The following is a 41,482-nucleotide window of genomic DNA, read 5'->3' on the forward strand; positions in this document are numbered from 1 at the left end:
GTCCCCGCCGCCCCCCTGCCGGCCCCCGCAGCCGCCGAGGTGCCGCGCGCCGAAGCTTCGGGCGAGCAGCAGGACGACATGTCGCCCCCGGGCTCGTGCACCCGGCTCGACGAACACCCGATCGTCGCCAACGCCACGCGGGGCGAGATCCTGCTGCTCCAGTCGAGCGACGCGGAGGTCTACGCTCCGATGCTGGCGCAGAGCGCGCGCACGACGAGGCGCTACGCCGAACGCCACGGCCTGCATTATCGGTCGTTCCTCGGCATCAAGCGGGGCTGCCTGCCCTGGCATGCGAGCTACAACCGCATCGACCTGCTGATGGACCTGATCCGCAGCGACTTCCAGGGCTGGGTCTTCTACGTCGATGCCGATGCGTGGATCGCCGACCTCGATTTCGATCTTCGCGCCTATCTCGCCGACAAGCAGCATCGCGCCCTGATCGCCGCGCCGGCGGGCCATTATCGCGATCAATATTGGAACGTGAACAACGGCGTGATGCTGTTCAACCTCGCGCATCCGTTCGCGCGCGCGCTGATCTGCGAATGGGAACGGTTCCTGTCACGCCACGATCTTGCCGCCGAGGCCATTACCTGGAACGGCGAAGTCGTGGACGATCAGGGCATGTTCCACCAGATCCTCGACAAGCTGCCCTATGCCGCGGACTATATCCATATCGAGAACAAGGAGTTGCTGAACTCGCCCTGGGCCCGTTTCACCCGACACGCGATCCGGGCCGAGCACCAGGACTTCGCCGCGCGCCTTGCCCTGGTGACGGCCGAAGTCGACGCCGCGCTGGCCGGGCTCGATGCCGACGCCCCTGCGGAGGCAAGCACGCCCGCCATGGCGTAGGCGCCTGTCGCCGCACCGCTAGGAACGCGGATTGGTGATCAGGAAGGTGCGGATCCGTTCCCAGGGCTGCGCCCAATATTCGAACAGATAGGCACCATCGAACCCGTAGGGCGGCTGGGCGAGATCGAGGCAACGGAACTCGCCCGGCCGGACATCGACATTGCGATGCGACTCAATCTTCTCGAACGAATTGGTGAGCAGCACGAAGCGATAGCGCCCGAACACCTCCGCCCGGAAGCGGGCAATCTCGGCGTCGGGCAGATGCTGCAGCACGTCCTTCATGACCAGCAGGTCGGCTGGCGGGAGCGTGGTCAGGTCCTCTGGCATCACGTCGAAGCGCACCGTGTCGCTGCCGAACCGCCGCCGATTGGCCTCGATCAGCCGCGCGACCACGTCGAAGCCGTGATAGACGATTCCGTCGAGATGAAGGAAGCGGCTGAACTGCCAGTCGCCGCAGCCAATATCGATGATCGAGCCGACCTCGTTCATCCGGAAGAAGCGTTCGAGAAACGCGCGATACTCGATCGTCCAGCCGGGATAGGATCCCGGCCCGGATCCGTTGCCCCAGCTCTCACGGTCGTAGATCGCATCGAACGCGCTAGTTCCGCCCTCCACTACCTGCTCCTTCGCCCGTCGCCAATTGCCCGTCGCGGTCTTCTTGTACGCCAGCGAGTCCATGCCCACCGCGAAGCCACGATATTGGCGGGTGGTGAGGAAGACCGCCTCACTCCATTCGGCTGGCGCCTCCGCCAGCCAGCGCGCGACGGCCCGGGTAATCATGCCGGGTCCGGTGGTGTGCCAGATATCGGGGGTGATGCCTGCCGCATGAGCACGTTCGATGCCCTCGATCATTTCCGCCAGCGCGGATTGCAGTACCGCCTGCCCCGGGGCTGCCGCGAGGAACCAGTTATGGACATAGGGCGCCACATCGCCGGAAAGCGACGCGGCGAACCGCGCACCGCCGATCGCCGCCGCCAGTTCGCCCAACGGCCGGGCGCACGCGTCGTCGGCATCGACATAGAAGCCGCCCCTGGCAGCCAGATAGGCGACGCGGAAGAAATCCGCCTTCATCGCGGCGTGGTGGCAGCGATCGAACGCGCCCGCCGCAGCCGCGCCATGCGTCTCCAACAGGAAGGCACGCGCCGCGGCTTCGCTGAACAGCCGGTGTTCGAAGCCGGGATTGCGCTCCTGCCACGTCGCGATCGCCGTCGCGACATCGTCGGGCACGGTCTCGCTATCCCAGAACTGCACGATCACCGGCGGAATCGCGCCGTTGGACGGCTGCTGACCCGCGCCGTCGTCGTGGAACAGGCGCAGCCGTCCCATCCCCGCCGTCGCGCGCAGCAGCAATGCGGCGGCGCCGGTATCTTCGGTCGTCGGCATCCAGCCGCGCGCAAAGGCGAGCAGATCCTCCCAGCGCCGCGCGGCAAGCAGCAGCATTCCATAGGCTTGCGGGTCCACCGCCTTCCCCGCTTCCGCATGCGGCAGCGCGCGGTCGAGATCCCCATGCTCGAAGCAGAGCCGGCCGAGCGCCGCGGCATAGGCAGCGTTGCCCTCGAACCCCGCACCTGCCTCTGCCAATTGGGTCAGTGCCTTCGCCACCCCCTCGGTCTGCACGGTCGCCTGCACCCGCAGAAGCAGCGCCTCGAGATCCTCCGGATCCTCGCGCAGCAGCCGCTGGCAGATTTCCACCGTCGCCGGCGCATGCGCCAGGCCGAGGAACAGGCGCGCCAGTTCCAGCGCCTGCGGCCGTTCCAGCGGCACGCCGCGCGATGCCCGCAGCGCAGCCAGTTGCCGGGCTCGTGCTTGCGCCTGGGCAAAGGCAGTGCGGGCACGTTCGCGCGTGCTGCTCCACCAGCCGGGCAGATCGTTCGCCATCGGCTCGACCACCGCGGCCGCGGCCTCCCAGCGGCCGAGCGCGAGCAGCCCGTTGGCAAGGTTGATCGCGCATTCGCCGTCCTCAGCGTCCAGCGCCCGCGCGGCCCGGAACAGCGCCACGCCCGCCATGGCCCGACCGAACGACATGGCGATCGATCCGAGGTGAAAGAGGATGCGCGCATTGCCGGGAGCCAGTGCGCGCGCCCGCTCCAACGCATCCTGTGCCGTCGGAAAATCGGAAAAATCGAGGTGGAGCAGACCCTTTTGCAACCAGGCCTCGGCATCGCCGGGGTCACCGGCAAGGAGCTGGTCGTACAGCGCGAGCGCGCCGGTCACCCGCCCCTGCTGCGCGAGAATCTGGGCGCGCGCGTGCAGCGCGCTGCGGTCATTCAGAGCATTCATCGGCTCAACTCGCGAAACGTGAAGAAGGGGGAAAACAGCTGGTTGATGATCTGGACCAGCTTGCTCGCCTGGTTGGATCGGGCATTGGCGATGTAGATCACGTCGCCGTTCCGCATCGCGAAACGCTGCGAGAGAAAATAGCTCTCCGGACGGAGCAGGTTCAGCCGGTAGATGATCGGCGTGGGCGCCGCGCCGTTTGGCGGGGTCGACCAGCGAAACACGAACACGGCACTCGCATCGGCCTGGCGGTCCGATGGGCCGCCGGCACGCGCCACCGCCTGCGCCAGGGTGAGCGTGCGCATCTGGAACGGTATCTCCGACACCTTGTCGCTGGCCCCGAACACCGTGAAGCTCTGCAGGCGCGACAGCAATTCGATGCGATCGCCGGGAAGCAGCACCACGTCGTCGGGCGAACCGGCGAGCAGCTCGTCCAGCCCGATCTCGGCACTTTGCCCCCGTCGGGTGAGGCGCACCGTCGTATCCTGCGGTGCGCCCGTGGTGCCGCCGGTCAAGGCGATGGCGTCGAGCAGATGTTCGCGCACCAGCGACAGCGGCACGCGCCCCGGCGTCTTCACGCCGCCGAGCACGAACACGGCATTCGCCATGTTTTCCCGCACCGCCACCTGGACCTGCGCATGCTCCGACAGGCCGCGGAGCCGCGCGAGAATGGCCTGGGCGATCGCCTGGGTGGTCTGGCCCTCGGCCAGGATGCGACCTGCATAGGGTACGACGATGCTGCCGTCCCGCGCCACGGGAATGGGCGGCAGGGTGGTGCCGGCGGCGGTGGGCTGCGCCGACGTGCCCGACAGGCCGGCGGCAGTCGCAGGGGCGAACAGCGTCGATCCGATCTCGAACACCGAGACCTGCAGCACATCGCCCGGGCCGACCCGGTCGATATCGCCATCGGCGCGCAGATCCGCCGGCCGCCCCGCTGCCGTCACCGCCGGCGCACGCATCTCGGGAAGCGTCGTGGCGTCGAGGTCGATCAGGGTCGCGGGCAGCCGTGCATCGTCCTGCGTCGCCGACAGGACCTGCAGGCGGGTCGGGCCGCTCGACGGCAGGCTGCTGCATGCGCCCGCGGCCAGCGGGAGCGCCGCCGCGGCGAACGCGCGCCATGCGCGGAGACGAAACGGAAGGACCAAGGCATCCATGCTCCGGGTGCTTTCTATCGGGAAAGGGTGGACGCCCCGCCGCGCGGCGGCAGGACCGATCGGTACAGCGCGGCGAGACGGTCGCCGAAGGCCGCGTCGGAAAAGCCCGCGGTCTGAAGCGGACCGGCAGCGGCGAGCCGCGCGCGCAGGTCGGCATCGGTGTCCAGCGTGCGGATCGCCGCCGCCATGGCGTTCACGTCATAGGGATCGACCAGCAGCGCCGCGCTCCCCGCCACTTCGGGCAGCGACCCGGCGGTCGAGGTCATCACCGGCACCCCCCGTGCCAGCGCCTCCACCACCGGCAGCCCGAAGCCCTCGTACAGCGAGGGAAACAGCACCGCGCGCGCGCCGGCGATCAGCACGTCGAGCATCCGGCGCGGCAGGTAATCGAGCTTGCGGATGCGCGCCGCGCCGGAAAGCGTCTGCGATCCCGGCGCGCCGAGCAGGCGGAGCTCGTTTTCCGATCGCCAGCCGCGGCCACCCACGATCACCAGCGGCGTGGTGACCTCGCTCGCGAGATAGGCCTCGATCAGGCGCCCGACATTCTTTTTCGGCTCGATCGCCCCGAAATACAGGAAATAGCCGGCGCGCTCGAGATCGAACAGCGCGCGCAGGCGGGCCGACACCATGTCGGGCGACAGCTGCGGGATGGGATCGATCGCCTGGTAGCAATTGACCACCCGCGCCGGATCCGCCCCCAGAAACGTGACGATGTCCTGCCGCGATGCCTCGGAAACGGTACAGATCCGGGCACCCTGCCGCACGCAGGCACGCAGCATCCGATCGTGCAGCCGCTTGTTCTCCAGGCTGGTATGCGGCAGCCGCAGCGGTACGAGATCGTGGATCGTGTAGAGGTTGACCGCGCCGGCCAGCCGGATCGGCACCGGGTAGGACCAGTGCATGATCGCCGGCGGCGCCGCCATCTTCACGGTGAGGAACTGCCGGTAGCGCCGGAAATGCCGCCCGGCGACGGCCCATAGCGAGCCGAAGCTGGTCAGTCGGGAGAAGGGCGGCATGCGCTCGGCAAAGGCCGCCGCACTCACCCGCCCGTTTACCGGCACCTCTACCATGTGGCGCGGCATCGGCGACGCGAGGATCCGTCCGCGCTTGGGCATGCTGCCGCCGGCGGACACGTCCGGCGCATCGTCGCGGCCCAGTTCCGCGAAGAACAGCGTCTCGCGCAACGCCATCGGCGCGTGGCGATGGACCGGCAACCCGAAGAGCAGGTCCGGCGCACGGCCGAGGCCCGCGACCGTGCGCGCCAGCGTTCGCGCATAGGTCGCCACACCCGTCCCGCGCTGCAATGCGAGATTGAGGCCGTCAATACCGATATGAAAGGGCTCGCTCACCAACCACAACTCCATTGCCGGCCGGATTGTACCTAGACTGTAAATCTCTATATAACACACAATAATCCATGTGCTAGATCGAGATGATATTACAACAACATCGCGTAGTACTTACAAAATATGATTGCAGATCAATTTGTATCGATATATGATACTGCATCTATTGTTAATATCTGCCGGGAATCACCATGATAACCTTTAGGAACGTCTCGATGGCCTATCACATCCGGCGCTTCCGCAAGGAGGTGCTGCAGGATCTCAGCTTCGTCGTGCCGCCACGTTCGGCCTTGGGCATTTGCGGTGCGAACGGCGCCGGCAAATCCACGCTGCTCCGCCTGATGGCCGGGGTGGAGTTTCCCACCGGCGGCTCGATCACGCGGACGATGAGCGTCTCGTGGCCGATCGGCTATGCGAGCGCCTTCCAGGCCAGTCTCACCGGCGCCGACAATGTCCGCTTCATCGCGCGGATCTATCGCCGGCCGGAGCAGGAAATGCTCGATTTCGTGGAGGATTTCGCCCAGCTCGGGCCGTATCTCTGGCAACCGATCAAGGCCTATTCCGCTGGTATGCACGCCCGGCTCGCCTTCGGGCTCAGCCTGGCGATCGATTTCGAATGCTATCTGGTCGACGAGGTCGCCGGGGCGGGCGACGAACGGTTCCAGCAACGCTGCCATGCAGAGATCGAACGTCGCCGCGACCACGCCGCGATGGTGATGGTGTCCCACGCGTCGGAGCTGCTGCGCGCCTATTGCCGGACCGGCGCCGTGCTGCGCGACGGGCGGCTGGAGTTTTTCGACACGATCGACGAGGCGATCGAGCGGCATCGCGACTATCAGCGCCTGCCCGCCTGAGCGCGCAACCCGCATCCTCACGCCGCGCACCCCGGCGCGGCCAGCGCATCGGCATAGAGCGCGCGCAGCCGCCGGGCATAGACGTCCTGCCCGAACATCTTGCCGCGGGCGAACCCCGCTTCGCGCAAGCGCCCGCACAGCACATCGTCCGTGTCGAGACGGCCAATTCCCTCGGCGAGGGCCGCCACGTCCTGCGGATCCACCAGCAACGCCGCCTGCGCCGCGACTTCGGCAAGCGCGCCGCGGTCCGAGGTCAGTACCGGGCAGCCGAGCACCATCGCCTCCGCCACCGGCAGGCCGAAGCCTTCGGCCAGCGACGGAAACAGCAGCGCGCGGGCCCGGCGCATCAGCGCCAGCAGCTCGGGCCGCGGAAGCCAGGGCAGCCGCACCACCCCGGGCTGCCGCCGGAGCAGTGTTTCCAGCGCCTCCTCGCCCGGCACTTCCGGCCCGACGATGACAAGGTCCTGGGCGGTGCCGCTGCGCGCATGCGCCTCCACCAGCCGCGCCAGGTTCTTCCGGCGCTCCACCCGCCCGCAGAACAGGAAGTAGCGGCCCGAGCGCAGCGCTCCCGGCAGGGGCGGATCGGTCTGCAGCGGCGCGTCGACTCCCTGATAAGTGTTGATCACCCGCGCCGGCGGCATCGCCAGATGCGCGACGATCTCGCGACGGACGCATTCGGATACCGTGACCACGGCATAGGCGTTGCGGACCACCTCCCGCAGGATCGCGCGGTGCCGCGCCGGGTTGATCGTGCTGAGCTGCGGATTGGTGATCGGGATTAGATCGTGCACCGAGTAGAGGTTCCGCGCCCCGGCGACATAGAGCGGCAGCGGATAGGTCCAGTGCATCACCTGCGGCGGCGTCGTCATCTCGATGCGCAGCGCCCGGCCGTGCAGGTTGAAGAACACCTGCGCCTCGCGGAACACGTCGCGGACGATCCATTGTGCGGGCGCTTCATCCTCGCCCCCGTTTTCGGGCGCTGCCTGGCGGGGACCGGCGCGGGTTGCCGCCATCCAGCGGTGGAGCCGGGCACGTGCGCCGTCGTCCCCGCCATCATCCAGCAGCAGCGGCGCGGCGCCCGCATCCGGCAGGCTCTTTGCCAGCATCCGTGCATAGGTGGCGACTCCGGTGCCCGCCGCGTCCTGCAGCACGCGGCTGTCCAGACAGACCTGGACGGGCGCGCCATGCGACGATTCCACGTGGCGCACATAATGCGGATCGTACAGCGCGCGCAGTCGCTCCAGATTGGAGGAAGCGCTCGTCATCGCGTCCCGGCGGCCCGCGACGCCCGGGTCGCCCCTCCCACCATAGCCGGGAGGCGGCGGCCGCGATGCGATCGCAAACTTACGAGTTGGACGGACATCCCGACGCGATCACCCCTGGAAGACGCGTGCCGGCCATAACGGACCGTCCGGGGGTACCCCCTAGGCGATTCCACAGGGGCGAAGGATTTCGTCGGCCGTGACGCAGCTTCAGGCGACGGGCGCCCCGCCCTTCTTCAGGTTCCTGCGCCAGCGGCCGGGCGAAATGCCGATCACGCGCGTGAACGCCTTGGTGAAATGGCTCTGGTCCGCAAAGCCGCAGGCGGTCGCCACCTTCGACAGCGGGACCGCCCCGTCGTGCAGCAATTTCATCGCGCGGGCGATTCGGCGCTGCATGTACCATTTATAGGGCGAGATGCCCTCGGCTTCCCGGAAGCCGCGGATGAAATGATTTACCGACATGTCCAGCCGGTCCGCGATCTCCGTCAGCATCACCCGTTCGGGACGATTGGAGTCCATCATCTCGCATGCCAGCCGGATCTGCCAGGGCGCCAGCTGCGCCCTTGGACGGCGCGGTTGGGGCATGTTTTCCGCTACAGGCGGCGTCTCCGGCCCGGCGGGCCGCACCGGAAGTGAAAAGGGCTGCTCAGAACGTTCGTCCAGGCAGGCCAAGACTTGCACTACCCCTTCCATCCGCATCTCCCCGACGAGGGGACGCGCTCCGCCTTCCGGCACGCGGGCATCGGGGCGAGCTTTCCTGCCTCACCCAATAGACACGTCGGGGAGGGGAATCTGGCAGCATTGCCCGCCCTTTTCGGGGTCCATTTCGCAGCTATGCGCCGTCAGCCCCCGGCCGACTGCTCGGCAGCCGCGCCGAGCGTGACCGCACAGACACCGGCATACAGATGCGCACGATCGAAGGTCATCCCGTCGGTGGCGGCGGTCATGAACAGATTGACGCTTCCGCGGGCCGCATCGAAGCCGTCGAGCACGATCAGGTTGGACGCGGTTGCCGAGATCGGAGTGGCCATTTCCACGCGCTCCGGCCAGTAATCAACCACCCGCAGGAACGGCTTCGCGCGTGCGCCGGCGGACAGGCCATCCGCATCGTCGAGAATCCGGGTCTTCGCATCCACCGGCTCGGGTGCGGCCAGGGCGCTCGGCGGCGGACCGGTGCGGACCGGGGTCGCGGCCAGGAAGAGCCGGAAGCGATGACGGCCTTCGAAGCGATAATCCGCCGGACCCTGGTTTTTGCCCGGATCGAAATTGGTGATCCGGCCCAGCGTGCAATCGAGCAACCGCGCCGGAATCGTACCGGCCGGATCCGCCGTCGCCGCGGAGGTTGCGCCTGTCGATGCCGTGCGTTCCTCAGGCTTGCGTCCCGGCACCAGCAGAAATGCTCCCCCGCCGAGTGCGACGACGGCGGCGATGATTCCGATCTTTCCAAGCATTGCGGGCCCTCCTTCAGGGAAGACGCGCTAGACAGCGATCTTTGCAACCATGCGAAGCGGCAAATTTTGTCATGGTTTCTGACAAAATTCATCGCGCCGTCGTCGATTGGCGCCGCGCCTTCGGTGTAGGTACTTGCCTATCGGGGAAAGCGGGAGCGGATGGGCAGGTTCAGGATGGTACCACGGCGCGGCAGCGGGGGCACCACGCCGGCAGGGTTCTCCCTGCTGCTGCGCGTCGCGGCGGCCGCACCGGTGCTGCTTCAACCGTCCCCTATCGCCCAGGCGCAGGAGCGGGGGGCCGGCGCCTCCGCAGTGCAGCCGCAGGACGTCGAGTGCCTGGCCACCGCCATCGCCTATGAGGCCGGCTTCGAACCCGTGGAGGGGCGCCGCGCGGTGGCGGAAGTGGTGTTGAACCGCGTCCGCGCGAAAGGCTTCCCCAAAACGGTTTGCGAGGTCGTGTATCAGGGGTCGGCACGAAAGACCGGATGCCAGTTTACCTTTACATGCGACGGCGCGCTGCGGCTGCGGCTGCCCGCGCAGGTACTGGCCGAGGCTCGCAGCATCGCCGCCGCGGCGCTCGCGGGCGGATCGCCGCCGCTGGTGGCGGGAGCGACGCATTATCACGCCGCCTATGTCAGTCCGCGCTGGGCACCGTCGCTCGCTCGGATCACGCAGATCGGCGCGCACATCTTCTATCGCCGCCAGCATGCCGGCGCGTTGCCGCCCATGGCGCAGATGACGCCGGCGGTGCGGCCGGCCGCCGCCGCCCCGGTCCGGCCATTTGCTCCCTGGGGGCTGGCGCCGCCGGCCGCCCTGCCCCCTCAATCATAGGCTCGGACGAAATAGGGCCGCGCGTCCTGCCCGGTGAGTTCCACAAGCACGCGACGCACTGCCCGCGCGCCGTCCGGCAGGCGTGCCTCCACATCGATCGCGATCGGCTGGCGCAGCAGCGTGGCGGCATCGGCGAAGCGCAGCGCCTGGCGGTCGCCGGCCCGCTCGCGCGCGCGGTCGATCACCGCCGGGCTGGCGTCGCCGCCGTCCAGCATCACCGCCAGTGCCGCCGGACTGGCGAAATCCGGTCGAAAGCCGCCCGTCCGGCCCACTGTGGTGAGGATCGGGCGCAGCCGCTCGACCAGCGCGGCGTTGAACCCGCGGATCAGGGCAAGCTCGTCGATCGTCGCCAGCGGACCGTTGGCGGGTCCGCGGCCGAGCGCGGCATAAAAGCCGTCCTCGGCACCGAAGGGACGCGGATCGCGATCGACGTCGAGCCAGTCGAGCAGCGAGTCGCGCGCGATCGACAGCCGCTCGCCGCGCAGCCCGCCCTGTTCGAGCAGGCGGGTCAGCTGCATCTCGTTGAGGATGTCGACGGGCACCTTGCCGCGTTCGTCCTCCACCCGCACCTGCAGAACGGCATCGTGGAAGCGGGTGCGCCGGGTGCGCCCGTCGGGGCTCCAGCCCTCGCCCTCGCGGCCGGCCAGCAGATGGCGGATCGCCAGCGCGACACCGGCATCGGCGGCGGCGGCGGCGCGCAACTGCGCTTGCTCGCCGCGAACATCGGCGATGGCCACGCGCGCGGCGGAGAGCACGGTCAGCGCCATGGCGGCGAACACCGCGATGCTGGCCACGGCGGCGACCAGCGCATAGCCCTGCTCGCCCGTCGGCCTCACGGGATACGGCCTTCGGTGCGGAACGGCTCCAGCGTACGCAGCTTGGCGCGCAGTTCCTCCGTCACCGCATGCCCGTCGTCGACGGTGCGGATGACGTGCGGCTTCATCAGCACGATGAGTTCGGTGCGGTTCTGGCCGTTGCTGTGGCTGCCGAACAGGCCGCCGATCACGGGAATGCGCGACAGCAGCGGCACGCCGTTCTTGCCGATCGTGCGCGCGTCGCGGAACAGCCCGCCCAGCGCGATCACCTGCCCGTCCTGCACCGCCACCGATGTGGAGATGCGCCGCGTGGAAATGGTCGGCGAACTCAGCCGGGTGGAGGCGGCGGTGGCGCTGGTGTTCACGTCGCTGACCTCCTGGGCGATGTCGAGCAGCACCAGCCCGCCCGCATTCACTCGCGGCGTCACCTTCAGGATCACGCCGGTATCGCGATATTCGATCGAGTTGACGATCGGCGCGTTCGGATTCTCGACGCTCACCGCATTGCCCGACGAGATCGGCACCTGATCGCCCACCTGCAGCGCCGCGGTCTGGTTGTTGAGCGTGATCAGCTTGGGCGCGGAAACCACCTTCACATTGGTGCGCTGCTCCAGCGCGTTGAGCGCGGCGGACACGCTGTTGCCCGCGAGGAAATAGGAAAATCCGGCCTGGCTCGGCCCCGCCGGCATGTTGGCGCCGTCGGTCACGCGGAAAGTGCTGTCGCCGGTCAGCCAGTTCCATTGGACGCCGTAGCGCAGCGTGTCGGTAAGCGTCACCTCGGTGATCGCGGCCTCGATCATCACCTGGTAAGGCGGCAGGTCGAGCTTGCGCAACGCCGACTCCACCATCGCATAGTCGCGCGGCGTGGCGTAGACGACCACCGCGTTGTTCACCTCGTCGGCGGTGATCTTCGCCGTGCTGCCGCCCCCGCCGCTTGCCTCGGTGCCTGCTTCCGCGCCGGCACCCTGCCCCGGGGGCACGGCAGCGGGTACGGCGGGCGCGCTGAGCCCCGGCCGGCTGTTCGCCGCATCCCCCGGGCGAGTGACGGTTCGGCGCTCGCCGGTAGCGAAGGGATCGCTGCCGCCGCTGTCGAACCCGTCGTCCTCTGCGCCGCCGCTGCCAAAGGCGCGGTTGAGCGTACGGGCGAGATCGCGCGCCCGGCCGTTCTGCACCCGATAGACGAAGATGCGGCGCTGCGCGCTCTCCCCCTCCCGATCGAGAATCTCCACCCATTGGCGGACTTGGTCGAGATATTGCGGCTGCGCGCTGATCGCCAGAATGCCGTTCAGCCGCTCCATCGTGATCAGCCGCACCAGCCCGCGCGTCGGTGCATTCTCGGCGTTGATCAGCTTGTCCAGTTCCGGCGCGATCAGCCGGCCGTCGGTACGTTCGGGCACGAACAGCGCGAAGCTCATGTTGCGCAGCCAGTTCACGTCGAACTGCTCGATCAGCGCGCGCGCCGCGTTGCGCTGGCCGGTCGTGCCGGCGATGGTGATGCGGTTGCCGGGGCCGTCCACCGCGGTGACGATGCCGGGCAGGGCGCCGTCCAGCACCTTGCGGATCTCCTCGGCATTGGTGAAGCGCAGCGTCAGCACCTCGGTGCCGAAGCCGATACCCTGCGGCGAGACCGGCGCCTGCGCCGCCGCCACCGGCCGGACGACATAGCCGCCGCCCTGCTGCACCAGCCCGAGATTGGCGGCGCGCAGGGCCGCCTCGAACAGGCCGATCAGCTCCGACCGCGCAACCGGCCCCGGCGTCACCAGCGACACCTGCGCCTGCACCGCCGGATCGACCGCGATGGCGATGCCGGTCAGTTCCTGCACCGTCGTCGCGACGCTGCGCACCTCCGCGCCGGGCAGCGTGATCGCAATGTCGCCGCGGCGGGGTGCGGGCGGCGGCGGCGGCGACCCGGGCGCCGCCGCCGGATCGCCGGGAAGGATGGTGGCGCGCACCTGCGGCGCCGCCCGCTCCGCCTCTGCGACGATGGCCGGCGCCTGCGGCACCGCGATCGGCTGGGGGGGACGCTGCTGCGTACATCCACTCAGCGCAAGCGCCGCCACGGTTCCAATCGGGAGAGTCCGGCCGCGCGCAATCATTGTGGTTCTCCTGTTGTGCCCGCAGGCGGCGGCGTCACCCGACCGCCAAAGGGCACGATGGCCTTGTCCGTCCCGCGCGCCAGGCGCACCGCGTTCGCCTCGATCGCCACCAGCCGCCAGCCGGCAACCATCCGACCCGGCGCCACCCGCGCGATCCGCCCATTGGCGCCCTGGACCAGTGCGGCGCGGGCACCCCGCACCGCGATCGATCCGAGCACGACCGGCCCGGCCACGGCGGTGCCGCCTGCCGGCACCGGCGGCGGCGGCGTGAACAACCCCGACCGGGCGGCCATGCCGATCGGCGGAACGGCAGGTGCCGGCAGCACCGTGCCGTCCGCCCTGCGCCCGCCCGGAAGCGGTCCTGCCGGCGGCAGGTCGTCGTCCGCGGGAACCGCGAGCTGGAACGCCAGCGCCGCCGCCAGCGGCAGCGTGAGCAGCAGCGGCAGGCGCGACTGCCTATCGAAGCGCAGCGGCGCGGAGCGGAACCGAGACATCAAGATCGACATCCAGAAGCGGGGTGGCACCGGCAGCACCTTCCTGCCCGGTAATGGAAAGGCTCTCGATCACCAGCCATGGCGGCTGGCGCTGCAGCAGGCCGAGCAGCGCGACCAGTTGCGGATAGGAACAGCGCACCACCGCGCGGACCCGCGCCCAGCCGGGGCGGCCCTCGGCATCCTCGCTCTCGCCGAGCGCGCCGCCGACCTGCGCCACGGCGCGCTGCAACCGATCGCGCAGCAGGTCGCGGCCGGCCTCGGCGGTCGACGCATCGGCGACATAGCCGGTCAGCGCCGCACGATCGCGCTCGGCCTGCCGGCGCAACCGCGGGATCGCCGCGATGGCGCGCAGATTGTGGACATAGCGCAGCTGCAGTCGTTCGCGCTCCGCCGCGCGTTGGGCGAAGCCGTCCAGAACGGGCTGCACCACCGCCAGGTGAAGCGCCGCGATCAGCGCGAACAGGATCAGCAGCGCGACCATGCGCCGCTCGCGCGCGGAAAGCGGGCGCATCATTGCCGCACCCGCGCCGTCAGGTCGAACGCGGCGGCGCCGGTGACGGGGTTCTGCGCGTCGTCGCCGTTCGACTGGACCTGGCGAAAGCGTCGGGTGGCGCGCAGTGCCGCCGCGACGTCCGCCCCCGTCGGCCGGTACCCGGTGAGCCGGACCTCGACGCCGTCCCAAACGAAATGCTGGAGCCAGGCTTGGTCGGGCAGCGCTTCCCCCGTCAGCGCCAGCACGCCCAGCACGTCGTGGCGCCGCCGTTCGGCCACCAGCGTCGCGGCGATGCGGCGGGCGGCATCCGCGCGGTGGCCGATCTGCTGGGCGATGGCCATGGCAGGCTGTTGCGCCTCGACCAGACCGCGCAGCCGATCGACCCGCGCCTGATCGCGCCAGATCGTCGCGGCGAGGACGAGGAACAGCAGGAAGCCGACCACCGCCCAGAGCAGCGGCGCGGCACTGCCCGGCCGCGGCAGCAGCCCCGCAGCCCGCAGGGCCGGGGCGAAATCGACGGCGCTGCCCGCCACCAGCACGCGCGCGGCGACCAGGCGATCGGCTTGCAGCGCCGGGGCGATCGTGCGGGCCGTCGCGATCGGCAGTCCCGCCACGGCGACCCGCATCTGGCCGGGCACACGGCCGGCGCCGATCGCCCGTCCTGCGACCAGGCCACCTTCCTCGCCGAACGGCATCAGCCGGTCGCCCTCGATCGCCAGCATCGCACGCAGGTCACGCGGCCCCGCAGCAGGGCGCTCGATGGTGCGCGTCAGTACCGCGTCCTCCGGCAGGACGACCGCGACACGGGCGCCCGCAGCGGCGCGGCCGGCCCGTTCGGGCACCAGCGCCGGGCCGCGCAGCCAGTAGCGGGGGAAGCGTCCGCCGCTACGCCATGCCGGCGGCACCATCGCCGCCAGCTCCCCCGTCCACCAGCGCCAGCCATCGGCCGCCATTCGGGCGAGCGTCGCCATATCGGCATCCAGAAGGCCGCGTCCGCTCATAGATTGCTCCCGCAATCGATCGCGCTGTCCGACGTGGTGCAACTCGTGTTCATCGTCGTCCCCGGTCGCACCAGCAGGTCGGGCCAGATCCGCGCATCGCCCGGTGGGAAATCGACACGCACCGCGATCAGCTGCGGCGGCTGGCCCCGCCCCCACCAGCGATCCTGCCAGGCGGGTGCGCCGCCGGTCGGCGGCACGCCGAAATAGCGCAGCGACAATCGTGTCACGCGATCGGCCAGCAGCGTTGCGCTCCAGCCCTCGACGCGCATTCCCTCGCGCCGCACATCGATCCGGCGCATGCCCGCGTCGAACAGGATCAGCCTGCCGTCGCTGGTGCGCTCCAGCTGATATTGATGCAGCGCGTCGGGCGCGTCGCGGTCCAGCGGCGCTGCGAAGAAGCGCACCCGCGTGCCCTCGCCTTCCATCCGCACCGTCGGTGCCATCGCGCGCGGATCGGTGATCGGCTTCAGTCGGGTCAGCGTGGCGCGCAACAGGCGCTGCGCGGAGACGACCTGATCGGCACCACCGCTCTCGCCGCGCAGCCGCAGCGCCGCCATGCCGGCGAAGTGCAGGCCGGACAGCAGCATCGCCGCGGCCATGCCGGTCAGCGCCAGTCCCACCAGCACTTCGATCAGCGTGAAGCCGCGCTCGCCGGGCGACGGCGCGTCGAAGGCGGTACGGCGAGTCATCGCGCCAGCCGCAGGGTGGTGACGCTGGTGAGCGGCCGGCCGGTCGCGGCATCCGTCACGCGAATCCGCAATTCCTGCAGGCGCGGCCCGGTGTCGCGGGCATTGTCCTGCTGCGTCCGCCGATCGATCCGCCACGCGAGCGGACCGCGCCGACCGGCATCCTGCAAGCCGGTGCCGGGTGACGGGACGCTCGCCTCCGCCAACAGCGACTGGGCCAGCAGCACCGCTTCGCGCCGCCGCGTCATCTCCTGCGCCAGGCGGAGATTGCGGGAAAGCGTGTCGAACAGCAGGCCGCTCATCACCGCGATCACCGCGAGCGACACCAGCACCTCGACCAGGCTGAACCCGTCCTCCCGGGTGGCGGCAGGGATCATTGGATGCGCTCCACCCGGCCGGTGCCGCCCGCGACCCGCCAGCGTCGCAGCATCCCGGCCCCCGCCAATGTCAGGTCGCCGCCCCGCGCGCTGCCGTCGGGGAAAAAGGCCACGCCATCGGCGGGGAGGCGCAGCGCCAGATCATCGGGCACGGTTTCCACCGTGTCGCCATCGGCAAGGCCATGCCCGTCGGGCGAGAGTCGCAGCCGTACCGCCTGGCCGCCGCCCACCGCATCCGCCCGCGCCGAGCGCAGTACCGCTTCGACGCGCATCGAGGCGTCGAGAAACGCCTGGCGCCGCAGCGCGCGCTCCAGCGATGGAAAGGCGATGGCGCTGATCAGTCCGGCGATGGCCAGCGTCACCAGCACCTCGATCAGCGTGAAGCCGGCGGGATTACCAGCTGCCGACATCCCGCGCCTCGCCGGTTCCGCCGGGCTGCCCGTCCGACCCGAGCGTGTAAACGTCCACATCGCCATGTTCGCCCGGCAGCCGCATCAGATAGGGTCTGCCCCAGGGATCAATCAGTGCGGTCTGCTCGGGCAGATAGGGGCCGTTCCAGCTCGGGACGTTGGCCGGCTGCTTCACCAGCGCCGGCAATCCTTCCTCCGGCGTCGGATAGCGCGAGGCATCCAGCTTGAACAGATTGAGCGCGGCGACGATGTTCTTCGCCTGCACCCGCGCCGATTGCGATTTGGAGCTGTCGAGATACTTGATCACCTGCGGGCCGACGATCGCCGCCAGCAGGCCCAGGATCGCCAGCACGACCAGCAGCTCCAGCAGCGTGAATCCGCTCGCGCCCTGCATGCTTCGCTTTTTCATGATGCCACCGCCAGATCGTTGAAGCCGAGAATGGCGGACATGATCGCGGCGATGATCGCCGCCACCGTCGCGCCCAGAAAGACCGTGATCGCGGGGGTGAGCACCCCGATCAGCCGCTGCAGCCGCGTCCGCACGTCGCGATCCAGCACATTGGCCAGCCGCGTCAGCATCATGCCGAGCTGCGAGGTTTCCTCGCCCGTCCGGAGGAAACCGATCGCCAGCCGCGGCAGCACGCCGGATGCGGCCAGCGGCGCGGTCAGCCCGCCGCCCTGCTTCACGCCCTGTGCGACACGACCGATCGCACCCGCCATCACCTGGTTGGCGATCGTCCGCTCGGCCAGTGCCAGCGCGCTCGTCAGGCCCACCTCACCCTCGAGCAGCGCGCCCAGCGTGCGGGCGAAGCGCGCTGTCTCGATCCGGCGCAGCAATTCGCCGAGCAGCGGCAGCGCCAGCAGGAGCCGATCGCGCGCCAGCCGCACCGACGGCTGCCGCATCGCTGCCGCCAGCCCCCCCAGTCCGAGGCCGATCGCCAGGAGCAGCATCAGGCCATAGCCCCGCACGAAGCGGCTCGCCCCCATCACCACCACCGTCGCTGGCGGCAGCTTGGCTTCGGCACCGGCGAACATGCTCTCGAACTGCGGCACGACGAACAGCAGCATCAGCAGCACCACGCCCAGCGCCACGACCAGCAGCGCGACCGGATAGATCATCGACGAAACCACCAGCCGGCGCAGGTCGGCCTCGCGCTCCAGCGTCTCGGCCAGGCGGGACAGTGCCTCGCCCAGCCGGCCATTGGCCTCCCCCGCCTCGGTCATCGCGATCGCAGTGGCGGAAAAGAGCGCGGGCTTCTGCGCCATCGCGCGGGAAAGCGGCGCGCCTTCGCGCACGTCGCGCAGGATATCGCTCAGATGCACCGCGATCCTGCGATCCTCGACATTCTCGATCGCCAGCGCCAGGGCACGATCGAGCTGCAATCCCGCCTCGACCAGCACCGCGAGCTCGGCAATGCTCGCCGCCCCCGCCGCCCGTCCGGAACCGCCCGGCGGACGGGTGCGGCCAGCGGCGTCGGCGATCTGCCGCACTTCGACCGGGGTCGCGCCGGTCCGGCGAAGCGCCTCGATCGCCGCGCCGCCGTCCGCCGCCTCGATCTGCCCGGACAGCGCGGCGCCGTCGCGCTTCAGCGCACGATATTGAAAGCGGGCCATCAGCCTTCCCCGCTCGCCACGCGCAGCACTTCCTCGATGCTGGTCAGCCCCTGCGCCGCCTTCGCGACGCCGTCGGCCAGCAGGCTGCGCATCCCGCCGGCTTCGGCCGCGGCGGCGATGTCCGGTGTGTCGGCGCGGTGGAGGATCAGCCGGCCGACCCGGGGATCGACCGCGAGAAACTCGAGCAGCGCCAACCGCCCGGCATAGCCGCTGTCGCCGCACGCCGCGCAACCGACCGGCCGGTACAGCTGCGCAACGCCCTGCGCGGCCAGCACCGGCTGCAGCGTCGCCGGCGCCTCGGCCGGCGCATAGGGGGCGCGGCAGTGCGGGCACAACCGGCGGACCAGCCGCTGCGCCAGCACACCGGTGAGCACCGATCCCAGCAGGAACGGCTCCACCCCCATGTCGAGCAGCCGCGAGACCGCGCCCGCCGCGGTGTTGGTGTGGAGCGTCGACAGGATCATATGCCCGGTCAGCGCCGCCTGTACCGCGATCTGCGCGGTTTCGGTATCGCGGATCTCGCCGACCATCATCACGTCGGGGTCCTGCCGCAGGAACGAGCGCAGCGCGGTACCGAAGGTGAAGCCGATCGCCGGGTTGACCTGCGTCTGCACGATGCCCGGCAGCCGGTATTCGATCGGGTCCTCCACCGTCAGCAGCTTGCGCTCGGGCCGGTTCAGTTCGGTCAGCGCGGCGTAGAGCGTGGTCGTCTTGCCGCTGCCGGTGGGGCCCGTCACCAGCACGATGCCGTGCGGCTGGGCGATCGCCGCGCGCATCCGCGCGATCAGATCGGCATCGAATCCCAGCGCGCCGAAGTCGAGCGCCAGCTTCGAGCGATCGAGGATGCGCATCACCACGCTCTCGCCATGGATCGAGGGCGCCGTCGCCACGCGCAGATCGATCTCGTGCCCGCGCACCGACAGCCGCAGCCGCCCGTCCTGCGGCAGCCGTCGCTCGGCGATGTTGAGGCTCGCCATCACCTTGATGCGCGACACCAGCGGCGCGCGCATCGCCGCGGGCATCCGCGCGGCCTCGCGCAGCATGCCGTCCACCCGCAGCCGCACGACCAATCCGTCGTCGCTCGGCTCGACATGGATGTCGGACGCGCCCGCATCCACCGCCCGCGCGATCAGCCGGTTGACCGCGCGGATCACCGGCGCGTCGCTGACCAGATCCTTGAGCCGTTCCAGATCGTCGCTGTCGATCGCGGCATCGGTTTCGTCCGCGCCGGTGTCGCGCGGGTGATAGAGCCGCTCGATCGCCGCATCGATGTCGCTCGGGCGCGCCAGCACCCGCTCCACCGCGCGACCGAACAAGAAGCCGAACGCCTCTTCGACAAAGGGGTCGAACGGATCGCACGCCGCCACCCGCACCCGCGCCGTGTCGCAGTCGATCGGCAGCGCGCGCAGATCGCGCAGGAAGGCTAGCGAGGGCGCCGCGCCCGCCACCGGCTGCCCCGGCATCGCCGCCGCCGCCACCACCGGCAGATCGGTCGCCCGCGCCATTTCCGCGAGCAGCCGGTCTTCGGACATCAGCCCCAGCCGGGTGATCACCGCATCCAGCCGCTCACCGCTTTCCGCGGAAATCAGCAGCGCGCGCTGCAGCGCCTCTTCGGACAGGCAGCGGCCGCCGCGCAGCATCGCCTCCAGCCCGTCGGGAACATCCGCCTCGGCACTGCCGGCAACAGCACCCGCCCCGGTCGCTGCCGGCATTTTGTCGTAGGATCTTCCAATACTCGCCCGTTCCGACATGCTATGCTAATCCGGACTCGTCGTAAAAGTATGACCGCCCAATATCCTTGCGCGCCCACAACAAAGAGCCCGATGTCGAGCACCCCTCCGTCGACCTAGCGCGCCAATACTACAATAACATTGCACGCGCGCACCGAGCGCCGCGCCAATTCGCCTGCCGCATCGCGACCGTCGACTATTGTAGATTCCTATTACAAAATCAGCCGTGACTTCAATTATCACAAAATTGTAATTTCAGCGCCCTACCCAGCATATGTCAGATGGCTTTCAGCCGAGTCTGACAATTTCTCGATGATCAGTCGGAAACGAACAATGATCATTTGTAGATGCTGCGGGTTTCACAAGCCGCAGATAACGAGCATATTTTGTCTATTGTCCGGATGAACAGAATATATCTGTGCATTGCGGAAGGACATGTGTGCTCCACAAAAGGAAACGAGAATGTTTCGACCGGATATCCTTGAGGATTTGCGGGCGAAGCCTTCTGCGTGCCCGAAGACGATGTTGCGTGGAAACGTTCAACCGAACAGGAGACTCACGATGACGCGTTTCAAGACTGCGCTCTTCCTGGCGACCGCCAGCGGCGCCCTGATCGCCTCGGCCGCCCAGGCCCAGACCAACATCGCGGCCCCGGCCAGCAACGACGGCGAAGCCGTCCTGCACGGCGCGGGCGCGACCTCGATCCAGAACGTGCTGGTGCAGGAACTGAACTGCATCGGCGGCAACAACCCGCTGGGCCTGATCGCCGGCACCACCACCGTGATCGCCGAGCCGACCAACCTACCGATCACCTCGGGCGGCACCTTCAACTGCAGCACGCAGCAGCTCGAGCCGAACTTCTCGGCCAAATATGTCGCCTCGGGTTCGGGCTTCGGCAAGACCGCCTGGTCGACCGCGTCGGGCAGCAATCCCTTCACCGGCACCAACGTCAATCCGTTCGGCACCTGGACCAGCATCCAGTACGCCTTCTCGGACTCGAACGTCTCGTCGACCGAGCTGACCAACTACACCAACAACGTCTCGGGCACCGCCGGTCCGGCCGTGTTCTTCCCGATGTACGTGCTGCCGGTCGCGGTCGCCTATAACCCCACCTACGGCACCAACACCTCGAACGCCGCGATGAACTTCAACGTCGTGTCGCCGAAGACCATCCTGGGCGTCGCCGCGGGCGGCCTGCAGCTCAACGCCAGCACCTATTGCAAGATCTTCAACGGCTACATCACCAACTGGAACGACGCGGAAATCACCGCCGACAATGGCGGCACGCCGCTGTTCGACACGACCAACGACACCTCGGCCCGCTGGACCAGCGAAGGCGCGCCGATCCGTCTGGTCGGCCGCGTCGATCGTTCGGGCACGACCGATCTGTTCAGCCGCCACCTCGCGACGATCTGCTCGCGCTCGGGCGTGCTGGCGTCGGGCCAGACCAACAAGTTCACCCAGAACGCCGAAACCCTGCCCTATAGCCGCGGTGTCGCCGGCACGCCGGACTTCACCTCGGTCCGTTCGGACACGGGCCTCAGCGCCAGCTCCTCGGCGACGACCGCGGGCACGATCAATTCGGTCAGCAACACCTACTTCATCAGCACCGCCTCGGGCTTCGGCAGCGTCGCCGGCGGCACCTCGGCGACTCCGGTCGTCGTCGGCGGCAAGGTGAACGGGTCGGGCCTGTTCCTCGTCGCCAACGGCAGCGGCGGCGTCACCAACGCGATCAACTATGCGCCGGACTATGTCGCGCCGTCGGGCGTGAAGCTGAACGGCAAGATCGGCTATATCGGCTCGGACTTCGTCGCCCCGGCGCCGAACGCCACGCTGTTCTCCGCGGCGCTCAAGGGCAGCGCGGGCGCCAGCGCCAATGCGGCCGACTATAAGATGCCGAGCGCCACGGAAGGCACGACCGCTGTCGCGAACAGCGCGCTCCCGCCGCAGACCAACGCGTTCGGCTCGTACAGCGCCAGCGATACCAGCCGCGGCCTGCGCAACAACCCGCAGGCTTGGACCAGCGCGCTCTATGCCGGCACCTCGACGCTGGCCGCGCCGGCGACCGGCTATCCGATCACCGGCACCACGCAGTTCGCCGGCTATAGCTGCTACAAGGCGGGCAATGCCGATGCGATCCGCAACTTCATCGGCTGGACAGTACTGACGATCACGACCGACTCGACCGGCACCAGCCGCGCCGGCATCCTCAACACGAACGGTGCCACCACTGCGGCTTCCGGCCTGCTCGCCCGCTCGAACATCGGCGTGATGCCGACCATCTGGCGGAACGCGATCAACCAGTCGTTCCTCAGCGGCAGCGACGGGCTGGGCCTGCAGATCCGCAGCGTCGCCGCCGGCGGCGTTTGCTCGGGCCTGACCGGCCGCTGATCGCCGTTCAGACCAACCAACTGCACGACCACCTGGCCCCCGGCGCAAGCCGGGGGCCATTTTTCGTTTCCGCCGCTGGTCGTCGCCGGGCGATACGCGGTGCCCGCTAGCGCCCCGCTCCATAAAGAAAGCGGCCCCGACTTGCGTCGGGACCGCCTTCTTCCTGTCGCTGCCGGCCCCGGCAGCTTATTCCAAGGGTCCGTTGCCTCACGCCACGACGCGGAGCGCGGGCGCCGGGCGCACCCAGCTGGGCGCGACCATGGCCAGTGCGACTTCGATCATCGCCGGTGCGGCCAGGGCATGATGCAGCTGCGCGGCGCCATCGGTCCAGCGCCAGCCCAGCGCCTCGTGGCGCTCGGCCGGGTAGAAGCCCGCGCCGAACATCGGCGCGTCCAGATCCACCGCCGCCCCGTCGATGCGCAGCTCGGCCACCGCGACCCCCAGCTGGCGCCCGTCGCCCAGCCCGGGGACCAGCTGCGCCAGCACGCCGTGATTCGAACGCAGCACCAGTGCCCGGGCCGCGGGCACCAGGAACCAGAAACGGTTGCCCTCTTCATGCACCGGCATGATCGCGGTGCCGTCGGCCTCGATCCGCAGATTGGCCGCTTCGCTTCGCGTCCAGCCCAGTTGCTCGGCCCGCGCATGCAGCCGCAGCTGCAGGGCGGTGAGCTGGGGCCCGGCGGCGACCAGCGGCGCACAGGCATGGTCCCAGCTCTTCGGATCGAGCCGGCCATGCAGATCGGTGAAGCCCGCCGCGTTGGCGAAGCTCGTGCGGTTGCCGTCGTCGAGATAGCTTTCGCAGGGCAGCCCCTCGGCCAGCAGCACGTCGTGACTTTCCAGCTCGACGTGGAAATAGCGGATCTGGTCGACCGCCTCCTGCACGATCGTCGCGCCGTTGACCAGGTTGCCCACCGGCACCAGCACGCCGTCGACGAACACCGCATGGCCGGGGGACAACCGCACCTCGCGCGCGGGCATGCCCGGGCCGAAGGCATGGGCGGTGACCCGCACCGGCTGAACCTCCCACGGGCGCGGATGGCGATCGGGCCGGCTCAGCATCTGGCCGATCCACTGCACGGGGCGCAGCGCACCCGAGGCGGTCCGCACCAGCTGCCCTTGGGCGAGATCCTCGACCGCGGCCATGCCGTCCGCCGTCTCGATCCGGGTGCCCTCGGCGAAACATACCGCTGCCTGGAAGGCATTGATGTCCTGAGCCCGGTTGCCGAAAGCGAGCGGTGTGCCTGCGGGCCTGTTGACGTCCGAATAGATCGGCAAGGTATCGAGGCTCAACACATAGGCCCCGCCATTGGCAGCAAAAACCAGATCGTTCGTCGTTATCGCGGTCGGATTAGTGGGGTCAGCAACAACCCGGCCCAGCAGTATCGACCGGCCATCCTCGCCGAAACCACGAATCTCGAAGGTGTAAGCGCCGCCGAATGAAATGCGGCCGAAGACCGGGGGTGCGTACAAGCCATCAGCGGTGGTGAAGCCCGCCGTGTAGGAACTGTCGACGATCTGGATCGCGCCGGGATCGTTAAGGCCAAGCACGCTTGAACCATCAGCCGTGCCATAGATGACCGGACGACCACGCAAATAGGTGCCGTCGAACCCAAAATCGGGGTTGCCGACTGCCCATGCGTATGCTGGCTGTAATGGATCGGGTATAGACTGGGCTGCAAAAGTACCGGGCAGAACACCGATATTGTCCGCGTCGAAGACCACGCCGTTCAGAACGGAAATGTCGAACGGATTGGCGGCGGCAGCGGCGAAGGCGCTGGGGGCTGCCGTGGGGCCGTTCGGATCAGTAGGTCCACTCATGATGATTCTCCCTTGTCTGACGATGGTGCAGAAACGAGGCCAGGCGACGAACAGGCGTCCCGCCGCGATGGCCGGCATTGAGAAGCGAGGCGGCCGCCCGCCGCGCGGGGCGCAGCGGCCTCACGCATCGGTCTCGACCGCATAGCCGAGCCGTTCGATCGCGGGTGCCAGCACCGGCACCACCGGGGCCAGATGCCGGCGGTAATGACGGTGGCGATAGACCGAGCGATCGTAGAGCTTCTCGGTCACCTGCGCGTAGCTGGCGGTGCGGGCGTAGCGCGCATTTTCGTGGAAGGAGAGCGTCGCCGCATCGAACGGCGCGCCGATAAAGGCCAGCGCCGCGCGCACCGTACGCTCCGGGTCGGCGACCAGATCCTCGTAGCGCACCGCATGATAGCGCAGCCCCGGGAGCACCGCGCGATAATGGGCGATCAGCTCGGCGATCAGCGCATAATGGGCGGCGGTGCTGTCCAGCGCGGCGGCGCAGTGGAAGCCATGGGTGAGCGCGTTGGAAAAGACCGACAGCACCACGTCCAGCGGATGCCGCACCAGATGCAGGATCGGCGATTGCGGGAACAGCAGGTGGATAAGCCCGAGATGCGTCTCGTTGAGCGGCATCTTGTCGGTGAACCAGCGCTTCGACGGATCAAGCGCCCCGATCTGCGCGGCTTCGTTCAGATACTGGTCGCGCATCGAATCGATGAAGCCGGCACGGTCCCCCAGCCACAATTCGCTCAGCGACTTCGGATAGGCGCCGGGGCTGCCCAGCAGGCGCGGCGAGTGATCGGCGAGCTGGCCGATGAGCGGCAGTTCGTCGCCGGCAGCGATGTCCGGATGGGCGCTCAGCATCTGTTCGAGCAGCGTCGTGCCGGACCGAGGAAAGCCGATGATGAAGATCGGCTGGGGGCCGTCGCTGCGCACCCCGGCCCGGGGCAGCATCCGCGTGCGGCTGGGGGAGAAGAAGGCGCGCAGATCTTCCACCAGCGCGCGGACCTGCTCGGCCGGATAGTGCTGGCCCGTACGCTCGAGCAGCTGCTTCTTGAAGGTCGCGAAGGCGTCGAACGCTTCGTCGTGGCGACCGAGCGAATCGAGGATATGCCCTTCCTGCAGCAGGTCGCGGTCGGCCGTGTCGGCCTGCTGGAGCAGGTCCAGCGCGAGCTCGGGCTGGTTGCGGCGGCGGAGCAGCGTCGCGCGGGCGGCAGCGATGCCGGGATTGCCGGGCGCGACCTCGGCCGCGCGATCGAGCAGGGCGGCGGCGGCGTCGAACTGGCGGTCCGCCTCCTCCAGCCGCCCCCATTCCAGCAGCAGGCGCAGATCCTTGGGCCAGCGCGCGTCCAGGCTTTGGTGCAGGGCGCGCGCCTCGTCGATCCGGCCCTGGCCGCGCAGCGCGATCGCGAGCAGCGCCTGCACCTCGCCGATCTCGGCGGGCGTCATGCGGCGCGGGGCGATCTCCGCGTCGCCATCGATCTCCAGCGCCTTGCGGAAATGGAACTCGGCGGGCTTGTTGCTGCCGCTGTCCAGGAACGCGGTGCCCATCAGCTTGTGGGCAAGCGGGTCGAGCGGCGCCAGGCGCACCAGCATGCGGGCATGGAACAAGGCGCGGGCGCGATCGCGCTGGGCGAGGAAGAAGCGGACCGCGCGCATGCGGAGCGGGGCGTTGTTCACGTGCAGGCGGGTCGCCCGATCGATCACCGCGGTGGCGGCGCGCACCCGTCCCTCGTCGGCGAGGAGGTGGAACAGGCTGCCGAGCGCGACATGGTGGCCGGGGTCGATCGCCAGCAGCGCCAGCGCCGCCGCCCGGATTGCCTCGCGGTCCTCGCGGGTCGAGACCTCGGCCAGCAGCGCGGCGGCGGCGTCGACCTCCGGCCCCGCCACCGGGGGCACCGGATGGGCGAGGCCGCAGCAATGGTCCCCGCGCAGACCCGATCCGCACGCGCAGGCGTCCGCATGGGTTCCCGCGTCCTGGCGCACATCCTCCGCGACGTTCATCTTTGCTCCCCTTCCCCCACCACATGCGGCAATGCCGCGGCCCTGTTCATTCTCCTCCCCCCCGACAGCCGGTGCGCTATTGCGCGCAATCCGGGTCGTCGCTGCTGCCGCCCGGCGGGCAGACGCCGTCGGTGACCGGGCCGAGCACCTTGACCGTGATGATCGAGCGCTGGTCGCCCTGCTCCGGCGCTCGCGATGCGTCGCGCACCAGCGCGCGGATGTCCCGCGACGGATCCACGACGGGCGCGACGACGACGTTGGCAGTCCCCGCGGGCACACCGGTGATCGCACCGGCCGCCTTGAAATTGTCCGCGTTCGCCACCCGCGCGGCTGCGACCACGACATTGCCGGAAGCGCGCACGCCCGCATCGCCGGCATCCACCGTCCCGACCGGCGCGATCAGGATGACGTCCGCGGCGGGATCCTCCGGGGAAGCCTTGAAGGTGCCGATGCCGGCACCGGCGACGCTGCCGGCGCTGTTGACTTCGGCATTGCCGTCATTGTCCAACCGCACTGTGACCGGCGGGAAGCTGGAGGCGCTCTTCGGCCCCTGCCCGGCCGCGAGGTCGCCATTCGACGACCAGAGGGTGATGTTGCCGCCGCGCTGGGTGAACACCCGGCTCTGGTTGAGGGTGACGTCGCCATCGGTGAAGGCGTTGATCGATCCTCCCTGGAGCGTCAGGATGCCCTCATAGCCGAGCGGCACCGAGGTAATGGCGCGACTATTGTATCCGCTCACCACCCCCTGCCCGGCGTAGAGCAGGCTGCTGCTTGGGAAGGGACTGAACCCGGTTTCGCGCCGATTGGGCTGGTCGGCGGTGCGGATCGTCGAGCCGGCGATGAGGTCGCCGCCCGGACCCAGGATCGAGACGTTGCCGCCCTGCGCCGTCTGGATCGTCGCCAGCCGCAGGTCGAGATCGCCGGTATGCACCTTGGTCGCCGCCGCTGGCTGGCCGTTCACCAGCGCACGCACCGGTTCGCCGAGCGGATGGTCGGGCGTAACGGTGGCGGGGTCTACCGTATAGCCGGCGAGGTTGTCCGTATAGCCCAGCCGGGTCGGGAACAGCATCTGGAGCGCGCGATATCCGCGGACATATTGCTGGTAGGACGGCCCGCTCGGTACGCCTACGGCGGCGATCTCGCCGAACAACAGGCCGTTGATCAGGAAGTCCTGCTGACGCAGCGGATCGACTTTCGCGAAGGCCGCATACAGCGCGGCCCCCTTGCCATAGGCCGCGTCGGCGAGCGCCGCATCGCTCGTGAAGGGCTGCGCGCCGAATACCTCAACAAAGGCGTCCCGCGCATGGTCGCGCAGCCATGTCGCCAGTTTCGCGAGATAGACCGGCCGCGTCCGATCCGGCTGGAGGTTGCCGAACGCGTCGGTGGCCTGGACGAAGAGGTCGCCGTCCAGCTTCGCGAAGTTGGCGGGATTCAGATAGGTGTCGCGCAGCGCCGCATAATCCGCGCCCTGCGTCATGCCGAACCGGACGCTCACGTCCGCACCCTGCGTGCCGAGCCAAGGGTTCAGATCATTGCCCACGGTACGCACGCCGCCGCCGAAGCTGTAGAGCTGTCCGTCTTCACGGCCCAGCACATTGGCCGAGCTCATGAAGGGGCCGATATTGCCGCCTGCCTCGACGATCAGCGTGCCCGGCCCGCCTAGGATGAAGTTGTTCGATTGAACATAGGGCAGCAACCCCGCGCTCACCACGCCGCTGATGTCGCCGCCCGCCCGAATGCGGGTGATATCGGCGGCGGCCAAGTGCTGCCCTTGGAAGAAGAGGTTGGTGATGCCGCCCCCTGCCGTGACGCGCGCCTGCTTTGGCAGGAACAATGCGGCGTTCACCAGATCCTGGTTGGTGTAGATGCGGATCGGCTGGGAATCGTTCTGATGGGTCAGCCCTTGGCTGTGCTGGTAGCGAAGCTCGCCGTCCGACGTCTGCGGCGAAACGATGGGCAGACGGTACGGCACGATCTCACGGCTGATCGCCCAGGCACCGCCAATCAGGCCCGGATCGACGTCGCTCATCGCCAGCGAGAGGTTGGTGATGTCGCGCTGGCTGAACAGGTTGAGCTGCCCCGTGACCGACGGGTAGAGCATCTGCGCCGTGGCGGCATTGCCGATCGACACGGTGTCCGCCAGCGAGCTTAGCGTCAGGCTAGGCGGCAACACCTGCACATAGGCTGTCGGGTTGGAAGAGATGTCGGGCCAGAGCTGCGTCTGGATGCCATAGGCGGTCGGGTATCCCGAGGCGCTTTCGGTGATCCCGACCGCACCGTTCGCCTGGAGCGAGACCGACGCCGAGGGACTGAAAAAGCCGGCCGCCGCCGCGTTGGCGTCTCGGAAAGCGTTGGCGAGGACAGCAATGTCGCCGGTGACATCCTGTATCGGACCGGATTGGACGCCAAGCGCCGAAACGCTGTTGAGCGTCGCTGATCCTCCCGCAAAGAGGCGCACCGTCGCGTCGCTCAGCCGAACCCGTAGATGTGCCGGATCGTTCGAAATCCTGGCGAGCTCGGTGCCCCATGCTGCAATGTCCCTGCCCGTCACGATGTTGGCCGCGCCCGAGGCGATGTCGAAGCGGCCGGCGAGCAGGTCGCGCCCGGCGCTTACCGAAAGGTCGCCGCTGCCGAAGGTCAGCATCGTCTTGGATCCGCCCGCCAGCGTCGTCGTGATGCCGCTGTTGAGCGCGATCGTGAGGTCCACGATGTCGCGCCCGGCCTGCACGCGGACATCCCCGCCGGCCAGCGCGCCGACTCCGGAGGTGAAATACCGCGCCGCAAGCCCCACCTCGGTGTCTGCGCCGATACTGCCCACCCGCCAGAGCTGGGTGGACGTTCCGACCGTGTCGGGCAGCTTGCCGATGGCTGCCCCGACGGCATTGTCGGTCCAGTTTTCCCGCCGCGCCAGCACGTCCATCCCGGCATCCAGGCGCACATCCCCGCCGCCGCGTGCCAGCACCGCCAGCGTGTTCGTCAAGGCGGTTGGGGTGGGTACGAAGGTACGACTGGTAAGAGCGTTCGCAAGATAGGGGCTGTCCGGCTGCAGTGTCAGCACCGCCCCGGTGCCGATCACGCGCCCTGACAGCGGGACGCTCGCCACGCGCACCCCCGCCGTGTAGAGCGCGGCGGCGCCGAACTGACCCGCACCCAGGAAACTCGGCTGGCTGGCAAGCGTACCGTTGATCTGGCGATATTCGGCCGTCGCCGTGCCCTGCAGGTCGATATTGCCCGCCGCCGCGACCGAAATATTGCCGTCGCCCGAGCGGACATAGCTGCGCACATAAGCCTGGTCGGCACCGGCGTAACTGGTCAGCGCCGGTGACAGCGGTGCCGGATAGCCGCTGCGCCGGCTCGCCAACCCCGCCTGGAAGGTCGTCTCGAAGCTCTGCAGGAAGGCTACCACGTCCGAAAGCGGCGCGATGATGCCCGTGGCGTTCGACGGGCTGCTACCTACCAGCCGGTAGGACTTTCCGGCGAACCAGGCGAGCGCCGCCGTCCTTGCGTCGGCACCGAGGCCGGTGGTGCTGCCCCAGCTGAGCTGGGTATAGGCGTCGGGCGACAGCTGGTTCAGCCCGCCCACGGTGTCGGACTGGCTAAACGTGTCCCCCAAGGCGAAGCGGACCGTCGAACCAGCGGTGGGCAGATAGGCGAGTTGCAACGCGCCGGCAAAGCTGGTCGTGCCCCGCGTGGCCGTGAGGCCGTAGCCATATTCCCCCGACACGGTAACCGCAGAGGGCGTACCGCGATCAACCTGAAGCGGGTTCGCCGACAGTGCCGCGCCCGCGCCGCCCGCCAGTCGCACATCGGACGAATGCATCGCGACATTGCCGTCGAGCAGCGGGAAGAGTTCCGCGAAACCAAGCGCATTCTGCCCGCTCCCCCCTCCCGCGGCGCCGTTACCGGCAATCGCGAGCGGCGCGGCAGCGCCCGCCGCCGCCGGCGCGACGATGGTGGCCAGCGTGATGGTGATCGCGCCCAGGCTGGCCGGCGGCGTCGTGCCGGGATAGTCCTGATAGGACGCCACCGTCCCGCAATTGCCGGTCGAACCGCACTGAAGCCGCAGCGCGGGCGGCGTCGCCCGGTCCCCGCCGCCCAGCTGATAGCTGACATAGGCGGGGTCGGAGAGGTCGCGGAAGGTGAAGAACCCGTCCGAAATGCTGCGGTCGATGGTGAGATTGCCGCCAGCGCGCAGTGTGACCACCGGCGCCTCGCCCCGCGCTGCACCGCCCACCCGGTAGAGGAAACTCGCATGACGATCGAGCAGCTCGCCTTCGCGACCCGCCACAACTGTGTAACGAGTCTGGCTCGCGGTGCTCAGTTCCGCGTTGCGAACGAGATCGCCCGCCGCCACCGCTGCCTGGAGCTGCGCATCGGAGAAGCTGGCCGCCGCCAGATTCCACGCGCTGCTGGTCTTGATCGCGCCGGCGGCAACCAGTTCCACCCCGGGGCGAAGACGAACGCCGCCCAGATCGCTGCCGTCAACCGCCGACACCGCGAAGTTGCGGATGAACCGCACCATCGATCGGCCGCCGTCGGCCAGCTGGAAATCCTGTGTAAAGGGGTTGAACTTGCCGCCGCTATTGCTGCTGTCCGCGCCGAAATCGAGCAGGATCGTGCCATCGGTCGCTGCCGTTATTCCGGCATAGAGACCGCTGCTGAGCATAGTATCCAGATTGTACCGCGTGAAGCCTTCCAGCTGCACCGTGTCGGCACCCTGGATGCTGCCGTGCAGACCCACTGCCACCTTGTCGCCGGCGGCGCCGATCACCGGCGCGCGCAACGTCACGCTGCCGCCCGCATCGGCCTCGGCATAGCGGTACACGGTCACCCGCGCGCCGGTGGCGGCATCGGTGATCGTCTCCGGCACCAGCCGCGTCCCGGGCTGCCCAGCCGCCAGCGCTGCCTGGGTCCGTCGCGCACCCGCGTCGATCACTGCGCCCGTCGCGATGGACAGGCTTGCGGTGTCGCGCCCGATCCCGATCGTCACGTCGCCGGCATGGGCGACGCGGCTGTCGGTATCGGCATAGCCGCTCGTGTGCGTATCGAGCCGGGCTCCCGCGAGCAGGCTCACGCCGTCGGCGCCCCACAGCGCGATGTCGCCGCCATTGACCCGCACCTTGGCCGCATCGCTGGCGCTGAGACCCGCAAGGCTCGTGCCGGAGGTGTCGATCGTGCCGCCGATCCGCACCGTCCCGCCATCGGCGGTCAGCGCGACATTGCCCGCCTTGAGGGTCTGGCCCGCGTCCAGTGCGAGGTCTCCGATGCCCGTGCGGATCGCCAGATCGCCGCCGAACAGCGTGCCGTAGCGTGCGACAAAGCCGGCGAGGTCGAACCCACCGGTGCCGCTGTCGAGCGTGAGCGACGCCGTGCGGCTGCCGCTCACGCCGCCATTGAGCGCCGCGGCCAGCTCCACCGTGCCGCGACTGGCCAGCAGGTTGAGCATGCCCGCCGTGCCGGCGCCGCTGTCGACCACCAGCCTGCTCGCCGCATCGATGCGGATGCCGCCGCCGGCGGACAGCAGGTTGAGCGTCCCGCCATTGGCGGCAATCGTCACCGGATCGTCCTTGTCGCCGAATGTCGCAAGATAGCCAGGGGTCTGCAAGCTTGCGCCGGTCAGGCGGATGTCGCCGGCCGACTGGATGTCAATCACCCCGGCGGTTGCGCGGATCAAGGCGCCGTCGATGCTGACGGTAGCGACCCGCGCATCGCTGGCGCCGATGCCGATGCGGGCACCAGGGGTCGCATTGCCGATCGGCGTCGCGGCAAGGTTGGTTCCCGTCGCGCGAAGCGAGAAGTCGCCGCTGGTCAGGAAGCTATATTCCGGGCGTACCACCTGCGTCCGCGGATCGGAGACCGCCGATCGATCGGTAAGGAAGGGAGCGACCAGCCGAAGGGCCGCGGAACCGCTGCCGAAGCTGCCCTTGTCGTCGACGTACAGGCCGTCCCGCCCGGTCAGCGTCACGCCGCCGGAGAACCCCGCCGCACGCACTGCGCCCGCGCCGAAACCAATTGTGCTGGCATCGATCGTCAGACTGGCACCGGCGCCGCAGAACCCGGTGACCGCGCAACCGTCCGTTGCGGCCAGCTTGTTGCGCAACGTCACGTTGCCGGCGATGAGCTGCAGCGTGTCGCCCGGCGCCGCATCGGCTGTCAGCGCGATGCTCGCGCTGTCGAGCACCAGGTCGTTGAAACGGTGTGCCCCCGCCGAGAAGCGGATCGCCCCTGCGGAGCGGATCGTCAGCTGCCGGGCCTCGCCCAGCTTGGCCTCCAGCCCGGCGCCGACCACGCCCGGCGCGTCCGCCGCGGTCGGCGAAGCGTCGAACCGGATGGCCGCACCGCTGATCGCAGCGCGAGTGGCGGTGATGCTGGCGGCATCGGAAACGGCGAACGTGCCGCTCGAATCCAGTGCTACGCTGTCGCCGCGCAGCGTCGCTGCACCGATCTGCAGCGTCGAACCGCCGCTGCCCGTGCGGTTGACCAGCCGCTCGCCGCCCACCGCGACCCGCAGCAGCGAGCCCCCGGTCGTCGCCTTGTAATCGCCGCTGCTCTCTGCGCCCAGCGTTCCGCTCGCGGTGATGCTCGCGCTGTCCGCAACGCTGAGCATAGATCCCGCGCCGCTGACGCCCAGGAGCAGCTCGGCACCGCGCAGACTGGCGCCGCTGCCGATCGAAAGGGACTGCGCGGTCAGCGTCAGCTGCGTGCTGCCGTCGCTGGCGCTGCCGCGGAGACCACCGATCAACAGGCTGGGGGCATTGAGGTTGTTGAGCGCCGTGTCGGTCAGGCGCAGCGTGCCCGCCGGGGTGTTGCCGGCATCCTCGGCGGCGACAATCGCAATGTTCGTGCCGGTGATGTCGAACTGCCCGGCCTGCCCGCCCGTTGCCGGCCTGGTATCGAACAAACCGGCGATCCGCAGTTCGGTCAATGGGCTCAACACCACACGTGCGGCATCCAGGGGCGCACGCGATCGCGCCACGCCGTTCCGGGTCGCCGCATCGACGAGCGTTGCGGTGCCGCTTACCGGCTGGATGGTCGAAAACTTGGCGAAGACGTCCTTGGACTGAACGGTGAACGAATGCCGCGTCGATTCGGAGATGCCGTTGCCCGCAAAGCCATAGCGTCCGCCGACGACGATCGACCCATCGAGCAGCGTGGTGCTCTGCGACGGGACCGGGGCGCCGATGTCGCTGTTCTCGACGACGCGGAGCGCGCCGGGAATGACCGCCGCATATTTTGCCGGGAGCAGAAGATACTCGCCGGCAGCAAGCCCTGGCGCGGAATCGAGGATGACGGTCCGCCCAGCGCCGCTGCCATAAAGATCGACCGGCCCTGCAGCGCCATAGTCTGCCGAGAGCACCGGATCGAAGCCGGCCTTTGCATTGGCCTGCGACATCGGCACCAGCGCGAAGACCTGGCGCTGGTCCGCATATTGATAACCGAGGCCCGTCGCCGGATCGAAGCCGTTGGCACTGAATTCGTCGCGGTTGAAGCGATCGAGCACGTCACGCGATCCACCGACGCCAGGCTGGAACTGATAGCCGACGACGTCGCCCCCACCGCGTCCGACGAAGGTGGCGCCGGCATCCTGCACGATCGATCCGGCCGCAAGCCGCAATGCGCCGGACGGCATCGCGGTGATTGGCCTCGGTTGCGTCGGGAAATAATACTCGTTCTTGTCGGTCGTGCTGCCATAGGGGACCGTCAGCCCCTCGCCGGAGACGATCGTGGTGCTCCCCGAGCCGAAGCGGACCGTGTTGGTCCAGCTGGCACCCAGCTCGAGCAGGCCGAGCGGCGCGGCGAGATAGCCGTTCTGCACGATGTCGCGCGCGGCCAGTACGAGGTGCGACCCGGCGGAGAGCGGCGTCGGCACATTGGCCTGCACATAGCTGCTGCCCACCGTGAGCGTGCCGCCTGCAAGCACCGTATAGGCCGCGGTGGCAAAGCCATTCGTGCTGCCTTCCAGCAGCGCCTGCAAATTGCCAGCGCCAGTGGCAGCATAGGTACGATAGGCATCGAAGCTGAGGTTGTTTCCCGCCTGCACGCCACCGCTGTAGACGTTGATCAGGTTGGAGAGCCCGCTCCTGTCGGCAACGCCGACAAACCGGATGTCGCCCGGCGTCTTGAAGGCGAGAGTGCCGATCGAATCATCGAAGCGGATGCCGCCCGTGAAATCAATCCCCGCCGCGCCGCCGCCGAAAAAGACAGTGGCATCGCCGGTGCCGCGCGTCGGCGCGACGTCCGCCGTCGTATTCAGCCGGTTGCGGCTGGCGAACTGCACCGCGCCCGCGAACACGGCGGCGCTGGTCCCCTGCGTCGCCCGCACGGTGACGTTCGCGTCCGGTGCATTGAGGACGGCCAGGGGATCAGAGGACGTGACCGCAAAGCGCTTGCGCAGCGAAAGCACGAAATTGCCGTCCAGCGTGAGCCCGCCCCGCGCGACGACCGTGTCGAAGCCGCTGCGACCGATCATATCGGTGGACAGATAGTCGGCGGCGCCGGCAGTCGCGCTGCCGAGCACCGGTCGCAGCCATTCGAGCGTACCGCCCTCCGCCTCCGCCGCGCCCCCCTTTGCAAGGATCGCCGTCGTGCCGAGCGTACCGCCGCCGAGCGCTGAGATTGTGCCGGCCGCACTCCACTCCCGATAGGGTGCATACAGGCCGCCCGTGAGGGCCTGGTCATATACCGCGCTCGCACCGCCGATGTTCACGGCCGCGCGGTCGTCGCGGATCAAGGTGCTGCCACGGTCGGTTGCGACGGTCACGCCGAATGACGTACGTCCGACCAGGGTACCTGCAGCGAGCGAGATCGACCCGCCATCGAGCACCCGGCCCGCCCGCAATTGCGCGCCGGCCACCGCCCGCGCGCGTGGATCGAACAGCGCGACGCCGGAAAGATCGGTCTGGCTGCCCGCCGCGAGCACCATGCCTTGGTCGGCGTCGAGGCGGCCGAGGAAATAGACGAGGCGGTCTTCCCCGCGAAGCGACACCAGTTCGGCGTTGGTGAGCACGCGCTGCCCCAGGGCGTCCCGGACGGCCGCGGCATTGAGCGCGCTCGCACTGAACCCGCTCTGCGCACCGGCAGCCCCGCCGAACGCATCGCCGAGCCCCTGCCCGCCAAGATCCACGTCGCGTACCCCGAGGCCAGTCGCGATCACGTCCGCCGTGAGATCGTTGCGCTGGCGGATCGTGCCGCCGCGCAAGACGATGCTACCGGCGTTATAGAGCTTGTCGGCCGTAATGCTGGCCTGCGGCGCCCCGATGATCGCGCCGCCCGCCATCACGTCCAGTTCGGTGAGCCCGCTCAGCACCAGATGCGCCGCGCGCCGGTCCCAGTCGGCGGCCGGCGCGATCGGCGCCATACCCGGCTGGTCCAGCAGGCGGGCGCCGGTGGCGAGGCCGCGCAGATCGCGGGCCTGATCCACCGTCAGGATCGAAGGCAGCACGCGCTGGGTCAGATCGAGGGTCTCCCCCGCCCCGATCATGAAGCGGCTCGTTTCAAGCAAGGCGGATTTGGCGCCGGGATCATTGGCGAACAGACCGTCGACGATACGGGACCGATTGCTCGTCAGGCTGAGCGTGCCGAACCCAGTCTTGGCGAGGAAATCGAGCCCGATATGCGTGCTGCCGTCCCGCGTGTCCGAGCCGAAGCCGATGTCGGGCGCGGTCAGGGCGAAGGTGCCGCCGCCCGCAAAGCCGAAGCCGGTGATTGTTGCGCCGGACAGATCGACAGTGGACCGTGCAACCGGTGCCGTCCCGATCGACGGACCATAGGTGTCGAACGGGTAGCTGAGGATCGGGGCTTCGGGATTGTTCCACGTCGCCAACAGCGAAGCATAGGTCGTCGCGTTGACGATCGACACGTTGCCGCCCTTGCCGTCGAGACGCAACGCGCCCGCCGGAGTGACATAGCCGCCGGCACTGACATCCAGGCCGCCGCGGACGAGGATGCTGCCGCTTAGATCGACGGCGCGGGCGCCGCTGGATGACGGCAGCGCGACCGACGGAAGAACCTTTCGCGCGCTTGTCAGGCTGATGGTGCCGCCGTCCTGAAAGGCACTGCCAAACGCGCCGTCGCGATCGAGATAGTCGTTTACCCACAGACCAGCCGTGGACAGCGCGCCGGTGACGACAAGGTCGAAGGGGCGGACATCGCCGGGATCCGAGACATAGCCGCCGATGCGGATGTCGTCGCCGCTGCCGTCACCGTAAAGCCCGGCACGAAATGCCGAGCCATTGCTCTGAACCGCAGCCAGACTGGTGCCGAGAACGCCCGCCAATTGCGTTTCGGCGACGATCGTGCCCGAAGGCGCCGAGACCTTGCCATCGAAGCGGATCGTCCGTCCTGCAATGACGCTCAGGGTGCCGCCGGGCGTCAGCTGGACATCGCTGGCCGCGGTGACGGCGACGATGTCACGTCCCGCCATCGACGATAGCTGATTGCCGGCGAAGGTGACGGAACCGGCCGCCGTCAGGCTCAGTGCCGCCAGCCCGGCATTGTTCAGCATCGTATCGCTGAGCAGCAGCTCCGATCCATCGGCCTCGGCAGCGCCGCGCACGCCATGATATACGATCGTGTCGCCGTACGAGAGGATCGACAGACCGGCGCCCGAGGGCAGATCGAATTTGCTGCGCTGAAGGAGGCGGGTGTCGCCGGCGATTGCGCTCTTCAGCGCCGGGCGAACGCTGCCCAAAATCTGCCGCGCACCGGCAAAGGCGTTACCGAAGACGCTGCCGTCCATCGTCGCCGCCATGGTGGCGATGCTGAGCACCCCCGCGTCGCGGCCCTCGTCGTAGCTGGCTTCGTAGCGTGTGCTCTGCGACGCGGCGGTCAGATAATTGCGAACGACGCCGAACCGCGGCTGCACCGTCGTCAGCCCGTCGACCACGCCGACGAACTTGTCGTTGGGGTCGGCATCGGCGATGTCGACGATGCGGCCGTCGTCGGTGAGCAGCCGGCTCGTCCGCACCGTGCCGCCGGCATAATGGATCCATCCGCCCGACACATCGATCAGCGCGTCGCGCGCGATATGTATGGCAGGGGCATCTGCCGCGGCGATGCTCCGATCCGCGACCGGTATCCGGGTGGTGCCGAGGTGCACCGTACCGCCCTTGGTCATCAAGTCGGAAACGGATGCGGGTATCTGGCTGGCAAGCGCACCGCCCTGGATCAACGGCGATCCCACCCAGGCGACACCGTCGTCGCGTACGCCGGAAACGCGCGAATCAAGGTACAGCGTCGCCCCGTTCAAGCTGAAATTGTCGCCCACCGCCACTTCGCGATAATTGGGCGTATCGCTGAGTTCGTTGCGCTTGACCGGCGTCACCGCGATGATGTTGTCGGCCACCTCGTGCTGCACGTCCTTCAAGCCGGACACGTCGATCACGGCGCCCTTCAGAACGTCGATCCTGCTTGTCAGTATGCCGAAGAAGCTACCGCCCGTTGGGTCGGCCGACGCACTGCCGACCCGCACGTCGGCGTTCGGCGCATAGAGCATTGTATTGGTGCCCATGCTGAAGCTGCCCGCCATGATCTGGCCGAACAGCGACGGCGACCCGGCGGGCGGTCGGAACGCCGTCCCCACCACGATCTGCGACGATTTGAACGCCGGCGGCTGGGCGGTGCTGCCCTGTGGAATCGTTTCGCCGGTCAGGTCCGGCAGGATCGCCAATCCTGCGGCACGGCTGGGATCATCGCTGCCGCCGAGCGTGACCGTACCGGCCAGCAACTCGATCTTGCCGTTGCGCGAAACGCTGGTGGTCGCTTCCAGATAGCCGTCGATATCGATTGCGCCAAAGGTTGCGGTGCCGAGCGATAGATAGCCGCGCTGCGAACGGATGACGCCGTCGACATGGATGTTGCCGTCGCCCGGCCCCGGCACATATTGGGAGATATCCGCCGGCATTTCCACCTGATAGGTGACCAGTTTGTATCCCCGCACATAAGGATCGGGGTCGCTGTTGGCGCCGCCAGATGGCTGAAACGGAATGATGCGCCCGGCCTGCAGGCTCACTTGTCCGTCCACCGCCGAGATTGCGCCGCTGACCGAGATCCTGGGCGCCGTGACCATCACGAACCCGGCCGTGCCGGCGGTGATCTGCGCGCCCCGGTCGACAACGATGTCGCCCTCCAGCGGATTGGCATAGGTGACGCTGGTGTCGGTGACCTTGCGCATTTGGGCCGAGACCAGCACGCCCGGGCCACTCGGATCCGTTGTCGCATTCAGGCTGAGCACGCCGTTGCCCTGGCCGAACAGTCCCGCGCTGAGAAAGGCGCGGTTGCGCTCCGCGACGCTGAGCGGCTGCAGCTTGGACTGCGCGTCCTTCTGCCAGCCATTGCCCAGTTCCAGCGTGCTGGCGAGCAGCGAATGCGTATTGATCTGGCTCTTTGCACCGAAGATGATGCCGGCCTGGTTCAGCACCACCACGGTGCCGTCTGCCTTCATGTTACCGAGGATCAGGCTGGGGTTCACACCATTGGTGACGCGGTTCACCGCCACCCAGTCGGCCTTGGCGACGCCGTTCTGCTTCTGGTTGAACTGCAGTGTGGTGTTCTGACCGACGTTGAAGCTGTTCCAGGAGAGCAGCGCCCGATCCTGCTTCTGGTCGATCGACACGACGGTGCGGCCGTCCACCACCGTCTGGGTCGGCAGGCCCGCGCCTTCCCAGGTGTTCAGGCCCGTCGCGTCGTTGGCGGCCGACACGCTGACGAGCAGAGCGTTGGCGCGATTGGTGTCGCCGGCCGCGCCGGCGGCGGCAGCCTGGCGGACCGCTTCGATCGGATCAAGCCCGTCGGCGGTGAGCCCGTCGCCCGCGCCGGAGCGCGCGATCACCTGCCGCAGCGCGCTGGCATAGGCGCGAATCTGGGTCACGCGCGCCTGACTGGATTGCTGTCGCGCGAGCGCCGCCTGCATCGTCGGCGAGCGCGTTGGCGTTGCCTGGCCCGCCGATGCCGTTTCGGGCCGGGGCGCGCGCGCGCCACCGCCGAGCAGCGCGGCGGCGGTCTGCGCCTGCGCCGGAAGCGCGCCGAGCCCAGCCGCCAGCGTCGCGGCGCTGACCCCCAGCAGGAACATGGCACGGCGGCGACGGCGCGCAAGCGGCGCACTGCGAACGATCATCGGGAAACTCCGATCAGGGTGCGATTGGAACAGGGACAGGCGTGGCGGCGCGCTGCGGCGTGGCAGCGCGCCGCCCCAGCGAGGGGCGGGACCGGGAGCGATCCCGGACGCATCAGAAAGCGACGCCGAGGTCGAGGTGCAGCACGTCGATCGCGAGCGGCGGCCCCGACACCTGATTGGAGCTCAGCCAGCGGCCGCCGAGCGTCACATGCTCGAACGGTGCCCAAGCGCCACCGATGAAATAGCCCTTGGCGTTGGTGCCGCCGAGATGGAAATCGGAATCGGTGAAGCTGTCGAGCGTCGCGTCGCTCTGGAGATATTTGTACGCCAGATTGACGGCCCAGGCACCCTTGCGCGCGCGCCGCGGGTTGACCGAGAACAGCGCCGGATCGCCAATAGAGAAGTAGGCTCCGAAGCCGTCATTGCCGCCCACGAACCGCGCCGGGTTGGTCCTGTCGCAGGCGCCCTGGAGCGGGTTGCTCGGGTCGGTCAGCACGACATTGTTGAGCGGCTGGGTGTCGGCGCCCTCCTTGCAGAGGTTCTTCGGATCATAGCCGAAATTGTGCAGATAGGCGCCGGTGAGCTGCGCGATGATGTGATCGGAAATCGGCAAGCTCACCGTGCCGTTCACGTCCAGAACGCGATAGGCGAATTTGAGCCCGAGGAACTGCGGCTGCGACGGATTGGCGGGATCGTCCGGCCGGCGGAAATCGAAGCGGCGCAGGAACATGAACGTGTTCCCCTTGGTCGCGTAGAGCGGCCGCAGCGCATCGGTCGAGCATTCGACATTGTTGGCCGAATAGACGTCGCACGGCTCCGAGATGTGGCCACGCATGTAAGTGAAATTATGATAGCCCGCGCTGAGATCGACCTTCAGGCCGTTACCAAAGGTCTTGGCGAGCTCGAGCTGGCCGGAAAACAGATAGCGATCGCGGAAATTGCGTTTGTTGATCGCGGTCGAGGGATAGTTGATGTCCTCATACTCGATCGGGAAGGCGCCGCCGCGTACCTGCACCGAGAACCCGTGATCGCCGATCAACCGACCCAGATCGAGCTGGCCATAGGCGCCGTCCAGCGCCAGATCGGGGTCGAACAGCAGGTCGGTCGTGCGGAAGGGATTGTCGAAGCGACCAACCATGGCGGTTACGCCCGGCACGAGCTCGCCCTTCACATAGGCATTCTGGATCCACAGGTCGCGCTTCCGGAAGCCGCCGGTCAGCGTCGCATTGGTGGAGATCGGCCCCGCATTGTCGCCGCTGGCAAGCTGGAAGCCCAGCTCGAAGCGATCGGCCACCGTCGCAGTCATGTTGATCCGCGCCCGGACCTGAAGGTTGTTGATCTTGTCGCGCGTCGTATTGAGCGATGGCAGCAGGTCGTTCACCGGATCGTATGGCCCCCCGGTATTGAACTGCGGCACGTCGAAGAACGCCTGGGCGTTGTCCTTGCCGAACAGCGCCGAGGCCGAACGGAAGCGGAAGTCCCCGTGGATCTGGAAATTGTTCACCCAGTCCGGCGCAGCCTTGTCGGGGGCCGCCCAGCCTTCAGCCTTGGCCTGCGCCAGCACCTCGGTGCGCAGTTCCTCTCGGATCTTGGCGCGCACCGTTTCGGGAACATAGGGCACGCGAACCGTGCCCGACGGCGGCGGCGGGAGTTCGGACGCCGCCTGCTGCACCGGCGCGACAGCACGCGCCTGAGCGGCGCGGGCCTGGGACGCTTCCGCCTGGGCCTGGGCGAGCAGCGCGTCGCCCTTCTCGCGGGTCAGGATCTTCTGCTCGACCAGCAGGCGCACCAGATTGACCATCGCGCTGTCCGACGGCGCGTCGACCGCCTGCTGCGCGTAGCCCGGCGTCGCCCAGAGCAACGCCAAGGCGGCCACGCCGACGGCGAGGCCCAGCTTGTGCCCACCCGATTTCCCCTGCACGAACATCTACGTCTTCCCCTTTGATCCCGGCACGTCAGAAAGCGCGCCGACCCTGCACGGTGATTTTCTGTGGAAAGGACATTGCCGCCGGGGGCGGGGTGAGCCCGCGCACCGTTTCCAGCAATGCAATGAGTTGCCTGGCCGCCTGCTCGCCTCCGCCGCCGCGACGATCGACGAGCCGGACCCCGGTCACCTGCCCGTCGCCCGTCACGCTAACCGCAAGATCGGCAGAGAAGATCAGCCGGCGCAGCTTGTCGTCGCGTCGCACCCGTTCCTGCAGCGTGCTGGTCAGATAGTCGGTATAGACGGCCACCGACATGCCGCCCCCGCCGACGCCGCACGGGGGCGCGAGGCAGGTGCCGGTGCTGGCGGGCGATCCCCTGCCCCCGCCCGTACCGGATGCCATGCCGTAGCTATCCGTCCCGGCCTCGGCCGGCGCGTTGATCTGCATCGCCGAGGCGACGGGTGCCGACGCGGCCTTGGTCGGTTGTGCCTCGGCCGGGCTCGGC

At 68.7% G+C, this 41,482-nt stretch carries 24 protein-coding genes and 2 pseudogenes; 4 read left to right on the forward strand and 22 right to left on the reverse strand.

The annotated features are described in order from the left end of the window. Positions 1 to 849: pseudogene (locus tag S2M10_RS17080) on the forward strand (hypothetical protein); the annotation flags it as partial. 18 nt (positions 850 to 867) lie between these two features. On the opposite strand, the gene S2M10_RS17085 reads toward S2M10_RS17080, so the two are convergent. From S2M10_RS17085 to S2M10_RS17095, 3 genes are read right to left on the reverse strand one after another with little or no spacing between them, the layout of a single operon-like run. After that, complete coding sequence (locus S2M10_RS17085; RefSeq protein ID WP_168847136.1) at positions 868 to 3,129, reverse strand: tetratricopeptide repeat protein; 2,262 nt, start codon at positions 3,127 to 3,129, stop codon at positions 868 to 870. Beyond that, positions 3,126 to 4,280: a polysaccharide biosynthesis/export family protein gene (locus S2M10_RS17090; RefSeq protein WP_168847137.1), complete on the reverse strand. Its 1,155-nt coding sequence runs from the start codon at positions 4,278 to 4,280 to the stop codon at positions 3,126 to 3,128. The genes S2M10_RS17085 and S2M10_RS17090 overlap by 4 nt, the downstream gene beginning before the upstream one ends. Positions 4,281 to 4,294: 14 nt before the next feature. After that, the gene (locus S2M10_RS17095) at positions 4,295 to 5,629 is read right to left on the reverse strand and encodes a glycosyltransferase family 1 protein (protein WP_348770625.1); all 1,335 of its coding nucleotides are present in this window, start codon (positions 5,627 to 5,629) and stop codon (positions 4,295 to 4,297) included. Positions 5,630 to 5,817: 188 nt separating this feature from the next. On the opposite strand from S2M10_RS17095, the gene S2M10_RS17100 reads away from it, so the two are divergent. Continuing rightward, complete coding sequence (locus S2M10_RS17100) at positions 5,818 to 6,480, forward strand: ATP-binding cassette domain-containing protein (protein ID WP_168847139.1); 663 nt, start codon at positions 5,818 to 5,820, stop codon at positions 6,478 to 6,480. A 17-nt stretch (positions 6,481 to 6,497) separates the two neighbouring features. Here the strand turns inward: S2M10_RS17100 and S2M10_RS17105 are convergent, their stop codons facing one another. The 3 genes from S2M10_RS17105 to S2M10_RS17115 all read right to left on the reverse strand — a co-directional run bounded on the left by S2M10_RS17105 (position 6,498) and on the right by S2M10_RS17115 (position 9,193). Then, a complete protein-coding gene (locus S2M10_RS17105) occupies positions 6,498 to 7,745 on the reverse strand; it encodes a glycosyltransferase family 1 protein (RefSeq protein WP_168847140.1) in 1,248 nt (415 codons plus the stop codon). A gap of 207 nt (positions 7,746 to 7,952) precedes the next feature. After that, positions 7,953 to 8,327: an AraC family transcriptional regulator gene (locus S2M10_RS17110; RefSeq protein ID WP_168847141.1), complete on the reverse strand. Its 375-nt coding sequence runs from the start codon at positions 8,325 to 8,327 to the stop codon at positions 7,953 to 7,955. Positions 8,328 to 8,584: 257 nt separating this feature from the next. Next, complete coding sequence (locus tag S2M10_RS17115; protein ID WP_168847142.1) at positions 8,585 to 9,193, reverse strand: hypothetical protein; 609 nt, start codon at positions 9,191 to 9,193, stop codon at positions 8,585 to 8,587. Positions 9,194 to 9,367: 174 nt separating this feature from the next. Between S2M10_RS17115 and S2M10_RS17120 the strand changes: the two genes are divergently transcribed. Next, positions 9,368 to 10,024, forward strand: a complete 657-nt coding sequence (locus tag S2M10_RS17120) for a cell wall hydrolase (RefSeq protein WP_247650879.1) — start codon at positions 9,368 to 9,370, stop codon at positions 10,022 to 10,024. Here the strand turns inward: S2M10_RS17120 and S2M10_RS17125 are convergent. From S2M10_RS17125 to S2M10_RS23010, 11 genes are read right to left on the reverse strand one after another with little or no spacing between them, the layout of a single operon-like run. Then, the gene (locus tag S2M10_RS17125) at positions 10,015 to 10,860 is read right to left on the reverse strand and encodes a type II secretion system protein GspK (RefSeq protein ID WP_168847144.1); all 846 of its coding nucleotides are present in this window, start codon (positions 10,858 to 10,860) and stop codon (positions 10,015 to 10,017) included. The two genes, S2M10_RS17120 and S2M10_RS17125, sit on opposite strands and share 10 nt — an antisense overlap. Continuing rightward, the gene (gene gspD / locus S2M10_RS17130; protein WP_168847145.1) at positions 10,857 to 12,899 is read right to left on the reverse strand and encodes a type II secretion system secretin GspD; all 2,043 of its coding nucleotides are present in this window, start codon (positions 12,897 to 12,899) and stop codon (positions 10,857 to 10,859) included. Before gspD ends, S2M10_RS17125 begins: the two co-directional genes overlap by 4 nt. A 32-nt stretch (positions 12,900 to 12,931) precedes the next feature. Next, the gene (locus S2M10_RS17135; RefSeq protein WP_211091112.1) at positions 12,932 to 13,432 is read right to left on the reverse strand and encodes a hypothetical protein; all 501 of its coding nucleotides are present in this window, start codon (positions 13,430 to 13,432) and stop codon (positions 12,932 to 12,934) included. After that, positions 13,392 to 13,940, reverse strand: a complete 549-nt coding sequence (gene gspM / locus S2M10_RS17140) for a type II secretion system protein GspM (RefSeq protein WP_168847147.1) — start codon at positions 13,938 to 13,940, stop codon at positions 13,392 to 13,394. The genes S2M10_RS17135 and gspM overlap by 41 nt, the downstream gene beginning before the upstream one ends. Then, positions 13,940 to 14,923 carry a PilN domain-containing protein gene (locus S2M10_RS17145; RefSeq protein ID WP_168847148.1) on the reverse strand — a complete coding sequence of 328 codons (984 nt, stop codon included), beginning with the start codon at positions 14,921 to 14,923 and terminating at the stop codon, positions 13,940 to 13,942. Before S2M10_RS17145 ends, gspM begins: the two co-directional genes overlap by 1 nt. Next, positions 14,920 to 15,612 (reverse strand): prepilin-type N-terminal cleavage/methylation domain-containing protein, encoded by a 693-nt coding sequence (locus tag S2M10_RS17150; protein ID WP_168847149.1) that lies wholly within the window; start codon positions 15,610 to 15,612, stop codon positions 14,920 to 14,922. Before S2M10_RS17150 ends, S2M10_RS17145 begins: the two co-directional genes overlap by 4 nt. Then, positions 15,609 to 15,986, reverse strand: coding sequence for a type II secretion system protein (locus tag S2M10_RS17155; protein ID WP_168847150.1), 378 nt, complete (start codon positions 15,984 to 15,986; stop codon positions 15,609 to 15,611). Before S2M10_RS17155 ends, S2M10_RS17150 begins: the two co-directional genes overlap by 4 nt. After that, entirely contained in the window at positions 15,983 to 16,396 is a 414-nt protein-coding gene (locus S2M10_RS17160) for a prepilin-type N-terminal cleavage/methylation domain-containing protein (RefSeq protein WP_168847151.1), read from the reverse strand. Before S2M10_RS17160 ends, S2M10_RS17155 begins: the two co-directional genes overlap by 4 nt. Then, a complete protein-coding gene (gene gspG, locus S2M10_RS17165) occupies positions 16,380 to 16,805 on the reverse strand; it encodes a type II secretion system major pseudopilin GspG (RefSeq protein ID WP_168847152.1) in 426 nt (141 codons plus the stop codon). Before gspG ends, S2M10_RS17160 begins: the two co-directional genes overlap by 17 nt. Further along, the gene (locus S2M10_RS17170; RefSeq protein WP_168847153.1) at positions 16,802 to 18,010 is read right to left on the reverse strand and encodes a type II secretion system F family protein; all 1,209 of its coding nucleotides are present in this window, start codon (positions 18,008 to 18,010) and stop codon (positions 16,802 to 16,804) included. Before S2M10_RS17170 ends, gspG begins: the two co-directional genes overlap by 4 nt. Continuing rightward, the gene (locus tag S2M10_RS23010) at positions 18,010 to 19,722 is read right to left on the reverse strand and encodes a GspE/PulE family protein (RefSeq protein WP_282098061.1); all 1,713 of its coding nucleotides are present in this window, start codon (positions 19,720 to 19,722) and stop codon (positions 18,010 to 18,012) included. The genes S2M10_RS17170 and S2M10_RS23010 overlap by 1 nt, the downstream gene beginning before the upstream one ends. Before the next feature lie 579 nt (positions 19,723 to 20,301). On the opposite strand from S2M10_RS23010, the gene S2M10_RS17180 reads away from it, so the two are divergent. Continuing rightward, positions 20,302 to 22,131: a substrate-binding domain-containing protein gene (locus S2M10_RS17180; protein ID WP_168847155.1), complete on the forward strand. Its 1,830-nt coding sequence runs from the start codon at positions 20,302 to 20,304 to the stop codon at positions 22,129 to 22,131. A 207-nt stretch (positions 22,132 to 22,338) separates the two neighbouring features. Here S2M10_RS17180 and S2M10_RS17185 read toward each other — a convergent pair whose 3' ends face one another. The 5 genes and pseudogenes from S2M10_RS17185 to S2M10_RS17205 form a co-directional block, all read right to left on the reverse strand. After that, on the reverse strand, positions 22,339 to 23,949 hold the full coding sequence (locus S2M10_RS17185; protein ID WP_168847156.1) for a Hint domain-containing protein: 1,611 nt from the start codon (positions 23,947 to 23,949) through the stop codon (positions 22,339 to 22,341). 120 nt (positions 23,950 to 24,069) lie between these two features. Continuing rightward, a complete protein-coding gene (locus S2M10_RS17190; RefSeq protein ID WP_168847157.1) occupies positions 24,070 to 25,938 on the reverse strand; it encodes a tetratricopeptide repeat-containing sulfotransferase family protein in 1,869 nt (622 codons plus the stop codon). Between the two features lie 76 nt (positions 25,939 to 26,014). Then, positions 26,015 to 39,052, reverse strand: coding sequence for a filamentous haemagglutinin family protein (locus S2M10_RS17195; protein WP_168847158.1), 13,038 nt, complete (start codon positions 39,050 to 39,052; stop codon positions 26,015 to 26,017). A gap of 112 nt (positions 39,053 to 39,164) precedes the next feature. Continuing rightward, positions 39,165 to 40,979 carry a putative porin gene (locus S2M10_RS17200; protein WP_168847159.1) on the reverse strand — a complete coding sequence of 605 codons (1,815 nt, stop codon included), beginning with the start codon at positions 40,977 to 40,979 and terminating at the stop codon, positions 39,165 to 39,167. Positions 40,980 to 41,007: 28 nt separating this feature from the next. Beyond that, positions 41,008 to 41,482: pseudogene (locus S2M10_RS17205) on the reverse strand (hypothetical protein); the annotation flags it as partial.

The organism is Sphingomonas sp. S2M10, assembly GCF_012650175.1.
In the GTDB taxonomy this organism is placed as follows: Bacteria; Pseudomonadota; Alphaproteobacteria; order Sphingomonadales; family Sphingomonadaceae; genus Sphingomonas.

Excerpts from the sequence above, each read along its gene's own strand:
- S2M10_RS17100 (WP_168847139.1), top strand. The coding sequence starts at position 5,818 with ATGATAACCTTTAGGAACGTCTCGATGGCCTATCACATCCGGCGCTTC.
- gspG (WP_168847152.1), bottom strand. The coding sequence starts at position 16,805 with ATGAAAAAGCGAAGCATGCAGGGCGCGAGCGGATTCACGCTGCTGGAG.
- S2M10_RS17105 (WP_168847140.1), bottom strand. The coding sequence starts at position 7,745 with ATGACGAGCGCTTCCTCCAATCTGGAGCGACTGCGCGCGCTGTACGAT.
- S2M10_RS17190 (WP_168847157.1), bottom strand. The coding sequence starts at position 25,938 with ATGAACGTCGCGGAGGATGTGCGCCAGGACGCGGGAACCCATGCGGAC.
- gspM (WP_168847147.1), bottom strand. The coding sequence starts at position 13,940 with ATGCGCCCGCTTTCCGCGCGCGAGCGGCGCATGGTCGCGCTGCTGATC.
- S2M10_RS17200 (WP_168847159.1), bottom strand. The coding sequence starts at position 40,979 with ATGTTCGTGCAGGGGAAATCGGGTGGGCACAAGCTGGGCCTCGCCGTC.
- S2M10_RS17085 (WP_168847136.1), bottom strand. The coding sequence starts at position 3,129 with ATGAATGCTCTGAATGACCGCAGCGCGCTGCACGCGCGCGCCCAGATT.
- S2M10_RS17090 (WP_168847137.1), bottom strand. The coding sequence starts at position 4,280 with ATGGATGCCTTGGTCCTTCCGTTTCGTCTCCGCGCATGGCGCGCGTTC.
- S2M10_RS17195 (WP_168847158.1), bottom strand. The coding sequence starts at position 39,052 with ATGATCGTTCGCAGTGCGCCGCTTGCGCGCCGTCGCCGCCGTGCCATG.
- S2M10_RS23010 (WP_282098061.1), bottom strand. The coding sequence starts at position 19,722 with ATGCCGGCAGCGACCGGGGCGGGTGCTGTTGCCGGCAGTGCCGAGGCG.
- S2M10_RS17110 (WP_168847141.1), bottom strand. The coding sequence starts at position 8,327 with ATGCCCCAACCGCGCCGTCCAAGGGCGCAGCTGGCGCCCTGGCAGATC.
- S2M10_RS17170 (WP_168847153.1), bottom strand. The coding sequence starts at position 18,010 with ATGGCCCGCTTTCAATATCGTGCGCTGAAGCGCGACGGCGCCGCGCTG.
- S2M10_RS17115 (WP_168847142.1), bottom strand. The coding sequence starts at position 9,193 with ATGCTTGGAAAGATCGGAATCATCGCCGCCGTCGTCGCACTCGGCGGG.
- S2M10_RS17180 (WP_168847155.1), top strand. The coding sequence starts at position 20,302 with ATGACGCGTTTCAAGACTGCGCTCTTCCTGGCGACCGCCAGCGGCGCC.
- S2M10_RS17150 (WP_168847149.1), bottom strand. The coding sequence starts at position 15,612 with ATGACTCGCCGTACCGCCTTCGACGCGCCGTCGCCCGGCGAGCGCGGC.
- S2M10_RS17160 (WP_168847151.1), bottom strand. The coding sequence starts at position 16,396 with ATGTCGGCAGCTGGTAATCCCGCCGGCTTCACGCTGATCGAGGTGCTG.
- S2M10_RS17155 (WP_168847150.1), bottom strand. The coding sequence starts at position 15,986 with ATGATCCCTGCCGCCACCCGGGAGGACGGGTTCAGCCTGGTCGAGGTG.
- S2M10_RS17120 (WP_247650879.1), top strand. The coding sequence starts at position 9,368 with ATGGTACCACGGCGCGGCAGCGGGGGCACCACGCCGGCAGGGTTCTCC.
- S2M10_RS17185 (WP_168847156.1), bottom strand. The coding sequence starts at position 23,949 with ATGAGTGGACCTACTGATCCGAACGGCCCCACGGCAGCCCCCAGCGCC.
- S2M10_RS17145 (WP_168847148.1), bottom strand. The coding sequence starts at position 14,923 with ATGAGCGGACGCGGCCTTCTGGATGCCGATATGGCGACGCTCGCCCGA.